The organism is Shewanella chilikensis (assembly GCF_002836945.1).
Classification (GTDB): Bacteria; Pseudomonadota; Gammaproteobacteria; order Enterobacterales; family Shewanellaceae; genus Shewanella; species Shewanella chilikensis.
The window spans coordinates 1-45,170 of sequence record NZ_NIJM01000033.1; the positions used below are offsets into that span (position 1 = coordinate 1).

Annotated in this window: 38 protein-coding genes; 23 read left to right on the forward strand and 15 right to left on the reverse strand. The window is 53.6% G+C overall.

The window, feature by feature from the left end; translation table 11 throughout:
* Positions 1 to 466 precede the first annotated feature (466 nt).
* From CX651_RS13065 to CX651_RS13100, 8 genes are all read left to right on the forward strand, one after another.
* Positions 467 to 952: a DUF2919 domain-containing protein gene (locus tag CX651_RS13065; RefSeq protein WP_101056431.1), complete on the forward strand. Its 486-nt coding sequence runs from the start codon at positions 467 to 469 to the stop codon at positions 950 to 952.
* A 279-nt stretch (positions 953 to 1,231) separates the two neighbouring features.
* Complete coding sequence (locus tag CX651_RS13070) at positions 1,232 to 2,440, forward strand: HD-GYP domain-containing protein (RefSeq protein WP_101056404.1); 1,209 nt, start codon at positions 1,232 to 1,234, stop codon at positions 2,438 to 2,440.
* A 117-nt stretch (positions 2,441 to 2,557) separates the two neighbouring features.
* Positions 2,558 to 3,379 carry an SDR family oxidoreductase gene (locus tag CX651_RS13075; protein WP_146225992.1) on the forward strand — a complete coding sequence of 274 codons (822 nt, stop codon included), beginning with the start codon at positions 2,558 to 2,560 and terminating at the stop codon, positions 3,377 to 3,379.
* Positions 3,380 to 3,413: 34 nt separating this feature from the next.
* Complete coding sequence (locus CX651_RS13080; RefSeq protein ID WP_101056406.1) at positions 3,414 to 4,034, forward strand: thiol:disulfide interchange protein DsbA/DsbL; 621 nt, start codon at positions 3,414 to 3,416, stop codon at positions 4,032 to 4,034.
* A gap of 376 nt (positions 4,035 to 4,410) precedes the next feature.
* On the forward strand, positions 4,411 to 4,677 hold the full coding sequence (locus tag CX651_RS13085; protein WP_039032820.1) for a DUF4212 domain-containing protein: 267 nt from the start codon (positions 4,411 to 4,413) through the stop codon (positions 4,675 to 4,677).
* An 11-nt stretch (positions 4,678 to 4,688) separates the two neighbouring features.
* Positions 4,689 to 6,422, forward strand: a complete 1,734-nt coding sequence (locus CX651_RS13090; protein ID WP_101056407.1) for a sodium:solute symporter family protein — start codon at positions 4,689 to 4,691, stop codon at positions 6,420 to 6,422.
* A gap of 260 nt (positions 6,423 to 6,682) precedes the next feature.
* On the forward strand, positions 6,683 to 8,530 hold the full coding sequence (locus CX651_RS13095) for a DUF294 nucleotidyltransferase-like domain-containing protein (protein WP_101056408.1): 1,848 nt from the start codon (positions 6,683 to 6,685) through the stop codon (positions 8,528 to 8,530).
* Position 8,531: 1 nt separating this feature from the next.
* On the forward strand, positions 8,532 to 9,203 hold the full coding sequence (locus CX651_RS13100; RefSeq protein WP_101056409.1) for an exonuclease domain-containing protein: 672 nt from the start codon (positions 8,532 to 8,534) through the stop codon (positions 9,201 to 9,203).
* Between the two features lie 167 nt (positions 9,204 to 9,370).
* On the opposite strand, the gene CX651_RS13105 is transcribed toward CX651_RS13100, so the two are convergent.
* The 8 genes from CX651_RS13105 to CX651_RS13140 all read right to left on the reverse strand — a co-directional run bounded on the left by CX651_RS13105 (position 9,371) and on the right by CX651_RS13140 (position 17,983).
* The gene (locus CX651_RS13105; protein ID WP_101056410.1) at positions 9,371 to 10,075 is read right to left on the reverse strand and encodes a DUF3379 domain-containing protein; all 705 of its coding nucleotides are present in this window, start codon (positions 10,073 to 10,075) and stop codon (positions 9,371 to 9,373) included.
* Entirely contained in the window at positions 10,068 to 10,631 is a 564-nt protein-coding gene (locus tag CX651_RS13110; protein ID WP_101056411.1) for a sigma-70 family RNA polymerase sigma factor, read from the reverse strand. Before CX651_RS13110 ends, CX651_RS13105 begins: the two co-directional genes overlap by 8 nt.
* A gap of 298 nt (positions 10,632 to 10,929) precedes the next feature.
* A complete protein-coding gene (locus tag CX651_RS13115; RefSeq protein ID WP_101056412.1) occupies positions 10,930 to 12,549 on the reverse strand; it encodes a BatD family protein in 1,620 nt (539 codons plus the stop codon).
* Positions 12,543 to 14,603: a vWA domain-containing protein gene (locus tag CX651_RS13120; RefSeq protein WP_101056413.1), complete on the reverse strand. Its 2,061-nt coding sequence runs from the start codon at positions 14,601 to 14,603 to the stop codon at positions 12,543 to 12,545. The genes CX651_RS13115 and CX651_RS13120 overlap by 7 nt, the downstream gene beginning before the upstream one ends.
* The gene (locus tag CX651_RS13125; RefSeq protein WP_101056414.1) at positions 14,600 to 15,589 is read right to left on the reverse strand and encodes a vWA domain-containing protein; all 990 of its coding nucleotides are present in this window, start codon (positions 15,587 to 15,589) and stop codon (positions 14,600 to 14,602) included. The genes CX651_RS13120 and CX651_RS13125 overlap by 4 nt, the downstream gene beginning before the upstream one ends.
* Positions 15,583 to 16,086, reverse strand: coding sequence for a DUF4381 domain-containing protein (locus tag CX651_RS13130; protein WP_101056415.1), 504 nt, complete (start codon positions 16,084 to 16,086; stop codon positions 15,583 to 15,585). Before CX651_RS13130 ends, CX651_RS13125 begins: the two co-directional genes overlap by 7 nt.
* On the reverse strand, positions 16,083 to 17,027 hold the full coding sequence (locus tag CX651_RS13135; protein WP_101056416.1) for a DUF58 domain-containing protein: 945 nt from the start codon (positions 17,025 to 17,027) through the stop codon (positions 16,083 to 16,085). Before CX651_RS13135 ends, CX651_RS13130 begins: the two co-directional genes overlap by 4 nt.
* A complete protein-coding gene (locus tag CX651_RS13140) occupies positions 17,027 to 17,983 on the reverse strand; it encodes an AAA family ATPase (RefSeq protein ID WP_100145617.1) in 957 nt (318 codons plus the stop codon). The genes CX651_RS13135 and CX651_RS13140 overlap by 1 nt, the downstream gene beginning before the upstream one ends.
* Positions 17,984 to 18,227: 244 nt before the next feature.
* Here CX651_RS13140 and fadI point away from each other — a divergent pair, with 244 nt between their 5' ends.
* Positions 18,228 to 19,538, forward strand: a complete 1,311-nt coding sequence (gene fadI, locus CX651_RS13145; RefSeq protein ID WP_045282694.1) for an acetyl-CoA C-acyltransferase FadI — start codon at positions 18,228 to 18,230, stop codon at positions 19,536 to 19,538.
* Between the two features lie 6 nt (positions 19,539 to 19,544).
* Entirely contained in the window at positions 19,545 to 21,683 is a 2,139-nt protein-coding gene (gene fadJ / locus CX651_RS13150) for a fatty acid oxidation complex subunit alpha FadJ (protein ID WP_101056417.1), read from the forward strand.
* A 391-nt stretch (positions 21,684 to 22,074) separates the two neighbouring features.
* Here fadJ and CX651_RS13155 read toward each other — a convergent pair whose 3' ends face one another.
* The 3 genes from CX651_RS13155 to CX651_RS13165 are packed head-to-tail and all read right to left on the reverse strand — an operon-like array spanning position 22,075 to position 25,060.
* Positions 22,075 to 23,082, reverse strand: a complete 1,008-nt coding sequence (locus tag CX651_RS13155) for an ArsA family ATPase (protein WP_101056418.1) — start codon at positions 23,080 to 23,082, stop codon at positions 22,075 to 22,077.
* A 26-nt stretch (positions 23,083 to 23,108) separates the two neighbouring features.
* Positions 23,109 to 23,381, reverse strand: a complete 273-nt coding sequence (locus CX651_RS13160) for a cory-CC-star protein (protein WP_025009799.1) — start codon at positions 23,379 to 23,381, stop codon at positions 23,109 to 23,111.
* On the reverse strand, positions 23,381 to 25,060 hold the full coding sequence (locus CX651_RS13165) for a carbon starvation CstA family protein (protein WP_101056419.1): 1,680 nt from the start codon (positions 25,058 to 25,060) through the stop codon (positions 23,381 to 23,383). Before CX651_RS13165 ends, CX651_RS13160 begins: the two co-directional genes overlap by 1 nt.
* 396 nt (positions 25,061 to 25,456) lie before the next feature.
* Here CX651_RS13165 and CX651_RS13170 point away from each other — a divergent pair, with 396 nt between their 5' ends.
* The 6 genes from CX651_RS13170 (at position 25,457) to CX651_RS13195 (ending at position 32,969) form a co-directional block, all read left to right on the forward strand.
* Complete coding sequence (locus CX651_RS13170) at positions 25,457 to 26,431, forward strand: nucleoside hydrolase (RefSeq protein WP_101056420.1); 975 nt, start codon at positions 25,457 to 25,459, stop codon at positions 26,429 to 26,431.
* Between the two features lie 649 nt (positions 26,432 to 27,080).
* The gene (betI, locus tag CX651_RS13175) at positions 27,081 to 27,677 is read left to right on the forward strand and encodes a transcriptional regulator BetI (protein ID WP_101056421.1); all 597 of its coding nucleotides are present in this window, start codon (positions 27,081 to 27,083) and stop codon (positions 27,675 to 27,677) included.
* The gene (gene betB / locus CX651_RS13180) at positions 27,677 to 29,137 is read left to right on the forward strand and encodes a betaine-aldehyde dehydrogenase (protein ID WP_101056422.1); all 1,461 of its coding nucleotides are present in this window, start codon (positions 27,677 to 27,679) and stop codon (positions 29,135 to 29,137) included. Before betI ends, betB begins: the two co-directional genes overlap by 1 nt.
* Before the next feature lie 9 nt (positions 29,138 to 29,146).
* The gene (gene betA, locus CX651_RS13185; protein WP_101056423.1) at positions 29,147 to 30,832 is read left to right on the forward strand and encodes a choline dehydrogenase; all 1,686 of its coding nucleotides are present in this window, start codon (positions 29,147 to 29,149) and stop codon (positions 30,830 to 30,832) included.
* Between the two features lie 161 nt (positions 30,833 to 30,993).
* On the forward strand, positions 30,994 to 32,211 hold the full coding sequence (locus CX651_RS13190) for a choline transporter (RefSeq protein ID WP_101056424.1): 1,218 nt from the start codon (positions 30,994 to 30,996) through the stop codon (positions 32,209 to 32,211).
* A gap of 53 nt (positions 32,212 to 32,264) precedes the next feature.
* Positions 32,265 to 32,969 (forward strand): TorF family putative porin, encoded by a 705-nt coding sequence (locus tag CX651_RS13195; RefSeq protein WP_101056432.1) that lies wholly within the window; start codon positions 32,265 to 32,267, stop codon positions 32,967 to 32,969.
* 55 nt (positions 32,970 to 33,024) lie between these two features.
* On the opposite strand, the gene CX651_RS13200 is transcribed toward CX651_RS13195, so the two are convergent.
* The 3 genes from CX651_RS13200 to CX651_RS13210 all read right to left on the reverse strand — a co-directional run bounded on the left by CX651_RS13200 (position 33,025) and on the right by CX651_RS13210 (position 35,187).
* Entirely contained in the window at positions 33,025 to 33,594 is a 570-nt protein-coding gene (locus CX651_RS13200) for a DUF1415 domain-containing protein (protein WP_229839758.1), read from the reverse strand.
* Positions 33,595 to 33,734: 140 nt separating this feature from the next.
* Positions 33,735 to 34,553, reverse strand: coding sequence for a DUF2797 domain-containing protein (locus tag CX651_RS13205; RefSeq protein ID WP_039033924.1), 819 nt, complete (start codon positions 34,551 to 34,553; stop codon positions 33,735 to 33,737).
* Positions 34,554 to 34,683: 130 nt separating this feature from the next.
* Complete coding sequence (locus tag CX651_RS13210) at positions 34,684 to 35,187, reverse strand: glycine cleavage system protein R (protein WP_025009810.1); 504 nt, start codon at positions 35,185 to 35,187, stop codon at positions 34,684 to 34,686.
* Positions 35,188 to 35,361: 174 nt separating this feature from the next.
* Here CX651_RS13210 and CX651_RS13215 point away from each other — a divergent pair, with 174 nt between their 5' ends.
* The 4 genes from CX651_RS13215 (at position 35,362) to phoU (ending at position 40,924) form a co-directional block, all read left to right on the forward strand.
* Positions 35,362 to 37,620, forward strand: a complete 2,259-nt coding sequence (locus CX651_RS13215) for an ABC transporter permease subunit (protein WP_101056425.1) — start codon at positions 35,362 to 35,364, stop codon at positions 37,618 to 37,620.
* Between the two features lie 62 nt (positions 37,621 to 37,682).
* Complete coding sequence (gene pstA / locus CX651_RS13220; RefSeq protein WP_039033926.1) at positions 37,683 to 39,338, forward strand: phosphate ABC transporter permease PstA; 1,656 nt, start codon at positions 37,683 to 37,685, stop codon at positions 39,336 to 39,338.
* 32 nt (positions 39,339 to 39,370) lie between these two features.
* Complete coding sequence (pstB, locus tag CX651_RS13225; protein WP_101056426.1) at positions 39,371 to 40,189, forward strand: phosphate ABC transporter ATP-binding protein PstB; 819 nt, start codon at positions 39,371 to 39,373, stop codon at positions 40,187 to 40,189.
* A gap of 30 nt (positions 40,190 to 40,219) precedes the next feature.
* On the forward strand, positions 40,220 to 40,924 hold the full coding sequence (gene phoU, locus CX651_RS13230; protein ID WP_101056427.1) for a phosphate signaling complex protein PhoU: 705 nt from the start codon (positions 40,220 to 40,222) through the stop codon (positions 40,922 to 40,924).
* Positions 40,925 to 41,124: 200 nt separating this feature from the next.
* On the opposite strand, the gene CX651_RS13235 is transcribed toward phoU, so the two are convergent.
* Positions 41,125 to 41,508 carry a VOC family protein gene (locus CX651_RS13235; RefSeq protein WP_101056428.1) on the reverse strand — a complete coding sequence of 128 codons (384 nt, stop codon included), beginning with the start codon at positions 41,506 to 41,508 and terminating at the stop codon, positions 41,125 to 41,127.
* 189 nt (positions 41,509 to 41,697) lie between these two features.
* Here CX651_RS13235 and CX651_RS13240 point away from each other — a divergent pair, with 189 nt between their 5' ends.
* From CX651_RS13240 to CX651_RS13250, 3 genes are all read left to right on the forward strand, one after another.
* Positions 41,698 to 42,291, forward strand: coding sequence for a DUF502 domain-containing protein (locus CX651_RS13240; RefSeq protein WP_101056429.1), 594 nt, complete (start codon positions 41,698 to 41,700; stop codon positions 42,289 to 42,291).
* Between the two features lie 351 nt (positions 42,292 to 42,642).
* Positions 42,643 to 44,628, forward strand: coding sequence for a BCCT family transporter (locus CX651_RS13245; protein WP_101056430.1), 1,986 nt, complete (start codon positions 42,643 to 42,645; stop codon positions 44,626 to 44,628).
* Positions 44,629 to 44,652: 24 nt separating this feature from the next.
* Positions 44,653 to 45,012 carry a YajD family HNH nuclease gene (locus CX651_RS13250; protein ID WP_025009816.1) on the forward strand — a complete coding sequence of 120 codons (360 nt, stop codon included), beginning with the start codon at positions 44,653 to 44,655 and terminating at the stop codon, positions 45,010 to 45,012.
* Positions 45,013 to 45,170 lie beyond the last annotated feature (158 nt).

Below are 45,170 nucleotides of genomic sequence, written 5' to 3' on the forward strand. Positions count from 1 at the left end.
GTCTGCGGGGAGACTTGTCCATCCTCTTTATAGACAAACGCCCTAAGCCAAATCGGCCTAGGGCGGTAAAAATATCAAAGACCCGATATCCTGTTAATCACAAGGCAGCTCCGCTTAAGTGAACTACGTTGCGCCAAGCCGTGGGGCTTTTTTTACCTTCACTCAGTGGCAACCAATCCGGGGGGATATGGGACTCTTAAGGTTTTAGAGTCAAAATAGCCAAACAGCTTGTTTCTGGCTTCTATTTATTGCGCCACATACTTGAATTGTGTTGCCACAGGACCCACCTCATTATTTCGTAAGATGGCTGGTCGAGACGCGCTCTCAGATCGCCTCATTGAGACAGCTTATGGGAGAGGCGTATCCCGCTGCTTAAAAACAGAGTCAGTCACAAGTGTGAACGCTTTCGGTTATTTTTACCATGGCTGTGCCAGGCCTTGTCTGGGTGAGTCACAATGATGGGATTATGTCCTTGCTTAAATTTGAACATGTACGCTGGCTTGACAATGATGGCCATATCAAGCCGCCGTTACTGCTTTACATCATAGTGCTGTTTTTGGCCCGCGGCTGGTGTGTGTTTGTTGCATCTCTGACCCAAGCCAGCGACAGGGCCGCTTTGGTACGGTTGTTTTATCCGGAAAAGAGTGACTTTCTATTGTCTCTGGCCGCAGGCGCTGGCGCCTTGCTGATCTATGGTTTGATCCTGGCCGAGCGTAAACGGGTATTTGAGGCATTGATCCCACTGTTTCGACAAATTCGCTGGTGGTTGGCGCTGTTGCTGGGAATAGATGGCGTGCTGCTTATTCAGCGTCTTGGTCACAACGATTGGTTGTTTAGTTGGAATCTAGCGTTGGATGCCTTATTCCTGTTCTGGTCCTTGCTCTATCTCGCCAAGTCGGCGCATTTACGCCATTATCTCAACGACTGGCAAAAACAGGAGAAATTGGAGTGACTTAAAAGGCAGATTCGGCAGTTATTTGCTATATAAAACAGAGACCCATTGGCAGCGTTCGGCTTAGACAGTTATCACTAGCGACTTTGGCGGATGAAATCTGAACAGAAAATTGTATGCATGGTGGATTAACGACTAAAACACTGTCAAACAAGCGATTTTTGTCATAAATTTGTCATTTCATTCTTACGTTTGGTTTCCAATGGTCTATAGTTAAGATTCTTGGATTTCATTTTTTAAAACCTTGTTTTATCAAGTTGTTCTCTGGAGAAACTTTGAGTGGCCAAAGCTGAAAGGATCCATCTCCCTCTGTCACGCCTGCAAACTGGCATCACAGTCAAACTGCCGCTGTCCTGGACAGATCATCCCTTTTTGTTCAATCGCATTGAAATCAAAGATGCCAGTCAGATAGAGATGATCCGCAATCTCGGTGTGCCCTATGTCATTTTAATCTCTGACGAAGACCTACTTAATGATGTAATTGAAGAGGAAAACGAGGCACAGCAAGCAACAGAACGAGCAAAGGACAACCAACCGGATCCCAAAGCCTCTGCCCGCAAGGCGATACGTAAGAGCCAGGGACGCTTTTTGAATGCCATTAATGACTGTCGTACTGTAGTCAGTAAGTTAGTGTCTGATCCTGAAGGTGCCATTCGCGAAGCTTCAGCTTTAGTCGAGCAAATGCTGAACCATCTATTGGAGTCTGGCAATCCCAAGTTGGCCTTGGTGTCCAGTGGTGAAGGGACTCCCAGCGTGACTCAGCACGGGATATCAGTTGCGGTACTGGCCTTGATGATTGGCCATTCGCTTGAGTTGTCCAAGGACAAGCTGAGGGATATTGCTCTGGGGGCACTTCTGCACGATATAGGCAAACTCAAGGTGCCCGATGCCATCAGACGTAAGCGCAGCCCCTTGAGTCAGCATGAAAGCAACTTTCTCTCCATGCATCCCAATTTTGGTTATGACATGCTCAAACGTAGTGGCTTGTTTGGTAATGAGGTGTTGCATATTGTGAAGCATCACCATGAGTTTATCGATGGCTCAGGTTATCCCGATAGGCTTAAGCTGGCCAAGCTGCCATTGACCACTCAGATAGTCGCGCTGGCTAATGACTATGACAGCCAATTGGCTCGTCAAGAGATAGTCTCGCCGCAAATTGCTTTGGGATATCTGTTTAAGAATCGGGTTGGCAAGCATCAAGAGCAGCTGATTTCGGCGTTGGTGAAGGTATTGGGGATTTACCCGCCAGGCACTTTGGTGAGCTTGTCTGATAACAGCGTCGGTAAGGTGATGATGACCACATCAGAGGTGCGGCAACCTCAGGTTTGGGCTTGTAAAAACGATGGTAGCGAGCCTAAATTACGTTTTTTGATGGACGAAGAGGTTAGCGTGGAAGCCGTACTCAAGTCTGAAGAGCTGACTGAGGGGGCCGCAAGAACTCTGCAAACCGGGGCTGGCATCAGTTTCTATTTCAGTGCCTTGGAGTAGCTTGCAACTCGCGTTCTCTTGCCGTGAGCGGCCAAACTTTGGTCATTCATAGATCCACCTCTGGTTTTTATTCTCATATGTCTTATGCTTGAGCTCGGTATACAGCGGAGTAGGGCGATGAAACATATTGCGGTTTGGGGCTGTGGTTGGTTCGGTTTGCCATTGGCAAGGGAACTGGTCACCAGAGGGGTTAAGGTTTGCGGCAGTAAGCGTACCGAGGAGGGCGCGGAGCTGTTGAGAAAAGAGGGGCTGGAAGCCGTGATCCTCAATCTTGCAGAACCGGCTCTTTTACCTTCGTTGCCGGATGACTGTGATGCCCTGGTACTCAATATTCCCCCCGGTCTCAGGCGCGGCGATAATGATTATCTACCTTCTCTCGAGCGTCTATTGCCTGTGATTGCTGCAAGCCGTATCAAACGTCTATTGTTTATTAGTAGTTCAGGGGTTTATCCCCAATCCCAAGGTGTAGTCACTGAGGCGACAGCTGTTGATGTCTCGTCGGACAGTTATTGCACCACCTTGGCAACAGCTGAACAGAAGATACTGGCGCTTGCCAATGAAGGCCTTGAAGTCACTGTCATTCGCTTTGCCGGTTTGGTCGGTCCAGGGCGCCACCCTGGGCGCTTCCTTGCCGGGAAGACAGGGCTGCCCGGCGCAAACGCCGTGGTGAATCTGGTGCATCTCGATGACTGTATAAATGCTTGCCTGCAGTTATTGACCGCAGCTAACCCCGGGGCCATCTATAACCTTTGTGCACCTTGTCATCCAACCAGGCAAGAATTTTATCCGGCAGCTGCCAAAGCGCTCGGTTTGGCGATGCCCGAATTTGCCACAGATAATGGAACGGGTAAGTGGGTGGATGGTTCTCTCATCTGCCGCGAGCTTGAGTTTGAATACAGGTACTCCGAGGCAGATAGCCTTATTGCTGCTTGCCAATAAAAAGCGTGACTAAAAAATAACAAGAGGAAAGCCTATGTCTTTGTTATCCAAAATGGTGAGAGTCTTACCGCTGATATTCCTGGCCCTCAGTAGTTTAAGTGTCAGTGCGGCCGATTTTCAGGAAGGGCGCGACTATATCAAGGTGCCTGGGATCCCTGAAGCCAAGAGCGGCATAGTCAGAGAGTTTTTCTCCTATAACTGTCCCCATTGCTACTACAAGGATCCCTTGATGCAGCAGACAGCTGAACTGCTCAAGGGTAAGTTGGATTTTGAACGCACTCCCGTCGGCGCCGGGCGCCCCTCCTGGATCCTCAGTCAGGAAGCCTATTATCTGGCGCAGAAATTCAGGATTACCGATCAGGTGCACGGTAATATTTTTAATCGGATCCATGAGAAGCATCAGGCTTTTGAAAGACCTCAGCAGTTAAAGGACTTCTTTTTGGCGCAGGGGGTGAATGAACAAGAACTCAACCAAACCTTGGGCTCGGCCGACAGCAAGCTGGCACTGGCTAATTATGATACCCAGACTCAGCTCTCCGGGATCCGGGGAGTGCCTTCGCTGTTGGTCAATGGCAAATATTTGATCACCTCGAAAAGTTCAGACCCCAAGGAGCTGGCGGCGCTTATCCTCTACCTGAACCAGGAAGCACCCTAGTTACAACACTGTTTTAAATACAATCAAGAGGCCAAAAGGCCTCTTTTTTTTACATAGTTAATCGTGAGCCCATTTCGCCGCAGTTTTAGATGGATTTAATGCAGTAGTAATTGTCGCTAATGGCTTATCTTGTCGGTGAATAGTGAGCGGCTCACGGAAATTATCTTGAAAATCACTTCGACATTGGTCTAATGATTCGTAGCAAATAAACGAGCGTTTAATTGGCGATTTTGGCCTTAACCTTTTGATTATGTTTGCTTTACTTTGGTTGTTAATGGTGTGTAAATTTTGGCTTAGACTAAGGTCTTGATTGTAGCGCTCCCGGCGGTTGCTAGATTAACTGTGACTTAATAATTATTACCACAGGGGAGTCGCTATGGGTTTTGAAAACAATGACAAGGCAAAGGGGTACTGGCGCGAAAATTTGCGCTTGGTACTGGGACTGCTGGCCATCTGGTTTGCTGTTTCCTACGGTTGTGGGATTTTACTGGTGGACGTTCTCAATGAAATTCATTTTATGGGATTCAAGCTTGGCTTCTGGTTCGCCCAGCAAGGTTCCATGTATGTGTTCGTAGTGCTGATTTTCGTTTATGCGGCCAAAGCGAATGCCTTAGATAAAAAATATAACGTACACGAAGACTAAGGAGCGGGCCGATGGATGTTCAAACATTAACTTTTTTAATTGTGGGGCTCTCGTTTACTCTCTATATCGGGATTGCCATCTGGTCAAGAGCCGGCTCTACCAAAGATTTTTATGTTGCCGGTGGTGGGGTTCACCCAGTGATGAATGGGATGGCGACGGCGGCAGACTGGATGTCGGCAGCCTCTTTCATCTCGCTGGCGGGGATCGTCTCCTTCGTGGGGTTTGACGGCAGCGTGTACCTGATGGGCTGGACTGGCGGTTACGTGTTGCTGGCTTTATGTATGGCACCTTACCTTCGTAAGTTCGGCAAATTCACTGTGCCTGACTTTATTGGTGAGCGTTATTACTCTCAGGCGGCTCGTGTAGTGGCTGTGGTGTGCGCTATTTTCATCTGCTTTACCTATATTGCCGGGCAGATGCGTGGTGTTGGTGTGGTGTTCTCCCGCTTCCTGGAAGTGGATGTCGACACCGGGGTGTATATAGGTATGGCAGTGGTGTTCTTTTACGCCGTACTCGGAGGCATGAAGGGGATCACTTACACTCAGGTGGCGCAATACTGCGTGCTGATATTCGCCTTTATGGTTCCGGCCATCTTTATCTCTGTGATGATGACGGGCCACATTATTCCGCAAATTGGTTTTGGCGCTGAGCTGATAGATGCCGCCGGGAACGATACCGGGGTGTATCTGCTGCAAAAGCTCGACGGCCTGCAAACCCAGCTGGGGTTCTCTGAATATACCGAAGGCGCTAAGAGTACCATAGATGTATTCGCTATCACGGCAGCGCTCATGGTGGGGACTGCCGGTCTGCCCCATGTGATTGTGCGCTTTTTTACCGTACCCAAGGTAAAAGATGCCCGTATTAGCGCCGGTTGGGCATTGGTATTTATTGCCATCATGTATACCACAGTGCCGGCTTTGTCCGCATTCTCCCGGGTAAACATGATAGAAACCATCAATGGCCCTGAATCTACCGGTGTTGCCTATGAGTCGGCGCCCCAGTGGATCAAAAACTGGGAAAGCACCGGGCTTATCAAGTGGAACGATAAGAACGGTGATGGCAAGATGTACTATGCCAAGGGTAACCTCACCGATGACAGCAACAATGAAATGGATATCGATCGCGATATCATGGTGTTGGCGACCCCTGAAATCGCCGATCTGCCAGCTTGGGTGATTGCCTTGGTGGCGGCCGGTGGTCTGGCGGCAGCGCTGTCGACTTCTGCGGGCTTGTTGCTGGTGATCTCAACTTCGGTATCCCATGACTTACTGAAGAAAAACTTAATGCCGGACATTTCAGACAAGAAGGAACTGTTCTATGCCCGAACCGCGGCGGCTGTAGGTGTAGTTATCGCAGGCTACTTCGGTATCAATCCACCTGGTTTTGTGGCGGCAGTGGTGGCTTTGGCATTCGGGTTGGCGGCATCTTCACTGTTCCCGGCAATCGTGATGGGCATTTTCTCCAAGTCGATGAACAAGGAAGGGGCCATTGCCGGTATGGTGATGGGGCTTGGTTTTACTGCGGGCTATATCATCTACTTCAAGTTTATCAATCCGGCTGGCAATAATGCCGAGAACTGGTTATTTGGTATTTCGCCGGAAGGTATCGGCATGGTTGGCATGATAATCAACTTTGTTGTAGCGATTATCGTTGCCAAGATGACAGCTGCTGTTCCTGAACATGTGCAGGAAATGGTTGAATCTATTCGCTTCCCTAAAGGTGCAGGCACGGCGCAGGAACATTGATAGTCAGTGCCCTGAACGCCAGTTCTTGTGTAAGCCAGAGTGCTGCAAGGAGTTATGAACACCTTACTTAAGTGCTTACTAAACAGAGGATCCCCCGCTTAGTCGGGGGATTTTTTATCTATCTTGCTTGGGTTGGATACTCATCTTTGGGGTGTGGGCTTTCTGTTTCAGGGCTGGTGGTATTCGACTAAAGCCAGATAGTCAGTACTCTTCAGAGTGGGCAATACTGTGATGAGTCAATCCAACTTTAAAGGCCGCCCATGGATGAGAGTGAACTACTGCCCATTCGCCACTTTCTGCAACAGACAATTCCTTTCAATGAACTGCCGCGCCCTATACTGGAGCAATGTTGCCGTGCCATCAGCATAGGCTATTACAGCAAGTCGATGAAAGCCGTGCCGCTGGACTCAGCTAATCCCATGCTTTATATCGTTCGCAGTGGCGCCTTTGAAGTACGTGATGCAGAGGGCGAACTGCTTGACCGCCTGGGAGAGGGCGATTATTTCGGCTTTCCCTCTCTGCTGTCGGGCGAAGAGAGCTGTAACAAGGTACTGATCCTTGAAGATGGCTTGGTCTATCATGTGCCGCCGGCGCTGTTTGACACTCTGCGTCTGGAGTGTCGCAACTTCGATCGTTTCTTCAACCGAGCCTATGCCAAACGGCTGCGCCATCAAGGGCGTTTTCGGGCCAGGGATCTGACCACTACCAGCCGGATCAGCACTCTGATGACCCATGAGCCCATTGGCGTCGAACAGCGCTTTTCCATTACCGATGCGGCCAAGTTGATGCGCAAGCACAGGGTGTCGTCTGTACTGGTACTGGATAATCACAAATTGGTTGGGATCCTTACCGACAGGGATCTGCGTAATCGGGTGCTGGCCGAGGGGCTTAGCGGCAATGAAGCCGTATTTCAGGCCATGACCCGCCAGCCTGTGCACATAGAGGCTCAGGCTCTGGTATTTGAAGCCATGCTGCTGATGAGTGAACATAACATTCACCATCTGCCGGTCATGGAGCAAGGTCAGCCGGTGGGGATGATCACCAGCACTGACATACTGCGTAGCCAGGCATCCCAACCTTTGTTGTTGATTGGCGAGATAGAGCGGCAAAAAGATCTGCCGAGTCTCATCAGTGTTAGTCGGCAAATTCCGCTTTTGCTGCAAAACCTTATCAGCGCCGATGCTCGTGCCGAGGAGATTGGCCGGGTACTGACTTCGGTTACCGATGCGCTTACCCGCAGGCTTATTCAGCTCAATCAGGCGCTGCTTGGGGAGGCGCCGATGGCGTTTTGCTGGTTGGCATTTGGGTCCCAGGGGCGGCAGGATCAGGCCGCCTGCTCGGATCAGGATAATGGATTATTGTTGGCCGAAGAGCCGGATGAGCATGCCAGAGGTTACTTTCAGGCCTTGGCCAAGGGCGTATGCGCCGGGCTCAATGAGTGTGGTTACGTATATTGTCCCGGCGATATCATGGCGCAAAACCCCAATTGGTGTTTGTCGCTGGCAAGCTGGCAGCAAAAGTTTGCCTCCTGGGTCAACATCCCTGAGCCCAAGGCCTTGATGCATGCCAGTATCTTTTTCGATATGCGCTCCGTATACGGTCCGGACAGCCTGTTTGGTGCACTGCAGGATAAGGTGTTGGCGCAGACCAAAGACAACGATATCTTTCTGGCGGCCTTGACCGGCAACGCCTTAAGTGAGTCGCCGCCGTTGGGGTTCTTCCGTAAGTTTGTACTCGACAGGGATGGCAGTGAGGTCAAGGGAATGGACCTTAAACACAGGGGCAGCGCCCTTATCAATGATATCGCCCGGGTTTATGCTTTGGCAGCCGGCATTAAAGAGGTCAATACCGCCAAACGGATCCGCGCCTTGATGGAAAGTAAGCTTTTAAGCCGTAAAGATGCTCTCAATCTTGCCGATGCCCATGAATTTATTGCCCATATGCGGCTCGCCAATCAGGGGCGTCAGTTTGACCAGGGCCAAGGGATAAGTAATTTTCTGATGCCGCAGGCACTCTCTTCGCTGATGCGCCACCAACTCAGGGATGCCTTCAAAGTGGTGCATGATGCCCAGGCAGCGCTGAGACTCAAGTTTACCCGGAGTTTCTAGAATGCCTTTGCTGCATAGAACCCGCCTGGCCTGGCATTGCTGGCAGGCAAGAGAGCCTCTCAAGTCTTTTTACCAGGCCTTGAGTCCAGTATTATCCAAGCCTGTGGTAGAGGCGCCTTTAATGGCGCTGGACTTGGAAATGACCGGCCTTAAGCCGGGGTGCGATCAGATCCTCTCTATAGGTGTGGTGCCTATCAACAAAGGACGATTGGAGCTCAGCGGCGCCCGCCACAAATTGGTGAGTATCGCCGGCAGTGTCGGTCAGAGCGCCACGATTCACGGCATTATGGATAGTCATCTTGAACAGGGGGCTCTGGCGCCCGAGCAGCTTTTGCCTTGGCTGTTAGGGCAAAGTCAGGGGCGCGTTTTACTGATGCATCATGCTCCTTTGGACTGCGCTTTTCTCAGCAGGCTTTGTCAGCAGGCATACGGTACTAAGCTGCACCTTCCCGTGATAGATACCCTGCTGCTGGAAAAGACCCGCCTGCAGCGGCAACAAGAGGTGCTGCCAAGCGGTAGTCTACGCCTCGGCGCTTGCCGTAGCCGCTATCATTTGCCGCCGTATTCGGCCCACAATGCCCTGACCGATGCGCTGGCCTGTGGTGAGCTGTTTCTGGCGCAAAGCTGTGATGCTGCCAAAGAGCCGGTGGCCGATTTCCTCTCCTGGATATGACAAGAGACTGAAAAGTTATATTAAAAACAGCATTTACGGCCGAGGATTAAGTTGGTTTAGTTCGGTGAACTTTTCAAGGTCAACCTTTCCCAAGGCTTTTCATGCTTACCTATGAGTCAGCTACTAGGCAACACTGTCTCACACTTGGTATTGCAAAGCCTGAACCTTTAAATAAAGCTCTGTTTTATTTCTTCTTTAATAGCGTCCAGGTCTTGAGGATACTCGGCTACCAACACCAGGTAAGCTGAGTCGGTTTTTATCGCCTCTCCTCGGTATTCGCTATCGGCAAAGGCTTCGGCGAGCATCACCCTGTGCTCAGCGGGCACAATAAACACTGTTACCTTGCCTTGTTCACCGGCCAATACCAGATGAATACTTTCAATTCCCTGAAAATCGCAGAAGGTGCTGTAAAACACCCGTCCAGGTTGGCTATTGAACCTGGCACTGCCCAACCCCTTAAGCGATGCCAGTTCGGCATTGATTGCTTGATAAGAGATATCGGCATTACTGGTCATGGCCATGGTTTCATGGCGCACATGGGCAAGGGCGTGTTGTCCTAAATCCACCGGCCCCTGGCGCCAGAGACTGAAACTGACTCCGGCAACAAAGGCGACGGATGCGGCCATTGCTAGCATCCAGCCTGTACGTTTGCGTCGATGATAGTGTACGGCCAACTGTTGTTTCAGCAGCAGTTTTTCGCTCAGATCTTCGGCCACAGGAATTCTGAGTGCCTGACTTATCTTGCCATCGAGTGCCTTGAGTTCGGCGACAAACGCCTGACTGTCCTCGTTTTGACTTAGAGCCTCGAGAAACTCGGGATCCTGATTATTGGGGTCGCCATAGGCCTGGCGGCGAAACTTCAGCTCATCCATTGGATTGACCTCTGACCTTGGAGTGTTCCAGTGCTTCTTTTAACTGATTCCTGGCCCGAAACAAGCGGGTCATGACAGTATTTCGGTTTAGATCCAGCAATTGGGCAATTTCATCGCCACTGAATCCGGCTATCAGCTGTAATAACAAAGGCTCCCGATACTCGGGTTCCAATTGGGCTATTTGACGCCTGAGCAGGTAGTGTTCGGCATGTTCTTCCTGGCTTTGGGAACCGGGATCTTGCCAATGCTCTTCGCCGATATCGGCATAATCAAACTGTTTACGCTCAAAGCGGCGGGCATTTTCCCGCCGTAAAATGGTGATTAACCAAGCCTTGGCCGCCTTGTCATCTTTCAATGAATCCAGCGAACGCCAAGCACGGAGAAACGTTTCCTGGGTGATATCTTCAGCCACATGACGATCGCCGCAAAGCCAAAAGGCGTAGCGGTAAATATCGGCATGCAGCGCCCTGACCAGGCTATCGTAACGTCTTTGTTTATTCAGCATGTCAGAAATGACCGCATCATCAGACTTTTTCTTTCGCCAGCTATCGAACATTTTCATGCTTGTTTTATTTTTGTTGCCGCTAAGCTTAATGGCCTTGAGGGCATTCTGGCAAATATCATGAGCGTAAATTTGGTTACAAGCCCGATTTAGCCTGGATTTAAGTACTATAAGCGGTAAAAGTGGTGGCCGAAATATCGGGATAAGGGTAAACACACTGTTGAAAAGGGAGGGAAACAGTTGGTTGAAAAAGTCTGCTGTTAACGGCCTTGAGAGGGGAAATGGTAACTGCAGGCTATACCCAGACGGGCACTCAGCCATAGCGAATAGACGCTATGGCTGAAGCAGTCGATTAAGGGTTTAGCGGCGCCAGCACTGAGGCCGTACCGGCGGCGTTGGAGTATTGGCTCTTGAAGCGCTCAAAGGCTTGCAGCAGCGCCGGGAAATACTGAGCGGGATCGCCACCTTGTTTGCCATAGCGGCTGGCTTGAATCTTGGCGATTACGGCGGCCAACTCAGGGGCCAGTTTAGGCAGTTCATCGAGTGTGACACTATGGCCCGTGATATCACTGAGCTCCTGCTTCAGCGCCTTGAACACCTGGCTCAAGTCCTCTTGCTGACAAGCCTGAGCCAATCCCGGCTGTGTTTCGCTTGCTTTAGCTTGCAACACTGTTGAAGGTGCCGCTATAGCTTGTTGTTTGCGCGCCTTTAGCCACAGCACACAGGTGGCCAGCCACAGTGATGCAAACAGGGCGGTCAACCAAGGCCAGAAGCCAGCGCTGAGGTTTGATTCTTCCTGCGGCGGGTTGATGACGGGTTGCGGCATATCGGCAGCGGGAGCCACTTGAATAGTACGCGCCGGCAGCAGGGCGAACTCCTGCTGTTTCAAATGCGGATTCCACCAAGGCACCTTGATCTCCGGCAGGGTATAGCTTCCCGGTTTGGAGGGAACTATGGCAATGGTCTGGGTCAGCTGAGATACCAGTTGGTTGTCGCGAACGAAGGTCTTGCGCTGCGCCTTTTCCGGATAGCTCTTGAGATTGTCCGGCAAGCTCAGTTTCAGCTCTGGTAGGCTGGTTTCATCGGCATTGGATGCCAGCAGTGTCAGGTTGCGGGTAATAGGGCGACCCACTTCAAAAGTCTGCTTGTCGTCCCATTCCTCTTTGAGCATCACCAGATCCGATACCAGCCAGTCGCCGTGATATTCGGCCGGAATGGGCTTGATGCTGACCAGCATGCTGTCGCTTTGGGCCTGCATGGGGCGACTTTCCTGAAAGGCGAACATGCCCCGCCTTGGGGTATCGACCAGCACATCGCCAGAGAAGTTGGCACCGGAAATCGCCAGCTCGCCCGGCTCATCGGCTATGATGCCGTAGCTGCGCTCTATCACCCGAAAACGGCGGCCGTTGACGATTTCACTGCTTTCTTTATCCTCGCCGAGCTGTTTTATCTGGGCGCCGCTGATGGAAGGCGCCGACAACACCCCTCGCTGCAGCTCAACGGCCAAAAAGAGTTTTACCTTGTAGGTGAGCAGTTGGCCGACATAGGCTTCCTTGGCCGATATACTGGTACGCAGGAACAGGTTTTTTTGCGCCTCGGGGCGACTACCGGCCGGCATCACCTTCAATTCGATGGCATCGCTGCTGACGCCATCGATACTCAGGGCCGGAATTGTAACCTGGCCGGTGGTTTTGGGGGCCAGCATCACTTGCCAGCGGGTTTCCTTGCGGGCATCAAAATTGATGATCTGGGTACTGCGACTGACGCTGGTGCGGCCGACGATAAAGTCTTTCAACAGTGCCGAGGTGTCCAGTGCCTGGGCTTCGAGTTCATCATCTGCCACCACGGACAGCATAAAGTACTCGCTCTCGGTCACGGGATTGCGATCGACCGAGGCCTGAAGCTGAGTCAGTGCCAGTGCCTTGAGCGGCAGCAGGCACAGAAGCAATAGAGGAATAAGTCTAGTTACCACTGTTCATTGTCCTTGGGTGTCTCGCCGCGCTGGCGGCGTTTTTGATACTCGAGTTGCATCTTGTTGCGCAGCAAAGTGGCCGGGTCATCCACCAATGCCTTCAGCGCCCGCTCCATTTCGGGGGGCAGGGGCTCGGTGTCCTCGAGTGACGAGGCGGCAACTTGTGCCTTAATCTGTTCATCGTTTGGCCCCTGTTGTTGCTCGGCAAGGCTCGCCGAGTTGGCCTTGTCGGCATCAGACTCTGAGCCATCCTGCTGACCAGCACCGTTTTGACCTGCAGCTGTGCTTGACTCATTTTGCGGCTCTTGCTCTTGCGGCAAAGCAGCCTGCATCTCAGGCTCAGAGCTTGCGCCAGTGTTATCCTCGGCATTTTGCGGGTTCTGATCGCCTTTGGCGTCCTTCTCGGCGTCCTTCTCAGTGGCATTGTCAGCATCATTTTGCTGCGAGTCGGCAGTGGAAGGCTTGCTATTTTCTTTGTTAGCGTCTTTATCTGAGCCCTGGTGCGAGTCCTTGCTTGAGCCTTGGTCGGCTTGGCTGTCTTGGCCTTGCTCTTTGTCCTGGTTTTGGCCCTGGCTGTTGTCACCCTGGGCGCTGTCCTGACTGCCCTGACTCTGATCCTTGCCGGACTGAGAATTCTGTTGTTGATCCTGCTGGCTTTGATCCTCTTGCTTATCCTGGCTCTGTTGATCTTGTTGCTGTTTTCGCTGCTTTAGCAAGGATTCCGCCAACGCCTTATTGTCAATGGCATCCTGCATATCGGGCACTATTGTCAGGGCGTCACTGTAACGCTTGATGGCTTCTTCATATTGGCCAAGCTGCATCAGGGCATTGCCTTGGTTGTATAAGCCTGTGGCACTGTCATCTTGCTCGAAGGCTTGCAGCGCGCCTTGATAATCGCCGCCGCGGTAGCGGGCGCTGCCTTGCCAGGCGGGGTCAACAAACTTGTCGGCGGCAGTGGCAAAATCCTCTTGCTTGAATGCCTGCATTCCCTGCTGATCCCGGGTTTGCCAAAGGTCATCGAAGCCGCTTGCCTGGCTTGGTGGGCTGACAAGCAGGCCAAGACTCAAGGGCAGCAATAGCACCGGTAGGCCGCTGCGAAAGCTCAAGAGCAGCGGCAACAACAGCAAGAGCGCCAGATAGGGGCCAAGGTCGACCCAGGTATCGCCGGCAAGATCTGTTTCTGTGGCATCCGAGCTGGTGGCGAGCCACTGCTGCAGCGTTTGCAGATCCTTGCCGTCGTTGCTGTAGGGCACCAAAATGCCGTTCCCGGCACTCGCCAGCTCGCTGAGCAGACCAAAATCGGTGGCCGGTACTACCACTTCATTTCGGCTGTCCTTGAGCAGTTGCCCATCCGGCAGCCTTATCGGTGCACCCTGGGATGAACCTATCGCCAGAATGCCCAAGCGGTAGTGACTGCCTTCAATCGCCTGTTTGGCGGCATTGAGCTGACGGCTGCCGACGCCATCTGTCATCAAGATGATATCGCCCTGCAGGTGGCCGCCCTGGCTGAGCAGTTCCTTGGCTTTCTCCAGTGCCGCGACCAAATTGGAGCCGCGCACTGGCATGATGGCCGGGCTCAGGGTTGGCAACAGATTGAGCAGGGTGTTGCGATCCCGGGTCAAGGGGCTGATGACAAAGGCGTCACCCGCGTAGGCCAGCAGGGCGGTTTCCCCTTCATTGAGTTGCTCCAGCAGATCCGTGGTGCGGAATCTGGCCTGGGTCAAACGGTTGGGGGCGGCGTCTGTGGCATACATGGACAAAGACATATCCATCACCAGCACCCGTCCTGTGCTGCTGGCAAATACCGGCAGGGGTTTCTTGTAAAGCGCCGGGCCGCTTAAGGCCAATACTGCCACCAACCAGCCCAGACCAAGCCAGGGCAGGCGGTTTCGGCGGCTTTTGCTGCCTTGGGTCAACAGCAGTGGCGCCAGATGCGGCGCAATATAACGATCCCAGTCAGATTGGCCCGCTTGACGGCGACTTTGCAGCACTAACAGCAATGCCAGTGGCACTAAGGCCCACAGCCATTCGGGACGGATAAAGTGCAAACTCATGATTTCCTCCCCCAACGCCCTGGCCAGACGCTGAGCAACAGGCTTTGCAGCTGCAGCAGTACGCTCAGCGCCAGCGCCAGTCCCAGCGGCCAGTAAAACAGCTCGGATTGCGGCCGGTAACTGAGGGCGTCACGGCTGACGGGCTCCAGCTTGTCGATTTCCTGATAGATCTGTTCCAGTTCTTCGGTATTCCGGGCACGGAAATAGCGCCCCTTGGTGGCATCGCTTATCCGTTGCAGCTGGGCTTCATCCAGATCCATCGAGGGGTTGACCCGCTCACGGCCAAACAGGGTGCGACGCTCCATCACATCGGCGCCCACACCTATGGTGTAGATGGTGATGCCGCGCTTGGCGGCAATGGCGGCGGCCTGATCCGGCACTATGCTACCGGCATTGTTGGAGCCATCGGTCAAGAGCACCAACACCCGGTTGCTGTCTTTCACTTTATCGAAGCGTTTTACCGCCAGGGCAATGGCATCGCCGATGGCGGTCTGTTTGCCCACCAGGCCGATTTGGGCTTCCTTGAGATACTGAGCCACAGAGCGTCTGTCCTGAGTCAGTGGCGCCTGCAGGTAGGCGGCATCGGCAAACAATATCAGGCCGATACGATCGCCGGCGCGGCGCTCGATAAAGTCGCTGACCACTTTCTGGATCAGGGTGAATCTGTCTACCGCTTTGCCATCGAGCACCATGTCTTCAATCTGCATACTGCCGGAGAGATCCACCGCCAGCATCAGATCCCGCCCTTCGGTAGGCAGCTCTATGGGATCGCCAAGCCACTGTGGCCGGGCGATGGCCAAAAGCAACAGGCACCACAGCAGCCAGAGACTCAAGGGCGCTCTGCGTTTGCTTTGTTGCTGCTCGCGGGCATGGGCATCGACGCCGGGCAGTTGCAGTTGCCCGGCGCTGTTGACGGCGGGGCGATAGGCAAGCAGCAGCGGCAATGGAATAAGCAGCAGTAACCAGGGCCAATGGAGGGTCAGCATCTTGGCTTACCTCCCTTGGCAAAGTGTTTGGGGGCGCACTTGAGCCAGCAAACACAAAGCGCCCGCAACTCGGCAGGGGCAGCGCTTGGTTGGCCACTGTATTGATTTTCGAGCAAAGAGGCGAAGCGCCCGCGCTGCTCGGCTGGCAGTGCGTTATCCAGATACTCGGCCCAGGGTTTACCGCTGAGTCCGGCCACCTGGGCACGCTCACCATAGCTGATGGCGGTGCGTTTCAATAATGCACTCATCTTGGATAGCAGCTGCGGGTCCTGGTCCTGCAGCTGTGTCAGTTCAGTCATGGCGGCTTGAGCCACCGCCTTGTGAGCCTTGGCTGCCTGCAGGCGCCGATAGCCAAAGAATGCCGCGGCGCCAAGCAGTAACAAGGCCAGCAGCATCAGCAGCCAAATACCGGGAGCCGGAGGCCAAAAGGGCACCTCGGCCGGCAGTTGAATATCCTTGAGCGCACTCAGCGCCGGATTGGCTTGATTGGGATTCATCTTAACAGTGTCAATTGTTGATTGAGGCGCCGGCCGGCATCCAGAGTGCGAACCGGGACCTTGAGTTGTTGCATCAGGGTATCAAACTGCGCCAGGTTGGCGCGCTGACGACCGAGCCAGGCATCATAACCGCTGCGATCCAGGATCAGGCTGCGGCCTGACTCCCGTACCGGCAGGGCAAACTGCCGCGGCAGCTCGAGTGTGCCCTCACGCATGGGATCTGTTACCACAAAGGCCGCCAGCTCGCAGTGGCGTTTGAGTTCCGACAGCGCCTGCTGACATTCGCTGCCAAAACCGTTGCCGTCTGTGATTATCCAGATAAGGGAGCCGGGTTTGGCCAGTCTTGCCAGGCGCTGACAGGCCTGGAGCATTAACGCCTGACCATCTTCATGGGGGCTGTCCAGCGCTTCGAGCTGCGACTTGTGTACCGCCACCAGCGCCGATATCAGTGCCAGGATCCCCTGATTGCGTGCTCTTGGCTTCAGCTCTCTGTGGGCGCTATCGCCCACCACCAGCGCGCCGAGACGGTCGCCCTGCATGATGGCATTCCAGCCCAAGGTCGCCGCCAGATGCGCCGCCTGTACCGACTGTAATAGCAACTGGGAGCCGAAATAGAGGCTGTGCTTCATATCCACCAACAGCAGAATAGGGCGCTCGCGCTCCTCGACAAACAGCTTGGTATGCGCCTTGCCGGTGCGGGCGGTGACCCGCCAATCTATGGTGCGAACATCATCGCCCTGTTGATAATGGCGCACTTCGGCAAATTCCATGCCGCGGCCCTTGACCAGGCTGGCTCTGTGACCGGCCATGGCCGCGCGGGCTTTTCCCTGCCGGTCACCCAGAGCGCGGGCGATATTCTGGCAGGCAAGCAGCTCGGCCTCACACAAGTGGAGGCCGTCGGCAAACAGTGGCAGTGAAGAGTCTGTTGCTGCGGCTTTCATCAGGGAACGGCCACCTGATTGAGCACATGGTCAATCACCTGATCGCGGCTGACCCCTTCGGCCTGCGCCTGATAACTCAGCAGTAAACGGTGGCGCAGTACATTGGGCACCACGGCTTGAATATCTTCAGGGGAGACAAAGTCACGCTGATACAACCAGGCACGGGCGCGGGCGCAGCGCTCGATGGATTGGGTTGCCCGCGGGCTGACACCGTATTCCAGCCACTTGGCAAGCTGGTCGCTGTAGCGCTGAGGCTGACGGGTCGCCATCACCAAGTCGACAATATAACGCTCAAGCGGCTCGGCCAGATATAGCTCCAGCGCCTGCTCCCGGGCGAGGAACACTTCCTGCTGGCCTATGGGAGTGACTTTCTCCATGCCGTGGGTCTTGGCTTCGCTGCGGGACAAACGCAGGATCTCAAGCTCAGTGTCTGCCTCCGGGTAATCCAGGTTCAGGTGCATCAGGAAGCGGTCAAGCTGGGCTTCCGGCAACGGGTAGGTGCCCTCGTTTTCCAGCGGGTTTTGGGTCGCCATCACTAAAAACAGCGGCGGTAACTTGTAGGAGTGCTTGCCCACCGTCACCTGACCTTCGGCCATGGCTTCCAAAAGGGCCGACTGCACCTTGGCCGGGGCGCGGTTGATTTCATCTGCCAGAATAAGGTTGTGAAATATCGGCCCGGCCTCAAATTCAAAGGTCGCGGTTTGGGCGCGATAGATGTCGGTGCCGGTCAAATCGGCCGGCAGCAGGTCCGGGGTAAACTGAATGCGATGAAAGTCGCCCTCAATGCCATCACACAGCGCTTTAACGGCCCGGGTCTTGGCCAGCCCTGGTGGTCCTTCCACTAGCAGGTGGCCATCGGCTATCAGAGCGATAAGCAGGTTTTCGGTCAAAATTGGCTGACCTATGATCACTTGATCCAGATAGGTCCGCAGTGCATGAAATCGACTCAAAGGCATGATGCTACTCGTTTTATTTTAAGGCCCAACTATAGACAGCGGTTATGGTAAAGAATTCCCTGCGCCCTTGGATAGTGTTAAAAAAACAAACAAGTGTTTAAAACCGGCCAACAAGAAGTTAGAATCAGATCACACTTTTAATGGTCAGACCTGTTTAGGGCAGTACGGGTCTCTTATGGAAAAACAATAAAGCGCAGTGTCAGGGCTAGTTTTCGGCGTGCGCTGCTTAATAAGAGGGTGACAAATGAGTGACAGACAACAGGTAACCAATGCCAGGGGCGAGCGGATTGCCATAGTGGCCGGTCTGCGTACCCCGTTCGCCAAACAGGCGACGGCGTTTCACGGCGTGTCGGCGCTGGATATGGGCAAGATGGTGGTCAATGAGCTGCTCAGTCGCAGTGAATTGGACCCCAAGCTGATTGAGCAGCTTGTCTACGGTCAGGTCGTACAGATGCCGGCAGCGCCCAATATTGCCCGTGAAATTGTTCTGGGTACCGGCATGAATTTGCACACAGATGCTTACAGTGTTACCCGTGCCTGCGCCACCAGTTTTCAGTCCACTGTCAATATTGCCGAGTCGATTATGACGGGCAATATCGAAATAGGCATAGCCGGGGGCTCGGATTCCTCCTCTGTGCTGCCTATCGGGGTGTCCCGCAAGTTGGCCCATGCCTTGGTCGATCTCAACAAGGCCCGCACCCTGGGACAGAAGTGGAACATAGTTCGCCGTCTGGGGTTTAAAGATCTCTTGCCTGTGCCACCTGCTGTGGCCGAATATTCCACCGGCCTGTCCATGGGGCAAACCGCCGAGCAGATGGCCAAGAGCCACGGCATCAGCCGTGCCGATCAGGACGCGCTGGCCCACCGCTCTCATACCCTGGCGAGCCAGAGCTGGAATGAAGGCAAGCTCAAGGATGAAGTCATGGTGGCTCATGTGCCGCCCTACAAGAGTTTTATCGAGCGTGACAACAATATCCGCGACAACTCGTCCCTTGAGTCTTACGCCAAACTCAGACCCGTATTCGACCGCAAGCACGGCAGTGTCACCGCCGCCAACAGTACCCCGCTGACCGATGGCGCCTCGGCGGTGATCCTGATGAGTGAAGGTCGAGCCAAGGCACTGGGTTACACCCCCATTGGCTATATCAAGAGCTATGCCTTCAGCGCCATAGATGTTTGGGAGGATATGCTGATGGGGCCATCCTACGCCACGCCACTGGCACTGAAACGCGCCGGTATGCAGCTCGAAGATCTGACCCTGATAGAGATGCACGAAGCCTTTGCCGCCCAGACTTTGGCCAATATGAAGATGTTTGCCTCGAAGAAGTTTGCCGAGGAAAAACTCGGTCAGAGCCGCGCCATTGGTGAAATCGATATGAGCAAGTTCAACGTGCTCGGCGGCTCGCTGGCCTATGGCCATCCGTTTGCGGCCACGGGTACTCGCTTGATCACCCAAGTGTGTAATGAACTGAAACGCCGCGGTGGCGGTACGGGGCTGACAACCGCCTGTGCGGCCGGTGGTCTGGGTGTGGCAATGATAGTGGAAGTGGAGTAATTGCAGATGGAAAACAGCAACAAGAGTTTTAGCCTCAGCCGCCGCGACGACGGCATTGCCATTCTTTCCATGGATGTACCCGGCGAAAGCATGAATACCCTCAAGGCCGAATTCGGCCCTGAGATCAGCGCCTTGCTGAGCGAAATCAAAGCGGACAGCAGTATCAAGGGCTTGGTGATCATTTCAGGCAAGCCAGACTCCTTCGTGGCCGGCGCCGATATCTCCATGCTCGATGCCTGTCAAAGCGCCGCCGATGCCCGCGAGCTGTCGAGCTCAGGGCATAAGGTGTTTGCCGAACTGGAAGGGCTGAAGATCCCCGTGGTTGCAGCCATTCACGGCGCCTGTCTCGGTGGCGGCCTCGAGCTGGCACTGGCTTGTCATCTGCGGGTGTGCAGTGACGACAAGAAAACCATGTTGGGGGTGCCGGAGGTTCAGCTCGGTCTGCTGCCGGGCGGTGGTGGTACCCAGCGTCTGCCACGCCTGGTGGGGATCACCACAGCGCTGGATATGATGCTTACCGGTAAGCAGGTTCGCCCCAAGCAAGCGCTGAAGATGGGGCTGGTGGACGATGTGGTGCCCAAGTCGATTCTGCTGGAGGCGGCAGTTGAACTGGCATTGGCCGGCAAAGCCAAGCGCGGTAAAGGCAAAAATAATAAACCTATGATGAACAAGCTGCTCGAAAGCAACGGCTTTGGGCAGAAAATCATCTTTGATCAGGCCCGTAAACAGGTTGCCAGAAAAACTCAGGGTAACTATCCGGCGCCGGACAAGATCATCGACTGTGTGCGGGTGGGGATGAGCCAGGGGCTAGAGGCAGGTTTGGCCACCGAGGCGCGCCATTTCGGCGAGCTGGTGGTGACGCCCGAGTCGGCGGCGCTGCGCTCCATCTTCTTTGCCACCACAGAAATGAAAAAGGAAACCGGCGCCGAAGGTGCTGAGCCTCGTCCGGTTCACAAGGCCGTAGTGCTCGGCGGTGGCCTGATGGGCGGCGGTATCGCCTCAGTGACCACCACCAAGGCCAAAATTCCGGTGCGGGTCAAGGATATCAGTGAGCAGGGACTCAGCAATGCGCTGGGCTATGCCTATAAGTTGCTGGATAAGGGCGTCAAGCGTCGGCATATGACCCAGGCGGTGCGCGATAAGCAGATGGCCTTGATGACGACCACCACAGACTATGTCGGGGTCAAGGATGCCGACATAGTGGTCGAGGCGGTATTTGAGGATCTCAACCTCAAGCATCAAATGGTGCGGGATATCGAGCGCGAATGCGGTGAACACACTATTTTTGCGTCCAACACCTCGTCTCTGCCCATAGGTCAGATTGCTGAAGCCGCCGCCAGGCCGGAAAACGTCATCGGCCTGCATTACTTCTCGCCGGTAGAGAAGATGCCGCTGGTGGAAGTGATTGCTCACGACAAGACCTCGCCCCAGACGATAGCCACCACAGTGGCCTTTGCCCGCAAACAGGGTAAGACGCCGATAGTGGTGAAAGATGGCGCCGGTTTCTATGTTAACCGTATTCTGGCGCTCTATATGAATGAAGCGGCGCAGCTGCTGCTCGAGGGCAACAGTGTCGAGAGCCTGGATAAGGCGCTGGTGAAGTTTGGTTTCCCGGTTGGCCCTATCACTCTGCTCGATGAAGTGGGTATTGATGTGGGCGCCAAGATTTCGCCGATACTCGAAAAAGAGTTGGGTGAGCGTTTCGCTGCCCCCTCTGCCTTCGATAAGCTGCTCGCCGATGACCGCAAGGGGCGCAAGAACGCCAAGGGCTTCTATCTCTACGGTCCCAAAGCTGGCAAGAAGAAGGAAGTGGACAAGAGTGTTTATCAGGTGCTGGGGATAGCGCCGGGTGTTGGCGCCGAAAATGCCAACCTGGCAGAGCGCTGTGTGGTGCAGATGCTCAATGAAGCGGTGCGGTGTCTGGAAGAGGGCATTATAGCCTCTGCCCGCGATGGGGATATTGGCGCCATCTTCGGCATAGGTTTCCCGCCTTTCCTCGGTGGGCCTTTCCACTATATAGACACCATGGGCGCCGATCAGTTGCTGGCCAAGCTCGAGCGCTTGCAGAGCCGCTTCGGCGACAGATTCGCCCCGAGTGAATTGCTCAAGACCATGGCCGCAGAAGGACGACGCTTCTTCGACTGACAGTGGTTGTAGTGGCTGTTCTTCGAATCGCCTTTGAGTAACAGCACTTTGAATAACAGTGCTTCGAATAACAGCGCTGCTTTACTGTAAAAGCGGCCGCAACCCTCCAACCAAACGCCCCGGTAAGGCAGTAAATCACCGGGGCGTTTTTTTAAATTTTTCGCAGCTTGGAGTGAGCCGAAAATGAGATCGGCACAGAGTAGACATGGGCAACATAGGGAACCGTTGGTTCGCGGCAGAACTTGATACGTACAGATAATGTCATATTGAAGGTAAGCACTCTGATACCAACACGGACATTATTGAGTTGCATCGGAAATTATCGTTATTTCCGGCGGCAATATAGCCAGGGTGTAGGCTAAGTTTTATCGGGAAAAACAAACAGGCAGCTTTATAGCCCGGCCTTGGCCAGTTCGGTCGCCATCTGTTCAAGGCCGCTCAGACCCTGGATATCGGTTTCCTTGAGGGGCAGTCGAAAGCGGGGCAGCCTGCTAAAGTTTGCGTCTATCTCTTCGAGGTGCACGGCTTCCTGCTGGCGGCGTTTGGCAAGAAAACTGCCGTCGGCCTCGGGTGGCAGCAACCGATTGATTACCAAACCGGCAAGCGGTAACTGCTCTGCCTGCAAACTGGCCACAGCGCGGCGGGTTTCCAGAATAGGCAGCTTTTCTGCGGTCAGGACAAACAGCAGCCCTGTTTGCTGCGGATCTTTAATCAGCTCACGGGTGCGCTGCAGCAGCCGTTGTCGCGCCAGCAAGGTTTCGGCTATGGCCTTGTTGCGCGGCTCCATTCCGGCGGTAGCGTGCTCGGCCGGATCGTCGAAGGGGTTATCGACATCACGGCCCCGCCTGGGTGTCAGGTGCGACAGCATGGCGCCGAGCTTTTCTGATTTCTGATTCGCGCTCAGCATACCTTGGGTCCAGGCGGCCATCGCCTCAGGCAGGCTGAGCAGCCTAAGGGTATGGCCGGTGGGCGCGGTATCGAAAATAATCAGATCGTATTCACCGAGGCCGCTTTCCAGGGTCTTGGCAATTCGCTCCAGCAAGGCCGCTTCCTGGGCTCCGGGAGACTGACGGGTGAGGCGCATCTGCCGCTCAATTTCAGCGAACATCTCCGGGCGGGTAAAACTCTTCAACTGTTGGCTGACACGGTCGAGATGTTGGCGCACTTCCTCATCCGGGTCGATTTCCAGCGCATCCAGATTGGGTGCCAGCCGGGTGTAGTGATCGCCTATCTGTTTGGCAAAGGCATCGCTCAGGCTGTGGGCTGGGTCTGTGGATACCAGCAGGACTTTCTTGCCGCGTCCGGCCGCCAATAGAGCCAGTGAGGAGGAGACAGTGGTCTTGCCGACACCGCCTTTGCCACCCACCCACAGAATACGTTTGTCTGTCAGCTGCGCCATAGCCCGTCCTTAATTAACATCTTGTTTCAACAGCATCTGAACTGATCCAGCGGCGAGTGGGGCATACCCATACGCAGGTGCCAGTCATGGAACTTTTCCAGCATCAAGGGCTGTAGCTCCAGAGTGTAGTAACTGGCCGGGTTGGGTACCCCCATCATTTCGGAGAAGATCAGTAGCATAAAAAGATCGTCCTGCTCCCTGCGGGCGCGGGCGACTGCCGAGCGGAAGGGGGCGTTATACGCCTCTTCCGCCAGGTGGCTAAGGTCTTTGACCAATGCCTTGATCTTCGCCAGTTTCATCAGTCGTTCTCCGCCGCAGTTTTACGCGCCTTGAGCGAACGGCTCAGCGTGGCACTGCACTCCAGTGAAATCACTATGGCGGCGATGAGTACCACCAAGTCCAGAGTAAACAGGAACCAATCCTGCTTGTCGTAGAAGCCTTTGAGTTGAATAAGCAGGCCCATGGTGGTCATCACCAGCAGGAAGATAAGCGGAGCCAGGGTATACCACATGGGGCGACCCAGTTTCACCAGCATCACTGTGATCACCAACAATGTCAGGCCAGCCAGTAACTGGTTAGTGGTGCCAAACAGCGGCCAGATCAGCATGCCACCCGAGCCGTCACCGCCGGCGCCGAAGGCCAGCAGCAAGCAGGTGCCCACGGCCAGCAGAGTGGCGACGGCGCCATTTTGCATCCAGTTGAGGTTATAGATGCTGCCCCATTCCTGGAAGATGTAACGCTGCAGCCGCAAGCCTGTGTCCATGGTGGTACCGGCAAACAGCACCACCATTACCGTCAGCAGGGTTTGTGCCATGGTTTCATCCATGCCTATCCCGGATTCGAGGATATTGGCGCCGCCCTTGATAAAGGCGCTGACGCCCCCTTGACCAAAGGCGTGATAGATGGCCTGCCAGTCGGCCAGGGTCGCAAAACCCGCTGTGGCGGCTATGATGGCCGCCAGTGCCAGAGAGCCTTCGCCTATGGCGCCAAAGTAGCCGACAAAACGTACATCCGGCTCTTTATCCAGTTGTTTCGAGGTGGTTCCGCTGGAAACCAGGCCGTGGAAGCCGGAAATCGCGCCGCAGGCAATGGTGACGAACAGCAGCGGTACCAAGGATGGAGTGCCTTCGGGCACATCGGTATTAAAGGCCGGCGCCACTATATCAGGCGCGCCCAGAAGCACGGCGCCGTAGAGCAAGCCTAAGCCGATAAACAGCTGAATACCATTGATATAGTCCCGCGGTTGCAGCAACATCCAGACCGGCAGCAGCGAGGCGATGGCGGCATAGACAAACAGCAGGATGATCCAGCTTTGGTTATCCGACAGCGGCCCCAGGGTTTCCGGCAATGCCAGCGGCATGGATGGGCCGATATAAATCAGCGCGTACAGTGCCGCCACGCCTATAATGGATACCATCAAGAGGTTGATAAGACGACGGTAGATGAGCTGGCCTATGATGAGTGCTACCACAATGGCGCCCCAAACCGGCAGGGTGGCGCTGGGGAAGTTGATCAACTGCTTGGCAATGACAACGGCAAACACGGCGTTAACCATGAGCAGCACCAAAAATATCACTACCATAAAGATGCTGCGGGCCCGTTCACCAATAACATCCCCCGTGACCGCACCTATGGATTTGGCCTTGTTGCGGTTACTGGCCCAGATGGCGCCTGCATCGTGCACCCCGGCAAAGAAGATGGTGCCGAACACTACCCAGAGAAAGGCCGGCACCCAGCCCCAGATAACCGCAATAGCCGGGCCGATAATAGGTGCAGCTCCGGCCACTGAGGTAAAGTGGTGGCCCCAGAGTACATATTTATTGGTGGGCACATAGTCGATACCATCCTGCATTTCGTGCGCGGGAGTCACGAAGTTGGGATCGACTTTGAAGATTTTTTCGCAGATGAATTTTGAATAGACAAAATAGCCGGCCGCCATCGCGCCCAGGCCCATTAACATCAACAGCACAGCATTCATGGGACACCTCTTGTTGTTGTTTTGATGTGTTGATGTTAATGGAAGGTGGTTGTGGCTGATATCAGACTAAAGTCCTATTCGGTCGCAGCTATCAAGAACAGCATTTTTACTGTAGGCGGTTGTCAACAAAGCAATAATTGGCCGTAATATCGCCGTATTTCTTGTGTCTTTTTTGCGTGTTTCACCGCTTATAAGGACTTTCAAGCTTATCCGGATGAAAGCCAAATAGGGTAGTGATTATCTTAAGTGAACAGATATTGTTCTTTTGCTACCGTTTTCGCTATTTAGCGTGGCATTATGGAGCTCATAGCGCGCGATTTGGCGCTAGAATGGCTCGGTGCTACCGGTTGGTTGTGGCACAGATAATATCAATAACATCGCAAAGGAAGCTGGATTGTGACGAAGAAAATTATCCTGGATACAGATCCCGGTATTGATGATGCTATGGCAATTTTGTTTGCCGAAGGTCATGCAGCTGTGGATCTTATCGGTATCACCACAATATTTGGCAACGCCACCATTGAAAACAGCACTTGTAATGCACTGTATCTGAAACAGAAATATGGCATGAAGGCAGACGTGTCCATGGGGGCGGATAAGCCGCTGTTGCGCCCTCCCGTCGGCCCTACCACCACAGTTCATGGTGAAACCGGTTTTGGTGAGCTGCAAGTCAACGCCGCCGATGTCAAGCTGAGCGCCGACCCCCGTCCGGCTTGGCAATATATTGTCGAGCAGCTCAAAGCGCAACCGGGGGAGATCACTTTGGTGGCTGTCGGGCCTCTAACTAATCTGGCGCTGGCGCTGCAGCATGAACCCGGGATCACCAAATTGGTAAAGGAAGTGGTGGTTATGGGCGGAGCCTTCGGGGTCAACGGTCATCAGGGCAATGTCAGCCCGTTTGCCGAAGCCAATATCCATGACGATCCTGAGGCGGCCGATATCGTATTTACCGCCGACTGGCCCGTGGTGATTATCGGTCTGGATGTGACCCATGAGAGTTTCTTTACGCCCGAGTATCTGGATAAGCTACGCGATGAAGCCGGTGAGCCGGGACGCTTTATTCATCAGATAAGCCGTTTCTATCTTGACTTTTACCAGCGTAGTCTGGGTATTTCCGGCTGCCACGTGCATGACCCCTCGGCCATTGCCTACGTGATAGACCCCAGCCTATTTACCCTGAGAAAGGGACCTGTACGGGTGGTCTGTTCCGGGCCGGCTATAGGACACACAATGCAGAAAACCTATGAGCGGCGCCATCCCCATGATGACTGGAGCGATATGCCGGCGCAAAGTGTTGGGGTAGGGGTACGCGATGAGGCGCTGCTTGAGCTGTATCGCAACACCCTGATAGATTTCGGTCGTCAGTCATAGGTTTTGCTGCGGCAGTTATTTTTCTGCTCAGTCGACTTCATCTGTTGCAAGAGCCCGGTATTTGGCCGGGCTCTCTAACTCCTTGCAGGGGCTCTTGTCTTGCGGTTTATCCGCCTTTTCATTTTATTTATCTGTTACCTGTTTCAACATGGTTAAGCGTTAGTCGGTTTCCAGGTTCAGTATTTCTCTTTTTTTAGTCATAACTCCTCATACTAATCACTTTTTCTCATTGTCACCTTATTCTCTGCTTCCCTCGGTAGTCCTCCCCTTATCCACAGTCTCAATCTCAGAGTCCGGCTTCCAAGCAAGCAGGTTCGGTCCGGAGTGACAGGCGTATTTATCTGCGCTATCTGGTTAAATAGTTAGGCATAAGGTTTTGGCTCTAATGATATCTGTTGTAACTATTTTGGGCGGTGAGCGCTTAGATGGTTCTGCGGTGATTTTTCGGTTAACACTTCAGAAATAGCGAAGTTTTGTCGGTGAATAGAAACTTTTTCAGATAAATTTCAAGCAACGTAAGCGTTTGTTGCTGTGAGGTAAATCACTCTTTTGTGACTTGTGTGATCTGAAAGTTCGGTTTTGGTCAGGTTGATAATTACAGTTCAAATCATTAGGCTTGTTTTTAATTGAACGGTCAATTAACAAAAATATGCCTAAGATTGGAATGAAACCTGTGCGCCGCCAGCAGCTGATAGATGCCACTATGGCTTCGGTGGCCGCCAATGGTTTGCACAATACCACCATCAACAGTATCAGCCGCTTGGCTGGGTTGTCGTCGGGGATCATCAGCCATTATTTCGGTGGCAAGCAGGAGCTGATTGAAGCGACATTGCGGCATTTGCTTGAGCAACTGAAGCTGGCTTTGCTGACCCAAACGGCAGAGCGGCAGCTTTCCCCCAAGGCACGGCTGCACGCCATAGTGGCGGCCAACTTCACCGAGTTTCAACGTTCGGGGGCGGCTACCCGTACCTGGCTTAATTTCTGGGCTCAGTCCATGCACGAGCCCGGGCTTGCCAGGTTACAGCAGGTCAACAGTGCCAGATTGAAGAGCAACCTGGCCTTCTCTTTCAAACAGTTATTGCCCAGGGACCAGGCGCTCAAGAGTGCCGAGCAGGTGGCTGCCATGATTGACGGTTTTTGGCTGCGCAGTGCTCTCAGTCCTGAGCCTGAGTTGTCGTTCGCTGCCGCAGAATCCTGGTGTATCGATTTCATTGACCAAAGTCTGGCTTATCACGGAGTACATTGATGACACAGCCTGTTTATCAGAATTTTATTGACGGTCATTATATGGCCAACGCCTCGGGTGAATCCTTTGAGGTGATTAACCCTGGCACCGGCCAGGTGCAATACCACGTTGAAGTGGCCGATGAGGCCATCAAACAGGCGGCCATTGCCAGTGCCAAACGCGGATTTGCCGCATGGTCAGCCATGAGCGCCATGGCGCGTAGCCGGGTGCTGTTGAAGGCTGTGGCCCTGCTGCGCCAACGCAACGATGATCTGGCCAAAATTGAAGTGCTGGATACGGGGAAACCCTGGCAAGAGGCGTCTGTGGTGGACGTGGTCACAGGGGCCGATGCCATAGAATACTTCGCCGGTATCGTGGTGGGCCTGGAAGGCTGTCAGCAAAGTGTTGGTGATGATTTCTTCTATACCCGCCGTGAACCTCTGGGGATTTGCGCCGGTATCGGCGCCTGGAATTATCCTTTGCAGATAGCCTGTTGGAAGTCGGCGCCGGCGTTGGCCGCCGGTAACGCGATGATCTTCAAGCCGTCTGAGGAGACCCCGCTCGGCGCTCTGAAGCTGGCGGAAATCTTTATCGAAGCTGGTGTGCCCGCCGGGGTGTTTAATGTGGTGCAGGGCGCGGCCGAAGTAGGTCAATGGCTGACTCACAGCGAGGATATCGCCAAGGTGTCATTTACCGGCGAAGTGGGCACAGGCAAGAAGGTGATGGCGGCAGCGGCCTCCAGTCTCAAGGATGTCACCATGGAACTGGGGGGCAAGTCCCCACTGATCATCTTTGAAGACGCCGAGCTGGAAGATGCCGTCAGCGCCGCCATGCTGGGCAACTTTTATACCCAAGGGGAGGTTTGTACCAATGGTACCCGGGTCTATGTCGCCCGCAGTCTTTACCCGGCCTTTATCGAACGTTTGCAGCAAAGGATGGCTAATATCAAGGCCGGCGACCCCATGGCGCCGGACACCAATTTCGGCGCCCTGATATCCAGCGCGCACAGAGACAAGGTGCTCGAGTATATCGCCCTTGGACAGGCCGAGGGGGCGAGGCTTCTTTGCGGTGGCAAGCCTTTAACGCCGGACTCGGCCCCCGAAGGTTTCTTTGTTGAGCCGACCGTATTTGTCGACTGTGATGACAAGATGCGTATTTGCCGGGAAGAGATCTTCGGCCCCGTGATGTCTGTACTGATTTTCGACGATGAAGAGGAAGTGATCCGCCGCGCCAACGATACGGCCCTTGGTCTGGCTGCTGCGGTATTTAGTCCTGATATTCGCCGCGCCCACAGGGTGATTCATAGGCTTCAGGCCGGGATCTGCTGGATCAATGCCTATGGCGCCTCACCCTCGGAGATGCCCGTCGGTGGCTACAAGCTTTCGGGAGTCGGCCGGGAGAACGGCAGTGAAACCCTCAAGGCTTATACCCAGACCAAATCGGTTTATGTCGGCATGCAGCCCCTGGAAAGTCCATTTTAAGGAGCCGTTATGAACCAGAATTTCGATTACATCATTGTCGGTGCCGGTAGCGCAGGGTGCGTGCTGGCCAACCGCCTGAGCGAAGATAAAAACAAACGGGTCTTGTTGCTGGAAACCGGCGGCAGCGATCGCAGCATCTTTATTCAGATGCCGACGGCGTTGTCCATTCCCATGAATACCCAAAAGTATGCCTGGCAGTTCGAAACCGAGCCTGAACCGGGTCTGGACAACCGGCGCATGCATTGTCCCAGGGGCAAGGTGCTCGGCGGTTCGTCATCCATCAACGGCATGGTCTACGTTCGCGGTCACGCCCATGACTTTGATGAGTGGCAGGCCAGTGGCGCCGAGGGCTGGAGTTACGCCGATTGCTTGCCCTATTTCAAAAAGGCCGAGACCTGGGCCTTTGGCGGTGACAAGTATCGAGGCGATAGTGGGCCCTTGGGGGTCAATAACGGCAACCGCATGGCTAACCCCCTGTATAAGGCCTTTGTTGATGCCGGTGTGCAAGCCGGGTACCTGGCCACAGCTGATTACAACGGTGCCCAGCAGGAAGGCTTTGGCGCCATGCATATGACGGTGAAAAATGGTGTGCGCTGGTCTACGGCCAATGCCTATCTGCGTCCGGCTATGACACGGGATAATTTGAAAGTGGTGACCGGCGCCTTGGTGCACAAGGTATTGCTGCAGGACAAGGTGGCAACCGGGGTGCGCTATGAATGCGGCGGCAAGTTGCAGCAGGCCATGGTTGGCATGGGCGGTGAAGTGATCCTTTCAGCAGGTCCTGTGGGCTCCCCCCATCTGCTGCAGCTTTCCGGTATAGGTGCGCCCGAAGTCCTTAAAGAAGCCGGTATTGAGCTGGAGCATGCCTTGCCCGGGGTGGGGGAGAATCTTCAGGATCATCTGGAGTTCTATTTTCAGTTCCGTTGCACCCAGCCAGTTTCCCTCAACCGCAAATTGGATTGGTGGAACAAGTTCCTGATCGGCAGCCGTTGGTTCTTTACCAAGACAGGACTCGGTGCCACCAACCATTTTGAATCCTGCGGTTTTATCCGCTCCAAGGCGGGCCTGGCCGCTCCGGATCTCCAGTATCACTTCCTGCCCGCCGCCATGCGTTATGACGGCCGGGAAGCCTTTGATGGCGATGGTTTTCAGGTGCATATCGGCCACAATAAGCCCAAGAGCCGGGGATGGGTCAGGGTACAGAGCAGCGATCCGCACCGGCATCCGCAGATACGTTTCAACTATTTGCAACACCAGGATGATATCGAAGGCTTTCGCGCCTGTGTGCGCCTGACCCGGGAAATTATTCATCAGCCGGCGTTCGATGGTTATCGCGGAGAAGAGATCCAGCCTGGTGCCGAAGTGGAAACCGATGAGCAGATAGATGCCTTTGTTCGTCGCTCGGTAGAGAGTGCTTATCATCCATCCTGTTCCTGCAAGATGGGTACAGATCCCATGGCCGTGGTAGACCCGCAAAACCGGGTGCATGGCATTGAAGGACTGAGAGTCGTGGACTCTTCCGTATTCCCCACCATTCCCAATGGCAACCTCAATGCACCTACCATAATGTTGGCAGAGAAGGCCGCCGATATTATCCGCGGCCGTGAAGCGTTACCGGCCTCTGATGCCACAGTTGTTCTGGCTGACAAGTGGCGAGCACAGCAGCGCTGCCACGCACCCGAGCGGCCTAGCTGATCTTAAAATCCAAGGGGCCAGTCTGCAGTCGGCCCCTTACCCCCTGTCAATGCTGAAATCGGCGCAGCCAAGCCGAGGGCTTTTTGCTGGCCGAAATTCGCCATTAGTCAGGGGCTGGAATTGGAAAAATATAATTTAAATCAAAATTAAAGGGAAAAATTATGGAGCTTTGGCTTTCAGCAGGGATCTTATTTACCTTTGCTATGATAGGGGTGATCCTGTATCGGTGGGGCAACATCCCCTGCGTAGGTGTCACCCCGGTGCGGATCAACACCTTTATCGCTATTTTGTTTACCTCAGGCCTGGATGTTGGCTTGATCATGTTCCCACTGACTGAATTCGGCACTTACACAGATACCAACAGCAGCCCCGAATACGCCTTTTCCAATCCATTGGCAATAGAGTTTGGATTTTGGGCCTTTCTCATCTGGGGTTTTTACTTTGTCACCTGTTTCTATTTTTGCGTCATTGAGCCCAGAGTGAAGTTCTTTGAACTCAAGCCGGTAAAATTCATCAACAACATGGTGATTATCGGCACCTGTGCCTTCACCGCTTATCTGCTGCTCAGCAACTTGCCCTGGTATCTGCCGGAGATGGGCGATGGAGAGTCCATCATAGGCGCCTTCTATCTGATAGTGTTTGCCGTTATAGCCATCGCGGTTTATTCCAGTACCAGCATTAAATACGTCAAGGTGCTGAGCCTGGCCAGTACCTGGCTGTTTGTGGCGCTGATAGCCCTGATGTGGAGCGGTGCATTTTTAGGAGAGAACGGCACTGTCGGCGACTTTATTACCACCTTTTCGTTATTGGGTGATTACTTTGTCGATATCAAACATTTTGTATTGCCCCTCAATGACTATCACGCCTTTTACCTGTTCTGGTGGTTTGCCTGGAGCATAATGATAGGCCAGTTTACCTCGCGTTTTGTCGGTGGGATCAAGACCTGGCAACTGCTGTTGGCCATGATGGTTTTCCCCTCCATTCCGGTCGCTATTTGGTTCAGTGTCCTCTATTTCTATGACACCCGGGCTATCTCCACATCCGGCTTCTATAACTTGGCCATGGTCATGGTGGGCATTACCTTTGTGATTAATTCTTTGGACTCATTGATCCGTCTCTACACAGATAATCTGGGACTGACGGTTGCCAGGCTGGGTAAACGCAACTATCTGCTTGGTAATATCGCCGTGATGGTGCTGCTGACTTTGCTGTTCCAACTGGATTTTCTGGAGATCCAATGGGTAGGGGCTCTGGCCATCGGGCTTATCTTAACCTGCGCCGGTTACATGCTGTTGACCAAGCTGAAAACCTTGAGCCGGATCCAAGGCTCTCCCAAAGAAAACACCATAGATTTTAATAAAATAAAGCTAGCCGACTGATGCAAACTTCAATCTATAAAACTAAAAGAGGAACACAGATGGGTTTAAACACCATGGCAAACTGTCTCAAGTGCAGCGGTTTAGCTGCGCTGCTGACACTGACATTTGCAGCCCAAGCCGAATGGTCATCGACCGTGACCCTGGTATCGGATTACAGTTTCAACGGGGTCAGTCAGACAGATGAAGGCCCGGCGTTACAGGCCAGCTTGGATTACAGTAGTGAAAATGGTTGGTATCTTGGCAGTTTTGCTTCCAATGTCGATTTCGGTGGCGCTGATGATACCTGGTTGGAACTTGACGGTTACGCAGGTTATTTCTACCGGTTCAATGAAAATCTGAGCCTGGATGCTGGGCTAGCTTATTACAGCTATCACGGCGAATCCTTTTCCGATGACTACAACTATCCGGAAGCTTATGCCAAGTGGGGTTATCAGTCGCCATTCGGTCAGTCGGAGCTGAATCTCTGGTACAGTTGGGATTACTTTGGTACCTGTGCCGGCCACAGCATAGTGATGCTGGCCCACAGTTTTGAATTGGCGCCTGGTCACCGGCTGAGGTTGAGTTTTGACCGTTCCACATCGGATGATACAGACAAGTGGCAGTGGCAGGGAAGCAGAGGCTATCAACATTATCGCATCGCCTATCAGACTCAATATCACGGCATAGATATTGAGCTGGCAGGTGAAGATACCAGCCTGGACTCGGATAACGCCGATGCCAGGTTGGTGTTTAGCCTGTCGCATAGGTTTATTTTCTAACTACAAGCCTCGATTGCAACAATATTCTTCTATCTCTCAATCACTTTTTGCTTTTTTATAATTTTAGGCTCAGGCAGTTTTGCAGCAGTTTGGCGAAGAATTCGCTGCCCTTGCGGCGGGCAAAGGCGATGTTGCGCTCGGGAATTGACTCAGGATCATCATATTCGGCCAGGGCTTGTTCCATACTGGCTTCACGTATGATGTGCAGAGTCGGATAGGGCGCTCTGTTGGTATAGTTGGCGGCATCATCCTGGGCCTCTCCTTCGAAACAATAGTCGGGATGAAAGCTGGCCAACTGGTAAACCCCTTCATACCCTTCTTCGAACAAAAGCTGCTCGGCAAAGGCCAACAGATCCAGATAGAGATGAAAACCTTCAAAGCCCCTCGGCAGAATGAACAGGCTGGTTTCCGCTTGTGGGTGCTCATCCAGATATTGGCACTCGTCCAGCAACGCCTGCAAGGCAGTATCCATGCGGCTTTGTTCGCAAACTGTGTAACGAATCGAGTCGCGCTCGACTTCCCGCCTGGCGAAGGGGCAGATGTTGTACTTCATGATCACCTCCTTGACCCAAGCCTGGGTTTGGGCGGCGATAGTCTGGGATCCCATCATGGAGTCTGTGGCCATATTCTGCTCTGTCTTTGTGTAAGGGCGTTATTGGCGGCCATCATAGGCAGCCTCTGGGGTACTGGCAAGCACCAAAGGTGTTGAGGGATGAAATACGGCGCCCATTCAAGCGGCGCCGTTTGTTTGCTCAAATTAAAAAATCAGTAGCTGACTTCCACTTCATAAGAGGTGAACTTGCGGATATTGATTACGCCGGTATCGAAAATCAGGTACTGCCCCTTGATGCCCATCAGAGTGCCACTGACAACGGCTTCTTTATCAAAGTTATGGGACTTGATCTTCTTCGGAAACTCACTGACCGGGTAGTGAATTTGCGTCTCTGTCTCGGTCAATCTTTCTATCTTGTAATCACCGCGGCTCATTGCCAGCTCGTGCAGGCGGGTTTCGATACTCGGCAATAGCGTTTCGGCCTTGGCCTTGAGATCTATCTCGTCGTTGTTGCCCTTGAGCATCGCCTGCCAGTTGGTTTTGTCGGCAATCAGTTTGGCCAGTTCGACTTCGATGAGGCCGGAAAGCTGCCTGCTGCTGACTTTGAATATCGGCAGCCCCTGGGTGGCTCCCTGATCCAGCCAGCGGGTGGGCAGCTGGCTGTGGCGGGTAATACCGACCTTTATTCCCGAGGTATTGGACAGGTAAACATAGTGGGGCACCATGCAATGGGTGTCGCCCCATTCGGGTTCGCGGCAGGTTCCCTGATCATAATGACAGGTTTCCGGTTTCATCACGCAGAGATCGCAGCTGGCGAGCTTCTGCATACAGACATAACAGTGGCCCTGTGAGTAACTCTTCTTGGTCTTCTTACCGCAGTTGCAGCAGAAGATGTTACCCGTGTGACTCAGGGTTAAACTCTTGCCAATCAAAGGGTTCAACGCCAGGCGTTGTTCAGCCACTCTGAGGGTGTATTGTGCCAGATGGTTCTCGTCCAGGGCGACGGCCATCTTATTCAGTGTTCCAAGCATAACGACAAAGCTCTGTTCTTGTGATTTTCGCCAGTGTATCAGTTTTCCTAACAGGAATTATCGATTGCACATCGGTTGCTGCTTTTGCAGGCGATCAAGAGTCAGAGGTTAGGCAGTTGCAGTATTGAGCTCAAGTCAGATTCAGCTTATCCAATACCAGATCATCACCTATGCTGTAGAGGGATTCAGTCAGGCGTTCCTCCTGCATAGGATCGGTTAATCCCAGGCTGATGGTGGCCCGAAACAAGGCGATGCCGGTATGGCCCGCGGTTTCAAACTTGCTGCTGAATTGCTCGATATTGATCCCAAGGGCATTGATCCTGTTGGAGATATCCAGTACCAGCCCGGGCCTGTCGTAGGCCACCAGGTTGAAACTCAGGCGTTTGATATATTTCTGCTGCTGGCCGGCCCTGGCACTGGTGAGCGCCATACCATCTATGCACTCCAGGGCATCGAGCAGGTCATCCCAGTGTTCGCTGGGAACCTCAAGCAGCAAAATAGCGGCAAAAATCCCGTCTATATGACGTAATTCCGAGTCGAGCCAATTGCCGCCGTGGCGGCTGACCGCATGGGCAATCTGCTCAACCAATCCTTTTCTGTCAGGGACTTGCAGTGTGATAAGGTAACGAAGCATGGTAGACAGACTCCTGAATAATGTTAAAAAAAGCTATGTAACACTATTGTCATTTTTGCGTCATATAATCCCAGCCACTCGATAAGGGATGGTCTTACCCGGGTTGGCCGAAACGCAATAACGTACGGTTAATTCGGTAAAAAGCCTAACAGCTATTAATAATAGAGGTTCTTAATGGAAAGTCAGGTCATTCAACCTGCTTCTGCGTCGAAAGATTTGTTGGTGAGCAAAGGCTCCGGCCGCAGAGCCTTCAAGGATAAGGCCGCGCAGATAGGGGTAACAGTGGGCGGAACCATGGTGTTCGTCGCTCTTTTGTTGATCTTTTTCTATCTGCTTTACGTGATTAAGCCGGTGTTTGATAGCGCCAGTGTTAAACCTGTTACTGAGGTGAGCCTGCCGGCCAGTTCAGACAAGACGCTGATGGTGGGCAGTGACGAGCAAAATGAATTGCTCTATCGGGTCGGTGACCAGGGCGTGGTGGATTTCTTCAGGGTCAAAGGCAATCAACAGCACCAGCAGGTGAAACTGCCAGTGCCAGATTCGAGCAAAGTGGTCAGCAGCGCTGTCAGCGCGCCGAGCCAACAGTTGTTTGCCCTCGGGCTGGATAACGGTCAACTCTTGTTGGCCGGGGTCGAGTTTGGTGTTAGCTATCCCAATAACCAGCGCCTAATCACTCCCAAGGTTAAGTATCCACTGGGGGAGTCGGCACTGACGGTTGCCGAGGATGGCTCGCCACTCAAGAACCTCGCCTTCGGCTATAGCTCGGAGAGCATGAGCTTTGCCTACCAAGACAGCCAGAATCGCTGGCAACTGACCAAGATGGTCGGCGAAGAGAACATGATGACCGAGGAAGTGGAGTGGAACACACAAACCATGCCACTGCCGGATGCGCCTTCCCGTACTGAACATCAACTCATGACCCCGGATCAGCGCCAACTGCTGCTGCAGTCCGGCAACAAGATTTTTGTCTACAAGATTCAGTATGCGGATGAAATATCGCTGCAACAGGTGATAGATGTTGAGAAAGCCAAGGCCAAGGTCACCAGTTTGAGCCTGCTGGCGGGCGCCAGTTCACTGCTGGTAGGCTACGACAGCGGTGTGGTGGCCCAGTATTTTCAGGTGGCCAGCGACCGCGGCCGTGTCTATCAGGAGATCCGCGAGTTTAGCGGTTTGGGTAAGGTGGACACCATAGCCTCTGAGTTCTACCGCAAGAGCTTTGCCACTGTGAGCCCAGAGGGTGAACTGTCTTTGCTTTACACCACGAGTGAGCGCGAGCTGTTCGAAAAGAAGTTCGACTTCAAGGCGCCGGGTGTTATGGGCTTCAGCCCCCGCTCCAATGCCTTGATCATTGAGGATGGCAGCAAGCTGCATCTGTACGCGGTTGACAACGACCACCCGGAAGTTTCCTGGAGCGCCCTGTGGAACAAGGTATGGTATGAAGGTTACCCTGAGCCGCAGTTTGTCTGGCAGTCGACTTCCGGCTCGGATGATTTTGAAGCCAAGCTCAGCCTGATGCCGCTGGCATTCGGTACGCTCAAGGCGGCGTTCTATGCCATGCTGTTTGCCGTTCCTCTGGCGATTGCCGGCGCCATCTATACCGCCTATTTCATGTCGCCCAAGGTGCGCAGCATAGTCAAGCCCACCATTGAAATCATGGAAGCCCTGCCGACAGTGATCCTCGGTTTCCTGGCCGGTCTCTGGCTGGCGCCGCTGATTGAAGAGCATCTGCCCGGCATTCTGGCCTTGCTGCTGTTGTTGCCGATAAGCATAGTGACCAGTGCCTATGCCTGGTCCAAGCTGCCGGGTCGCATTAAGGCGATACTGCCTGAAACCTATCAGGAACTGATGCTGATCCCGGTTATCTGTTTTGTCGGTTGGTTCTCTTTTGCCATCAGCCCGGCAATCGAAGTGGCCTTCTTCCACGGCGACACCCGCCAGTTCATCACCAATGAATTGGGGATCACCTTCGATCAGCGTAATGCGCTGGTGGTGGGGATTGCCATGGGCTTTGCCGTCATTCCAACCATCTTCTCCATTGCTGAAGACGCCATCTTCTCTGTGCCGCGTCATCTGTCGAACGGCAGCCTGGCCTTGGGAGCGACCCCCTGGCAGACCCTGACCCGGGTAGTGCTGCTGACCGCAAGCCCGGGGATATTCTCGGCAGTCATGATGGGCCTTGGCCGCGCCGTGGGTGAAACCATGATTGTACTCATGGCCACGGGGAACACCGCCATCATGGAGTGGAGCGTGTTTGAAGGGATGCGGACCCTGGCGGCCAATATCGCGGTGGAAATGCCGGAGTCGGCCATCGGCAGCTCCCATTACCGGGTATTGTTCCTCGCAGCCTTTGTGCTCTTTATCTTTACCTTCCTGTTCAACACTGTGGCCGAAGTGGTGCGTCAGCGTCTGCGTGACCGCTACAGCTCACTGTAACGGGAGAGAAATTATGAATAGAACACTAGATGTTTCGCCAATCACCTTAAGGGGTTTGTGCAATGGGTAAGTGGTTTAAATCAGGCTCTCCCTGGATCTGGATGACAGGGGGCGCCGTTAGCCTGAGTTTGATTGCGGTGTTGGGGCTATTGTTACTCATCGCCTGGCGTGGCCTGAGCTATTTCTGGCCCGCGGATATCTATCAGTGGGAGATGCAGGATGACAAAGGCCAGCGCTACACCCTGATAGGAGAGCTGTACGACAGAGAAGAAGTGCCGACCGAGCGGTTGAAATCCGCCGGTTACCACTTCAACTCAGAGCCGGGTGAGTTTGTGACCCGCTATCTGGTCAAGACGGGTAACCGTGAGTTTGTCGGCCTGGATTTCCGCTGGATTCTGGAGACAGATATTGTGTCGCGCTCCACCCCGGAAGGCTTGGCCATGATAGAGCGTACCAAGAACGGTAACTTCTACGGCTACCCTGTGGCGGTGATTGAGAAGGGCCAGCGGCTGGAGCTCGGCGGCGATGTGCAGAATTCACTCGAGGAGCATATCGAGCGCGCAGTGGACCTGGCCGATCAGGCGATGACACTGCAGAAGCAGGACATAGGCGCGGTTAACTATGAGCTCGAACGTCTGCGCCTTAAAGAGCGTGGCTATGAGCTTGACGATGCCCTGACGCCTGAGCGCAAGGCCGAGCTTGAGTCCAAGCGTCAACAACTGGATCAGCATTATCAAGGGTTGGAAAAGCAGCTGTTTTCTCTGCGTGAGCAAGCCGGGCGCGACTCTGTGATAGTACGCGACATGCGCGGCGAAGAAGTGACCCTCAGCCTGGATTCGGTGCTCGATGTCAGCTATGTCAACCGCATGGGCTTTATCGACAAGGTTGGCCACTGGTTTGTTGGTCTGGGACGCTTTATCAGTGACGACCCCCGCGAAGCCAATACAGAGGGCGGGGTGTTTCCGGCGATTTTCGGCACAGTATTCATGGTGTTGTTGATGGCCGTGATAGTGACACCATTCGGTGTGGTGGCCGCCATCTATCTGCACGAATACGCCAAGAAAGGGCCGATCACCAAGATGATACGTATCGCGGTGATCAACCTCGCCGGTGTGCCTTCGATTGTGTACGGGGTGTTTGGTCTGGGCTTCTTTGTCTATATGTTGGGGGGCTCGCTGGATCAGCTGTTCTATCCAGAGGCGTTGCCGTCGCCCACCTTTGGCTCTCCCGGGGTTATCTGGTCGGCACTGACTTTGGCGATTCTGACCCTGCCTGTGGTGATAGTTTCCACCGAAGAAGGCTTGTCACGTATTCCAAGCTCTGTGCGTCAGGGCAGCCTGGCTCTGGGGGCCACCAAGGCCGAAACCCTGTGGCGGATTATTATCCCCATGGCCAGCCCGGCGATTATGACAGGGCTTATTCTGGCTGTTGCCCGCGCCGCCGGCGAAGTGGCACCCTTGATGCTGGTGGGGGTGGTCAAGTTGGCGCCTACCTTGCCTGTGGATATGAATTTCCCCTTCGTGCATCTTGAGCGTAAGTTTATGCACCTCGGGTTCCATATTTATGATGTCGGTTTCCAGAGCCCCAACGTAGAAGCGGCCAGGCCTTTGGTCTATGCCACCTCGTTCCTGCTGGTATCTGTGATCGTGGCACTCAACCTGACGGCTATCAGCGTGCGCAATCATCTGCGTGAAAAGTACCGCTCGCTTGAACACTAATTGACGATTATCCTGAAGTGATAGGACAGAATATGATTTCGATAGACTCATCGGTAATGAATACTGAGACGCTGGATCTGGCGAACCTGCCTGCCGAAGAGACGGCGCTGGAGATCCGTAACCTGGATCTGCGCTATGGTGACAAGCAGGCGCTGTTTGATGTTTCCATGAAAATCCCCAAGAAGAAGGTCACCGCCTTCATCGGCCCCAGTGGTTGCGGTAAGTCCACCTTGCTGCGCTGCATCAACCGGATGAATGATTTGGTGGATAACTGTTATATCGACGGGGAGATCTTGCTCCATGGCCAAAACATCTACGACAAGAAAGTGGATGTCGCGGCGCTGAGACGCAATGTGGGCATGGTGTTCCAGCGCCCCAATCCTTTCCCCAAGTCCATTTATGAAAATGTGGTCTATGGTCTGCGCCTGCAGGGCGTGAACAATCGCCGTGAGCTGGATGAAGCCTGTGAACGTTCACTGCGCGGCGCCGCCATCTGGGATGAGGTGAAAGACAGACTGCATGACAACGCCTTCGGACTATCCGGTGGTCAGCAGCAGCGTCTGGTAATTGCCCGGGCGATTGCCATCGAGCCGGAAGTCTTGCTGCTTGATGAGCCGACTTCGGCACTGGATCCTATCTCTACCTTGACCATCGAAGAACTGATCTCTGAGCTCAAGTCCAAGTACACTGTGGTGATAGTGACCCACAACATGCAACAGGCTGCCAGGGTGTCGGACCAAACCGCCTTTATGTATATGGGCGAGCTGATCGAGTACTCGGATACCAACACTATTTTTACTACGCCAAAACAGAGTAAGACCGAAGATTATATTACCGGCCGCTACGGTTGATAAACGCTGCGTCCGAGCAAGGGGAAGCAAATGGAAAACAAGAACCTGAATAAACATATCTCAGGCCAGTTCAGCGCCGAACTGGAAGATATCCGCAACCGGGTACTGGCCATGGGCGGTATGGTAGAGCGCCAGCTGGAACAGGCGCTGGATGCTCTGGGCAGCCTGGATGCTGAATTGGCACAGAAAGTGATAGAAGGCGATCACAAGGTCAACGGCATGGAGGTGATGATAGATGAAGAATGCACCCGCATCATTGCCAAGCGGCAGCCGGCGGCCAGTGACTTGCGTCTGGTGATAGCCATCTCCAAGTCTATTGCCGATCTCGAACGCATCGGCGATGCCTGTGTGCGTATCGCCAAGGCGGCACAGGAGAAGCGCAGCAATAATCAGCAGCCGCTGCTGGTCAGTATTGAGTCCATGGGGCGTCATGCCACCCGCATGTTGAATTCTACCCTGGATGCGTTGGCGCGGATGGACGCCGACTCGGCGCTGGAGCTGCACAAGGAAGACGCTAAGTTGGACAAGGAATATGAAGGCATTATTCGCCAGTTGATGACTTACATGATGGAAGATCCACGCTCTATTCCCGGTGTGCTGGATGTGCTCTGGGCTGCCCGCGCGGTTGAGCGGGTAGGGGACCGCTGCAAGAATATCTGTGAGTACGTGATTTACTACGTAAAAGGCAAAGACGTACGCCATGTCTCCTACGAGGAGATGGAAAAAGAGCTGTAAGCTCTTATCCGCGAGCCTTAGAGAAAGCCGCTTGCATTCAAGCGGCTTTTTTGTCGCTGTTTGGGTCGGTGCAGCTCGGTTAGCTGCACCGACCGGTCAACGGAGACTTAGTCAACAGAGACTTAGTCAACTGGGGACTTGGTCAATAGAGCACTTAGTTAACAGAGCACTTAGTCAAAGCAGTCTCGTCAAAGCCCAGCCTAGTCAACACGATATTCTGCCAGTTCGATCAGGTTGCCGTCAGGATCGCGAATATAGACTGAGTCTATCGGGCCTGTGGCGCCGGTACGGGCGACGGGGCCCTCTTCGATGTCGATACCCACGGCACTGAGATGTGCCATAGTATCCTTGAGTGAACCACAGGTGATAAAACACAAGTCCGCCGAACCGCTTTGGGCTTTGGCGGCATTGGGGTAGTATTCGCGGCCAAGCTGGTGCAGGTTGATTTTCTGATCGCCAAATTGCAGCGCCGTTCTGTTATCGGCAAAGGTTTGGCGTTTCATGCCCAATTTTTGGTAGAAGGCGACACTCTGCTCTATGTTGCGGACGGTCAACACCAGGTGGTCCAGTCGGGTTACGCGCATGCTGTTATTCTCCTTATCGCGCCCGAGAGACCCTGCGGCCTTTCGGGGTAATGCACAACATTTTGCTATCGATTTGCGTCTCTGTCAGGATACAGAGTTGAGCGCCTGTTGGGGAAGGGGCTACCGAGAAACCTTCCTTTGAGCCTCTGTCCTGCGCCCTATACAGTCTTAAATATCAAGAGGAATTCAATGAAACAAACCCTGATCCGCGGCTTGCTTAATCTGCTGCCCATGGCGCTTAGTCTCTGGCTGTTCTGGTCCCTGTTTGAATCTCTCGACAGTCTGGGCAAGTTACTCTTCTCTCTGCTGGGCATGGACACTGTGTTCATCGGAGCCGGTTTTATTCTGGTCACAGCCTTGGTATTTATTGCCGGGTTACTGTTTTCTGTTAGCCCCATCGTCTGGCTCTGGAGCTGGATTGAGCGGCAGTTGATGCGCTTTCCCCTGTTCAAGTCCGTCTATGGCAGCATTCGTGATATCGCTTCTTTGATGAACCGTGATGGCAGCAAGCCCAAGTCGCAGCAGACGGTATTGGTGCGTCAGGCAAACGGTGGTTTCGTGGTCGGCTTTATTATGACAGACAAGCCGCCTCAGCCGCTGCTCGATGCCTTGCCCGATGGGGACTGGGTGCCTGTGTTGTTTCAACTCTCTTACCAGATGGCCGGAGTCACCAGCCTGGTCAAGCGAGAGGATTTGATTATGGTGGATTGGTCATTCGAGGAGGCGATGCGCTTTAATCTGACTGCGGGCATTTCGCAAACACCCAAGGTCGTCAAGGACTAAGGTGGTGATTTTTTGAGCGGGAGTTGCCATGAACTCCCCATTTTATTCATTTTTGTGTATAATCGGCGCCGATTGTTGCCAAAAGTAGCAGTTTGTGTCTGAGTCGATTGCCATTCACTATGCCACGGTAATCTTGTCTGTCCTGCCAACACTTTGATCCCGGCGGGCCCTATCTCTTCCATTTAAATCAAGCCGAGAGCTTGTCCGCGGAAGGGTGTCACATATTGCACATAAACACTCTATAAGCTTTTGGTGTGGCTTTGGATAAGCGTTGTCCCCGGCTGAGTTCCGCTATAATTTAGGAACTTGCTCGCAGGCGGCGCTAATTATCCGTAAAAAGGAGCGCAAAATTTGATTAAGTCGAGTATTAATCCTCCGGTGTTTTTTTCGTCACTGATCTGTATCGCTATTCTGGTGTTTGTCGGCGCCGTCTGGCCGAATGAAGCGCAGGAGCTATTTAAGTCAGCTCAATCTTGGCTGGAGCTGAAGGCGGGTTGGCTCTACATCATGGGGGTGGCTATTTTTTTGGTATTCATCATCTTTGTGATGGTGAGTCGCTTCGGTGATATCAAGCTTGGGCCGGATCATGCCGAGCCGGATTACAGCTACAAGAGCTGGATTGCCATGCTGTTCTCTGCCGGTATGGGCATAGGCTTGATGTTCTTCGGGGTCGGTGAGCCTGTGATGCATTATCTGGCGCCACCGGATGCGGATCCCCATACAGTTGAAGCCGCCAAAGAGGCGATGAAGATCACCTTCTTTCACTGGGGCATTCACGCTTGGGCCATCTATGCGGTAGTGGCCTTGAGTCTGGCCTATTTCAGCTATCGGCATAAGTTGCCACTGCTGCCACGAAGCGCACTTTACCCTTTGATTGGCGAACGTATTTATGGCCCTATAGGCCATTGTGTCGACACCTTTGCCGTGCTTGGCACTATGTTTGGTGTCGCTACCTCCTTGGGTTTCGGGGTATTGCAGGTCAACTCAGGGCTCAATTATCTGTTGGGTGATATATTCCCTATCAATACCGGGGTGCAGGTAGCACTGATCATAGGTATCACGTTGATCGCCACAGGCTCTGTGTTTTCCGGCCTGGATAAGGGCGTAAAGCGCTTAAGTGAGCTTAACCTCGGGTTGGCTTTTGTGCTGATGATGATAGTGCTGCTGTTCGGGCCTACGGTCGCACTGCTGCAGTCTTTCGTGCAAAACACAGGCAGTTATTTGAGTGAACTGGTGAGCAAGACCTTTAATCTCTATGCCTATGAGCAGAAGAATGACTGGCTCGGTGGTTGGACTCTGCTTTACTGGGGCTGGTGGATCTCCTGGTCACCTTTTGTCGGTACCTTTATCGCCCGGGTCTCACGTGGCCGTACCATTCGTGAGTTTCTGGTGGGGATTTTATTTGTTCCCAGTGGTTTCACCTTCCTGTGGATGACTGTTTTCGGTAACTCGGCGATTGATGCCATCATGAATCATGGCGCCGAATATCTGGCAACGGCGGTTTCCACCGATGTGTCGGTCGCCCTGTTTACTTTCTTTGAGCATTTGCCGCTCTCTAATCTGCTGTCCATTATCGCCGTGTGTCTGGTGGTGACTTTCTTTGTGACTTCGTCGGACTCAGGCTCTTTGGTGATTGATAACCTGACTTCAGGCGGCGATGCCGGTGCACCTGTATGGCAGCGGATTTTCTGGGCCCTGATGCAAGGTGTGGTTGCTTCTGTACTGCTGCTCGCCGGTGGCTTACAGGCGTTGCAAACGGCAGCGATTGCCAGTGCCATGCCGTTCTTGTTGGTGATGCTGCTTATTTGCTTTGGCCTGTTCAAGGCGTTGCAGGATGACTGGCTCAAAATCAACAGCGTGCAGCTGCATACCACCAGCGTGCAGTACGCCAGAACCAGCGTGTCCTGGGAAGACAGGATAGATGTGCTGGTGTCGCATCCCTCCTATGAGCAGGCACGCCACTTTGTCGACAACGTGGCAACGCCAGCGCTGTCCAAGGTTTCTCAGGGCTTCTTGTCCCGCGGTATCAATGCCGATCTCCAGTACGATGAAGACAGGGTGAGACTGGTTATTGAAAACGAAGAGGTGCAGACCTTTGTCTATGGTTTGCGGATCCGCGCCTTTACTCTGCCTGTGACCCATCAAACTCAGGAAGAGGGTGATGATGAATCACAAAATAACTACTTCCGGGTTGAAGTCTTCCTCGAACACGGCGGACAGTATTATGATGTGATGGGTTATACGGAAGAGCAGATCCAGGCAGATGTGGTGACTCAATATGAGAAACACCTGCACTATCTGCATCTGTCCAGCGCAGAATATGTAGAGGGCCCTTAAGGGCCCGTTCACCGGAAAAGAAAGATGGCAGAACAGAGTAAATTGGATCGGGTGCTGGCACAGGCCCGTGAGTATCAGGCGAGTCGTGAAAAGGGCTATCGGGAGCAGGCGCTCAAGCTTTATCCCTGGGTCTGTGGCCGCTGTGCCAGGGAGTTTACTCACAAGAATTTGCGTGAGTTGACAGTCCATCACAGAGATCACAATCACGACAACAACCCTTCAGATGGTTCCAACTGGGAGCTGTTGTGTCTCTACTGCCATGACAACGAGCACTCCAGGTTTGAAGAACTGGTGCAGTACGGCGATACCAGTGAAGCCAAACAGGCGCCGGCGACCTTTAATCCTTTTGCTGATCTCAAGGCGAGAATGGCGGCCAAAGACTGACCGCCATTCTTGTCAAAGCTTAAGCTATTCGATGTAAAAACCCATCAAAGGGTAATGCCGTTCACTTAGTGTGAACGGCATTTTTCTTAGGCTTAATGGGATACTTGTTTTTACTCATTTTTAACGCACGTGGATAGGCTCTATCCCGTTTCCCATCA

Excerpts from the sequence above, each read along its gene's own strand:
- CX651_RS13065 (WP_101056431.1), top strand. The coding sequence starts at position 467 with ATGTCCTTGCTTAAATTTGAACATGTACGCTGGCTTGACAATGATGGC.
- CX651_RS13075 (WP_146225992.1), top strand. The coding sequence starts at position 2,558 with ATGAAACATATTGCGGTTTGGGGCTGTGGTTGGTTCGGTTTGCCATTG.
- CX651_RS13080 (WP_101056406.1), top strand. The coding sequence starts at position 3,414 with ATGTCTTTGTTATCCAAAATGGTGAGAGTCTTACCGCTGATATTCCTG.
- CX651_RS13085 (WP_039032820.1), top strand. The coding sequence starts at position 4,411 with ATGGGTTTTGAAAACAATGACAAGGCAAAGGGGTACTGGCGCGAAAAT.
- CX651_RS13090 (WP_101056407.1), top strand. The coding sequence starts at position 4,689 with ATGGATGTTCAAACATTAACTTTTTTAATTGTGGGGCTCTCGTTTACT.
- CX651_RS13095 (WP_101056408.1), top strand. The coding sequence starts at position 6,683 with ATGGATGAGAGTGAACTACTGCCCATTCGCCACTTTCTGCAACAGACA.
- CX651_RS13100 (WP_101056409.1), top strand. The coding sequence starts at position 8,532 with ATGCCTTTGCTGCATAGAACCCGCCTGGCCTGGCATTGCTGGCAGGCA.
- CX651_RS13105 (WP_101056410.1), bottom strand. The coding sequence starts at position 10,075 with ATGGATGAGCTGAAGTTTCGCCGCCAGGCCTATGGCGACCCCAATAAT.
- CX651_RS13110 (WP_101056411.1), bottom strand. The coding sequence starts at position 10,631 with ATGTTCGATAGCTGGCGAAAGAAAAAGTCTGATGATGCGGTCATTTCT.
- CX651_RS13120 (WP_101056413.1), bottom strand. The coding sequence starts at position 14,603 with ATGAGTTTGCACTTTATCCGTCCCGAATGGCTGTGGGCCTTAGTGCCA.
- CX651_RS13125 (WP_101056414.1), bottom strand. The coding sequence starts at position 15,589 with ATGCTGACCCTCCATTGGCCCTGGTTACTGCTGCTTATTCCATTGCCG.
- CX651_RS13130 (WP_101056415.1), bottom strand. The coding sequence starts at position 16,086 with ATGAATCCCAATCAAGCCAATCCGGCGCTGAGTGCGCTCAAGGATATT.
- CX651_RS13135 (WP_101056416.1), bottom strand. The coding sequence starts at position 17,027 with ATGAAAGCCGCAGCAACAGACTCTTCACTGCCACTGTTTGCCGACGGC.
- CX651_RS13140 (WP_100145617.1), bottom strand. The coding sequence starts at position 17,983 with ATGCCTTTGAGTCGATTTCATGCACTGCGGACCTATCTGGATCAAGTG.
- fadI (WP_045282694.1), top strand. The coding sequence starts at position 18,228 with ATGAGTGACAGACAACAGGTAACCAATGCCAGGGGCGAGCGGATTGCC.
- fadJ (WP_101056417.1), top strand. The coding sequence starts at position 19,545 with ATGGAAAACAGCAACAAGAGTTTTAGCCTCAGCCGCCGCGACGACGGC.
- CX651_RS13155 (WP_101056418.1), bottom strand. The coding sequence starts at position 23,082 with ATGGCGCAGCTGACAGACAAACGTATTCTGTGGGTGGGTGGCAAAGGC.
- CX651_RS13160 (WP_025009799.1), bottom strand. The coding sequence starts at position 23,381 with ATGAAACTGGCGAAGATCAAGGCATTGGTCAAAGACCTTAGCCACCTG.
- CX651_RS13165 (WP_101056419.1), bottom strand. The coding sequence starts at position 25,060 with ATGAATGCTGTGCTGTTGATGTTAATGGGCCTGGGCGCGATGGCGGCC.
- betI (WP_101056421.1), top strand. The coding sequence starts at position 27,081 with ATGCCTAAGATTGGAATGAAACCTGTGCGCCGCCAGCAGCTGATAGAT.
- betB (WP_101056422.1), top strand. The coding sequence starts at position 27,677 with ATGACACAGCCTGTTTATCAGAATTTTATTGACGGTCATTATATGGCC.
- betA (WP_101056423.1), top strand. The coding sequence starts at position 29,147 with ATGAACCAGAATTTCGATTACATCATTGTCGGTGCCGGTAGCGCAGGG.
- CX651_RS13190 (WP_101056424.1), top strand. The coding sequence starts at position 30,994 with ATGGAGCTTTGGCTTTCAGCAGGGATCTTATTTACCTTTGCTATGATA.
- CX651_RS13195 (WP_101056432.1), top strand. The coding sequence starts at position 32,265 with ATGGCAAACTGTCTCAAGTGCAGCGGTTTAGCTGCGCTGCTGACACTG.
- CX651_RS13200 (WP_229839758.1), bottom strand. The coding sequence starts at position 33,594 with ATGGCCACAGACTCCATGATGGGATCCCAGACTATCGCCGCCCAAACC.
- CX651_RS13205 (WP_039033924.1), bottom strand. The coding sequence starts at position 34,553 with ATGCTTGGAACACTGAATAAGATGGCCGTCGCCCTGGACGAGAACCAT.
- CX651_RS13210 (WP_025009810.1), bottom strand. The coding sequence starts at position 35,187 with ATGCTTCGTTACCTTATCACACTGCAAGTCCCTGACAGAAAAGGATTG.
- CX651_RS13215 (WP_101056425.1), top strand. The coding sequence starts at position 35,362 with ATGGAAAGTCAGGTCATTCAACCTGCTTCTGCGTCGAAAGATTTGTTG.
- pstA (WP_039033926.1), top strand. The coding sequence starts at position 37,683 with ATGGGTAAGTGGTTTAAATCAGGCTCTCCCTGGATCTGGATGACAGGG.
- pstB (WP_101056426.1), top strand. The coding sequence starts at position 39,371 with ATGATTTCGATAGACTCATCGGTAATGAATACTGAGACGCTGGATCTG.
- phoU (WP_101056427.1), top strand. The coding sequence starts at position 40,220 with ATGGAAAACAAGAACCTGAATAAACATATCTCAGGCCAGTTCAGCGCC.
- CX651_RS13235 (WP_101056428.1), bottom strand. The coding sequence starts at position 41,508 with ATGCGCGTAACCCGACTGGACCACCTGGTGTTGACCGTCCGCAACATA.
- CX651_RS13240 (WP_101056429.1), top strand. The coding sequence starts at position 41,698 with ATGAAACAAACCCTGATCCGCGGCTTGCTTAATCTGCTGCCCATGGCG.
- CX651_RS13250 (WP_025009816.1), top strand. The coding sequence starts at position 44,653 with ATGGCAGAACAGAGTAAATTGGATCGGGTGCTGGCACAGGCCCGTGAG.